The sequence below is a fragment of the Acinetobacter sp. WCHAc060033 genome, assembly GCF_004209125.1.
Lineage (GTDB): Bacteria > Pseudomonadota > Gammaproteobacteria > Pseudomonadales > Moraxellaceae > Acinetobacter > Acinetobacter wuhouensis.
In genome coordinates, this window is record NZ_SGSW01000009.1 from 1 (window position 1) to 57671 (window position 57671).

Sequence of the window (57671 nt, forward strand, 5' to 3'; positions counted from 1 at the left end):
AGTTGAGGGTGTTTTTTATAGTCTGTATTTTAGTGAATTGTATAAAACAGAAGAACATTAGAATTAAAGGAAAGCTAAAATAGGATTCGCTATTGTAAATAGCCGTGGTAATAGCTAATAAATTGAAAATAGGTAGAGAATTATTATGATGGAAATGCTTACTTTTCGCCAAGTTATACAAACAAATGAGACAGATATATTAACAATTCAATCAATATACGAAGGTTCTCCACATTATTTTCAAATGGTACAGGGTCAGACAGATACTGTACGACATGATCTACAGGCATTACCAAATGGATGTTCATCAGAGCAAAAGTTTTTTTATGCTATTTATTCTAATAAAATAGCTATAGGTTGTATGGATTTAATACGTGGTTATCCTAATCAACAGACTATTTTTATTGGATTACTATTATTTAAAGAATCTCATCAGTGCTTAGGTTTTGGGGTAAAGGCATTAGGTTTTATTATAGAATTGGCTCAACAATGGGAATGCCACCGAATAAGAATTGCTGTATTAGAGTCAAATCAGAGAGCATTATCATTTTGGTTGAGAGAAGGCTTTGTTGAACTTTATAGAAGAAATAAAAACGACAATCACCTACCTGTAATTGTCATGGAAAAAGTGTTAAATACTTAAAATTAAATGTTATTGAATATTATTCGCCATTAAACCTTGTCCTTGAGCTTCTGCTATCAATCTTTCCGCTGATTCACGGTTTTTACGAAGTCCTGGCATGCGGAATTCTGTATGACCATAGTCATGAATACGTGTCCAACGTCCTCCCCATGTTAAGCCAACAGATTCAGCAACAACACCATAAAGTTGATAGCCTTTCCATGCCCAAGGATCACGTTCAGAAATAACAACTTTTCCATCACGTTTAAATGCAACGTCAGCCGCTAAACCAAATTGATGATAACTTTGATAGGCTTTTGCTAATGTTGTTGCTGTATTTCCAGATAAACGTGTTTGTCGCTCAGGACTACGATAACCTTCGAGGAGAACCATTTCATAACCGTGTCGTTCTTTCATAATTTTAAAGACCATGAGCAGTCGCTGTTTATAGCTTGGGTGCATTTTGTCCCATTTACGGTCAATCATTGTTGTATCAAAGCTACTACGTTGGTCCCCAAACTCTTCGTTGTCAATAACAGTTGGATTGCCAGCTGGGATTTGCAGACTTGGTATGGGATTTTGTCCCTCTAATATTTGAGCTTGTATAATTGCAGCATCAATTAAACCTTCATCTACTTCTGGCGGTGGGCTCAAAATTTCACCGTTGAGTAAGGCGTAAATTTGTGGGTCAGTTTTTCTTAAATATTCAGCTTCCACTTTAGTTGGATCGATGGGTCGAGTAAATGCAAAAACTAGGATGCTTGATAATAAGAAAAAGCCAGCAATCAAGATCCACCACTGTTGTAGATGCCAATGTGTTTGCGTTTGATTTGCTGATGCAGCCTGATTCATTTGCTCAGCAAAACTTTTTGCTGAGTCAAACTTACTTTTTCCATGTGGTATTAAAGATTTAAAAAAGTCTATTGTTTTATGCCGTAGCTCATAAGACATTAAAAAGCTAAGGCAGAGTACAAGGAAAATAAAACAACAAACAACAAACAAAATCATGGTTTGTCTTCAACAACCTTTTTTTCAATCGACATTTTCACGGAACCTTCTGGTGAAATTTCTTCTGGTTCTGGCTTAATCTCTTTTGCAGCAACTTTGATATTAGCCTCAGGTTTTGGTTTTACCTGATTTGTAGTCGGCTTTATGGTTGTACTTTGTGGTTTATGAATTGTAGGGGGAAGTTGTTTAACTTCAGGTTTAATAATTTGTTCAAATGGAGAACCGCTCGGATTTTTTTGTTCTGTAGATTTATTTTCATGCTTAAACATTTTATTAAAATCTTTATCATCCATATGCTGTTTATAAGCGACAGAACTTTCATCATGATGTGATGCTGAATTCTCTTCATCACGAGATTCATTGGATTGTTGTATTTCTGATGAGGGATCCGTTATTGCTGTTGTATTTAAGTTTTTTGTCGAATTGATCTGCATAAAAGCTAAGAAAAAAATACTGGCGATGATAACACCAGTCAGTAATCCTAATAAAAAAATCGTCGATTGACCTAAAGTCTTCTTTGTAGGTTTACTTTGTAATATTCTAATCGATGTTTGTTTTTCTTGTGTCATGATATTACCCGATCATTAAGGCAAGTGAATCGTAATATTGGCTTGTTCCGCAGGTGCTGAAATCACATTATTAAATTTAGCGAGAGAGGCATTTTCATTTTTATTTAACATGAATCTTAATCCTGTAAATGCAAGTAAGGCAAAGATGAGTAAGAATATTAAGATCCAGGCAAAGGGCAATTCACGATGAATAATATTTTTGATCTGATCTGGCAATGCAGCAAATGGTGAGAAAGCAGTCTTTTTACCTTTAAGGTAATCAATTTCATCACCCACGCGTGCAACCAAATGATTTAAACTTTCAATAGATTCAATACGATATTTACCCTGAAAACCCAACAGTAAGCAATAATGAAAAACCTCCATGGATGCAAGTCGCTCTTTTCCACGCCCTCGAATGAGTTCTAAAAATTCAAAAAAACGATAACCTGCCAGCTGCGACCCAAATAAAGTTAATTGTAAAGGGCTAATCAACCAATGGTTTTGCAGATTAAAAAATGCAGGATCTTGTTGTGTCACGATAGTTTCATCAAGTAGTGCACAATAGGCATACTTCGCATCATGAATATCTTCAGGTGAAAACTGTAGTTTTTTCGCTTGATGTTCAAAACGATTGAGTAAATCTAAAATCTTCTCTTTAAAACGATCTGCATTTTCTGGGACATACTGATTTTTAATAAGGAATACGATATAAAAACCATCATGTAGCAAGTCGACCAAATTTGTTGCTTGCGTATTTTTAGATTGCTGCGGTAAAGAACCGATACCAATTTGTCCATCATCGAATAGTGAAGGAGCTGCATTATTTTGATTCATTTAATTATTCTCCTTACCCATTCATCACAGCGATTAATTCAATACTAATGTCTTGGAATCCCGCAGGGACATAGATACAGATTGTTTCTGAATCAAGCATGCGTTGATACATTTCATGATGTGGTTCAATTTCAAAATAACTGACACCTGAACGTACTGGGATTGCGGTTGGAATCTGAACCAAATGATGAATTGGAATTGCAGGTAGTGCAGCAACAACACGTTGTTCAACATCAACGGTATTACCGACTTTAAAGCGTAATGGAACAATCTGAATCAGTTCATGGGTTTGCATCATACTGCTAGATACAGCAATATACAGCCTAGTTTCTTTGGTAATTTTATCTGTTTCAAGACTTCCAACCCAATAAGATGGGCGAATTTCTTTTAGTGCAATACTGATATAACGGCTAGAGATAATCGTGTCTAAAAGTTCACGTAAAATTTTATCGAGCTGGGTAAAACTATCTTGTAAATTATGGTGTTGGTATTGAGGTAAGTGTTCCACTTCATATGCCGTTGAAAATGTTAACAAAGAGCCTGTTAAACGTAATAATTCAAAGAATAATTTTTCTGGGTGAATTTGCGGATTCTGCAATAGATGGTTTAATGTTGCATGTGCTGTATTTAATGCGTTAACCAACCAGAAAGAAACAATATCACCAGAACGAAATTCAATCAGCTTTTGTTCATTTTCACGATTATTGGTTTGAATCATTTTGATTTTTGCACGAACGACATTCAACGTACGTTTTAGATTCGACAGCAATGTTTCGTTAGATTGGATATGTAAAATCGGTGGAATATATTTCGTATCTAATTCAAAACTGCCAGAACTATGTCTTTTTATTTTACCAATTGCTAAATATAAAAAACCATCCAAGTCTTGATTCGGATCTGCTTGGACATCAAAAAGTTTGAATTCAGTACGACGTCTGAGGAACGTAATCTCAGCTGGTGTCGCATCGGTAAATAAATCATGCGTTTCATTGAGATAGGAATGATAACGTGCAGGTTGTTTATCTAGATCATCTGAAAGATTTTTCTTATTTGGCTGTAACAACGGTAAAGCCAAATAGATGACCATTTCACCACGTAAATTTAGCTCATCCAATAAGATTGGCTGTGGTAATAAATCTTTAGCAGGTGCTTGATAAATCTCACCATCTTGCCAAATCATGTCGATCTGTTCTAAAGCAAGGATATGTGTACCGAGCTGAGTTTCATCAAAGCGTAAATTTTTTATGCCGTAAGGATATGGAATTGTTGAGCGAATCGTATGATTTAAACGTTGTTCTTGATAGCTATCTTGTAATTGGAAATGCTGTGGTCTTAAAAATAAACCTTCACCCCAAAGTATTTTTTCTGCTTTAAACATAAATTATTACCACTCTGAAGATTCATTATTTTGGTTTACACCCAACAATTCTTGAATAGAATCAAGAGGGTTTTCATTTTTAATGACTTGAGTTAACCATTCATGCAAAGGCATTTGGCTCCACTTAATGGTTTTTTGTAGCATATAACTGACTGGGCTATGTGGTTCATTGGTTTGAAAATAATCTGCAATATCTTGTAAAACACGCATTGCTTGTTCACGATTTTGTAAATGGCTTTGCGGTTGAGGCTGAAAGCCTTGAGCTTGCTGAACAATAGGATGCGCAAGGTTTTCATTGGTTGCTACAGGATTAGCTTGTACGGGATTATCTTCAGTAGCCGCGACATGAGTCGTACTTCCAAATGATTCTGCTTTATAGATTTTTTTTAGATTCATTTGAATATTTTCAAGTTGTGAATCAATACTCGCGAAACTTGGTGCTTCTAATTCCATTAAAGCGTCAAGGACTTGTTTAATAATATTCCAATGTTGCAAAATTTCTTGAAATTGCTGATAACTTTGGTATTGAAAGGTACGAGAAGTATTAAAAAGTGCTTGATTGAATTGGTCCAATTCTATAGAAGCTTCTACACTATCTGAATCTTCAGCTTGTTTGCGTCGAGTATTTTGTAAGTGTAAAAAACTTTCATACTGTGCAAGAGAATAGTATGGCTGAATATTAATCAGTGGAACATTCTTAATTAAGTTTGGAAGTTGGGTTGTAAATCCTTGTAATAAACCAAGTCGTTGATCCAAATCGTCATCTTCAATTTCAGGATGAAGCTTGAGCCAATACTGTTCCAATACACGGTGACTGAGTTCAAGCCCTTTGATTAGACCTTCAAAACCATATAAATTCGCCCAAGCTTCCGTCAACCACGTAAGTAGGCGGATATCTTTGGTTTTTTCTGACAATAATTGAACGGTTTTGTCTGCTACAAATGACCAATCTGCTTGTTTCGGTTCGGCAACCCAATCACCTTGGTCAAGCAAAGGATCATCATGCGTGCGTGCTTTTTTAATGTCATGAAAATCATTGGAAAATGAAAAATCATCACCACATGGATGTTCTTCTGATATGGGTTCTAATAATGTGTCTAAATTAATATCCATTTTCTATACTCGTATATTTAAGCTTCCACACTCTTTGTCTTTTTACTGGTTTTTTTCTTAGCGACTTTGTCTTGTGGATCTAAAAGGTAAATGATTTCATCATCTTTCACATCGATATGGATGATTTTTGGTAATTTTTGTTCTGCTAAGGCAACCAAGATTTCAGTGGCTAAAGCGGGTAGTACTGTAGAGTTTAAAATATTGTCTACATTACGTGCACCACTATCAACTTCAGTGCAACGACTTAAAATCAATTCAATTAAATCATCACTATGCGTAACTTTTGTTTCATATTGTTTTTCTAAACGCGCAGTAATTTTGCCTAATTTATGTACGATAATGCGGACTAAAAGATCATCATGAAGTGGGAAATATGGTACAATTCGCATACGACCAAGGAAAGCAGGTTTGAATTGTTTGTATAAACTTGGTTTAAGCTGTTCAATCAGTTCGTCTGCATTTGGCCACTCTTCAACAGGCTGGTTAAGGCAAGCTTGCATAATGGCATTTGAGCCAGTATTCGAGGTGAGTAAAATCGTGGTATTTTTAAAATCAATCACACGACCTTCGCCATCTTCAAGTGTGCCTTTATCAAATACTTGATAGAAAAGCTCTTGTACGTCACTGTGAGATTTTTCGATTTCGTCCAATAGCACAACACTATACGGATTACGACGCACAGCTTCTGTCAGTACGCCTCCTTGACCATAACCGACATAGCCAGGAGGGGCACCTTTTAAGGATGAAACTGTATGTGCTTCTTGGTACTCAGACATATTAATCGTGATGAGGTGTGATTCACCACCATAGAGTTCATTTGCAAGTGCTAGAGCAGTTTCAGTTTTACCCACACCACTCGGACCGACAAGCATGAATACACCCTGTGGCTTATTCGGGTCTTCTAAACGAGCTTTTGAGGTCTTAATACCTTGAACCAGTTGATGAAGTGCATAGTCTTGTCCCATCACACGCTGTTCAAGTTTTTCTTCTAGACTTAAAATCTGTTTGATCTCATCATTGACCATTTTTCCGACAGGAATACCTGTCCAATCAGAAATAATTTCATTGATGATCTGTGCATTAACACGTTCAAAAACAAGAGGTTCTTGACCTTGGGATGCGTGTAGCTGCGAACGAATTTTTAGAATTTCATCCTTTGTAGCTTGTTGGGCAGCAGTTTCGCTTTGTTCTAAGCTTTGAATTTGTTGAATAAAATGAAGCTCGGTTTGCCACTGCTTTTCAGTATTTTCAATATCTTGATTGAGAACATCCAAGGATGCTTTGAGTTGAGTTAAGCGCTCGTCATGAATAGGATTATGCAAGTGCTCATTTTCAATAATGTTTAATTCAAGATTCAAATTATGCTGTTGTGCTTTAAGCTGATCTAGTTTCACCGGTTGAGCATTTTGAGTGAGTGCAACACGGGCAGCAGCTGTGTCAAGTACACTAATCGCTTTATCTGGTAGTTGGCGACCACTGATATAACGATGTGAGGAATGAACTGCTGTTACGATCGCTTCATCATCAATACGTAAATTAAAATGATTTGCCATGACTGGGATCATGGCACGTAGCATATCAATTGCCACTTCTTCAGTGGGTTCTTCAACTTTAACCACTTGGAAGCGACGACTTAAAGCTGCATCTTTCTCAAAATACTGTTTATATTCAGCCCAAGTTGTTGCCGCGATTGTTCTTAACTCACCACGTGCAAGCGCAGGCTTTAATAAATTCGCTGCATCATTTTGCCCAGCTTGCCCACCAGCACCAATCATGGTGTGTGCTTCATCGATAAATAAGATAATCGGATGTGCTGATTGTTGGACTTCTTGAATGACTTGTTTTAAGCGATTTTCGAACTCACCCTTAACACTTGCACCTGCTTGTAACAGTCCCATATCCAAGGAATGTACTTGCACATTTTTTAATGCATCAGGGACTTGGTTTTGGGAAATTTTTAAAGCTAAGCCTTCAACAACAGCAGTCTTACCAACACCAGGTTCACCTGTCAAAATCGGGTTGTTTTGACGTCGACGCATTAAAATATCGAGCATTAAGCGAATTTCATATTCACGGCCGATAACAGGATCAATGCCCCCTTTTTTGGCTTTTTCAGTTAAATTAATCGTGAATTGATCCAATGCTGGTGTTTTTTTAGTTACATTATCTGATTCAGTATTAACAGCTATTTCTTGTGCGTTATTCTCTTGATTATTCACTTGAATATTTTCAGAACTGTTCAAGCAAATTTCTAGAAACTTATGCTTCATTGTATCGATCGGGAACAGATCAAATAAACTAGATGCCCGAATCGCAATTTGATAAAGATCAGATGCTGTAAGAAGGGCAATCAACAAATGACCACTTCGGATGACTGGATCTTGTTCAGCTGAAGCTAATAACCATGCTTGTTCTAACAGCCGAACTATAGATTTTGAAAAGATAGGAGTACGCGTATTTCCTTTTGGGAGTTGCGAAATACATTCAAGTAAATCGGCAACTAAACCATCTTTAGAGATTTTGTATTTGTTTAGTAATATTTCAATATCATTTTGTGGTTGTTCTAATAATTTGACAAAAAAATGCTCAATTTCGATTTCAAAATTTTGATGATTTACACATAAATTTGCAGATTGTTCTAATGAAGTACGAGATGAAGTTGATAGTTTTTTAATTAAAACTTTTAAATCTGTCATTTTTTTCTCTCATGAATACACTGTTTTCTAGTGACTAAATTATAAATTTTCTAACTGGCAATACTTTAAATTTATATTAGTATATAAAAATCAAAGACTTAATAATTTTCAAAATTCGTCTAAAAAATATTTTACATAAAAAATAATTTTTGTGAAGGTGTCATATTGTGTATATTATTTATTTTTCATAAAAAGTATTAAAAATTAATAATTTATATTTTTGATACGAAAATTAACTTGACGGGTTAGGTTTTTTTTAGTTTTATTTTGAAGAAATTTTAAAATAAACATAGCAGTTTTAAATATACAAACCTATAAAACATCTATAGTAAATCATTGAAAAACTGAAATTATGAGAATATTGAGGTTAGTTTTGAATAAGAATTTTATTTCATGCTTTTTAGTTCTTGGAGCATCACTTGTGACTAGTTTCACTTACGCAGATGATGAAATCAAACTAAAAAAATCGTGTATTAAAGATTATCCAGTCGTGGCAGGTGAAACGAGCCCAGAGCTCTTGTCGATCTATGCTCAAGTTTGTGATAAGAAAAACAAAGATAATAAGGACATGCTTTTGGTATCAGCTGCTGAAAAATTTCAGCAACTTGGGAAAAATGATAAAGCATTACAACTCGTGAATTTTTTGGAAGGTCAAAATATACAAAGCACAACACTGACTGATGTTAAATTTCTTGCAGGCATTAGCCTTGCAAAGGATGCTTTGAATAAAATGATCAATACCGAAGTTAGATATTTGTCTGAAGAAAAAACCTATCCAGTTGCCAAGAGTTTCGTTGATGCTGTTAAAAGTGCAGCACCAGCAGCTATTTTGGTTGAAAAACAGGAAAGTCAAGCATCTTCAGTAACCAAGACAACAAAACCAGCAAAAGTACGTACAGTAAAAAATCGTACAACTCCTGTGAGAACGACTCCAGTACGTACGACGCCACCAGCAACTACACCTGTAGCACTAAAACCTGCTACAACAACGCGACCAAACTTCCCAATGTAATTTTCTTTATTAGTATTTAATGGATAACAAAAATGGCAAAACGTGAAAGTGTACAGAAAAAATTACAACGAATTAGGCCACCTCGTGTGCAACTTACTTATGATGTAGAAGTTGGTGATGGGAAAGAGGTTAAGGAGCTTCCTTTTGTTGTTGGTGTGTTGGGCGATTTTTCAGCAGCATCTGAATTAGAAAAAACTAAGCTAAAAGATAAAAAATTCGTCAATGTTGATTTAGAAAATATTGATGAAGTTATGGAATCATTGTCTCCACGAGCAGCTTATCAAGTCGAAAACACTTTGACTGAAGAAGGTGGTCGTATGTCAGTTGATTTGACATTTAAATCAATGGCAGATTTTAGACCTGAGAATGTTGTACAGCAGGTAGATCCTCTAAAAAAATTGGTTGAGGCACGTGAGCGTTTAACCGACTTGAGAAATAAAATTTCGAATAGTGAACGTTTAGAAGATTTGCTTGATGAAGTTTTGCAAAACACTGATCAGATTCGTAAATTAAGTGCAGAGGCGGGTCCTGATCATGAGTAATTTACAGGCAAATAATGCACAACAAGATACAGCTGTAGAAGAGATTGGTTTACTTGATTCAATTGTAGAACGTAGTCGAATTGCACGTAATGATGAAGAGCATGATCGTGCCAAAAGCTTGATTGGTGAATTAGCCAAAGAGGTGATGGCGGGAACAATTACTGTTTCTGAGAATATGTCTTTGTCGATTGATAAACGTATCGCTGAAATTGATGCATTAATCTCAAAGCAACTCAGCCAAATCATGCATCACGAACAATTTCAGAAAATTGAATCGACTTGGCGCGGTTTATATTATTTCTGTCAAGAATCACCTTCGAATCCTTTAATTAAAATTCGTATGCTGAATACAACGAAAAAAGAGTTGGTGAAAGATTTCCAAGGTGCGACAGATTTCGATCAAAGTACGTTATTCAAAAAAGTCTATGAAGAAGAATATGGCTCATTTGGTGGCGCACCATACGCAACATTAATTGGTGATTTCGAATTTGACCGTACGCCTTCAGATATGTATCTGTTGGAACAAATGTCACATGTAGCTGCTGCTGCCCATGCACCGTTTATTTCGGCTGCAAGTAGTAATATGTTGGGATTAGAGTCATTTACCGATATTGATCGTCCACGTGATGTTTCAAAAGTCTTTGAAACAGCAGAATACGTACAATGGCGTTCTTTCCGTGAAAGTGATGACTCTCGCTATGTTGCTTTGACGATGCCGAGAGTTTTAGGACGTTTGCCTTATGATCCTAAAGAAGGTTGGGCAACGGAAGGCTTTAATTTTGTAGAAGATGTTTCAGGTCAAAACCATGATGAATATCTATGGATGAATGCTGCATACGCTTTTGGTACTCGTTTGACTAATGCATTTGACCAACATGGTTGGTGTGCTGCAATTCGTGGTGTTGAAGGTGGTGGTATGGTTGAAGGCTTGCCAGTGCATACGTTTAAAACCAGTGATGGAGAGGTTGCATTCAAGTGTCCAACAGAAATTGCTATCACAGATCGTCGTGAAAAAGAATTAAGTGACCTTGGTTTTATACCATTGGTTCATTGTAAAAATACGGATTACGCAGCGTTCTTTGGTGCGCAATCGACTCAAAAGCCGAAGAAATATGATAGTGATACAGCCAATGCGAATTCTTCGTTGTCGAGTCAGATTCAATACATTATGGCTGTTTCTCGTATTGCACATTATTTGAAAGCAATGATGCGCGATAAAGTCGGTAGTTTTGCATCTGCGGGAAATATTGAGGCTTTCCTGAATGAGTGGTTGTCACAATATGTACTCCTAGATGATGGAGCTTCACTGGAAGCTAAAGCGCAATATCCGCTTCGTGAGGCTTCTGTAAAAGTTGTAGAAAATCCTGCTGAGCCAGGCCACTACAAGTCTGTGGTTTTTTTAAGACCACATTTCCAGCTGGATGAGTTGTCGGTTTCATTGCGACTTGTTACTGAGTTACCTCAGTCCTCGAATTAAATTAGAGTGTAGCTAAATAATAACTTTAAAAAATAAGGGTAATTCCAATGAAAGATATATACGTTCGTTTTCAAGGTAAATACAAAGTAGATGGCGAGTCGCGTGATTCTGAGCACAAAAATTGGCTAGAAGTTAATTCTTGGTCTCATAATATTCGTCAACCAAAATCTGCTACTTCATCAAGCGTTGGTGGTCATACTGCTGAACGTGTAGAGCATTCAGATATGGTTTTCGTTAAAGATTTGGATGCAACAAGTCCAAAACTTTGGGAAGCCTCTTCTGCTGGTTATACATTTGATGAAGTACAAGTTGATTTTTATCGTGCAAATGGTGAAAAGCGTATCAAATATCTTCAAATCAAATTGAAACATGTACTGATTTCAAGTGTAACTCCTTCTGTAAATGAAGAAGGTGTACCGACTGAATCATTTGGTTTGAAATATGCAGCAGTAGAATGGACTTATTTACAACAAGATATTAGCGGAAATGCTAAAGGTACTGTTGTTTCTAAATGGTCTCTATCTACAAATACTGCAGCATTCAATGCGTAATTAGATGTAAGACAGAAGGGGCATCAATGTCCCTTCTGTTACTCTATATAAGAATTTAATCTATGAATTTAGATCAACTTTACCCCTATGGATTTCGATCTACATTATTTGATCGTTTAATCGTTGAAGATGAGTATAGCAAAGGGCTTTCATTAAAAGAGCTGAGAGATTCCGTTGCTCAAGATTTAGAAGACTTACTGAATACACGTATAGCCAAACTTGATACAGATTTTGATGATTATCCTCAGGCAAAAAAGTCAATTGTTCAATTTGGAATTATTGATTTTGTAGGACTTTCTACTGCAAATCCAACAGACCGAGATACGATTTGCCAATCAATAGAACAATCCATTGCCGCACATGAGCCCCGATTAAAGCAAATTAAAGTAGAAATGCAATTAGATGACCAAAATGTAGGGTCTTTATGTTTAAGTATTCAAGCTTACTTAAATATCCACCCACTGTATGAACCCGTAATTTTTGATGCCTTACTTAAACCAACAACACAACAATATGAAATTTCAGCAAAATCTTAAAAATATAAAGTGGGTATGTCGTGATCGAAGAACTTTTACCGTATTATGAAAAGCAATTACAAGAATTTGGACAGCAGTCCCGTTTATTTGCAGATAAATATCCTAAAATTGCACAGCGATTATCATTAAACCAAGAACAAATTGATGATCCACATATTGAACGTTTGATTCAAGCCTTTTCCTTGATTGCTGCACGTATCGATAAAAAATTAGCCGATAGTTATGATATTTTTACTCGTTCTTTATTTGAGGTGATGTTCCCTCAATATTTACGCCATTTTCCAGCTTGTTCTGTTGTCAGCTTTGAAGATATTAATAAACAAAAACAGCTTACAGAAGCACATGTAATTGCTAAAGGAACGTCGTTAAAGTCTAGAAGTTTTAAAGGTGTGCAATGCGAGTTTACGACGAGTGCTGAAGTGCGCCTTTTACCGATCCAATTAGAAAGTTTAAGTTTTCAAACCAACCCGAGTGCGCATATTCACCTCAATCAAAATGCGACTTTAAATTTAAAATTTGATTTGTTAAATCCTGCTAAGAATTGGTTAAAGCTTGAGAAGCTCCCTATTTATTTAGATGCAATTTCAAATTTTCCGCTACAAGTTCTAGATCATATCTTTCATAAGGATACCAGTTTTAGTCTGCGGATAAATCAAAAAGTCATTTCAATTAAAAATCCATTTGAAGTCATGGGTTTTGATGAAAATGAAAGTATATTGCCTATCGATCAGCATACACATCATGCTTATCGTTTGTTGATTGAATATTTTTGCTTTCCTGAAAAATTCAGTTATTTAAATTTGAATTTAGATGTTCTTAAGCACTTGAAATCAGACCAGCAAAGTTTTGAAATTCAGATCCATTTAAAACTCAATTTAAATGATCAAGCAATTATTCGTAATTATTCAGAATTGAATGTGGCGAATTTTAAATTGTTTACGAGCCCAGTTGTTAATCTATTTGAAAAGCAAGCTGAACCACAAAAAATCAATCATAAAAATTTAGAATATCCTTTAATTACAGATGCACATCACCCTGAGTTTTATCAAGTTTATTCGATTGTCGAGATGAATTTGATTCGTGAGAAAAGTAATCAAGATCAGGTGATTTATCCAATCTTGCCATTTTTTGCAATGAGTCATTATCATGGCGATGATGTTCAGTTTTTTTATGCACTGAATCCAACGATTTTACAAAATCAGTTCGTAGAAACAGGTTATTCAATTATCTCTAAAGATCTCGAGCCACAAAGCATTAAGTCTGATTTTGTGAGTTGTAAGCTATTGTGCTCAAATCGTGATCTACCACATGAAGCATTGGGGCAGTCGAATAATGTCTTGAATTTGAATGACAGTACCATTGCTCGCCGTGCATTGGTTTTGAAAAGACCGACAGAACCATTTCAATTTGAAAAAAATAAAAATGAACAATGGCGCATTATTTCGCATCTTTCTTTAAATACTTTGGCGCTGATGAAAGGCGATGCAGTGAGTCATATTAAAGAATTATTAGAGCTTTATAACTTACCAAAATCTAAAGAAAATCATTTAATTATTGATGCGATTAAAACCATTGAATTTGAGATTACTCATAAGTTAGTCGAAGCAAAACCGTTCCCGATGTTTGTTCGAGGCGTCAAAGTTCTAATCGATATTGATGCTCAAGTTTTCCGTGGGCATAGTTTGTATATTTTCAGTCAGTTGGTCAGTCATATTTTTAATTTAAAAGTACAAATGAACAGTTTTGTGGATGTTTTTGTCCGAGATCATAATACTAAACAGGAGTTATACCAATGCGCACAGAACGTTGGTGGCAAGAAGCTTCTGTAGTTGATGAGCTTTTTAAAACACCTACAGCCTACGAATTTGTTCAAACCACGCGTTTGTTACGACATGCTCCTCAAGTTTCGACACTGAAAAATTGGTCTGATGACTTTCAATTTGAATGTTCACTGAACCTCAATTTTCCAAAGCATGAAGTTGAGTCTTTGCTACAAGATGATGACAAGATCCAGATCACCAATCTGATTGTAGGTTTAACAGGTATGCAGGGTGCGATGCCTTATACCTATACCAATAAAGTTAAACAGGCACCACGTAAGCAGCGTGTTGAGGTACAGAAATTTCTAGGTTTATTCAATCATAAGCTTACCGCTCAGTTTGTCGATGCTAGTCTGAGTTATAACTTGCCTGTGCGATATGAAGTAGAAAAAGAAAATCACTATTTAGATATTTTGCATGCGCTGAATGGTTATATTCGTAATCAGCATCAACAAGATGATTTAGATGATTATTTCGCTGAATTTGCAGGCTTGATGCAGGGGCAAAATAATACAGCACATGCGTTGAAAACGATGCTTGCCTGTGTTTTTAATGAGTCGGTAGAAGTCAAAGAATATATTCCTGAAAAATTTAAGTTAGGCGATGAGCAAAGAACCAAATTGGGTGGACAGCAGCCTTTTTTACTGGGGGTAAATACTTTTTGTGGTGAAACCATTCGTCAAATTGACGGCAAGATTGAAATTCAAATCGGTCCTTTGAGTTATGCCCAGTATTTAGACTTTTTACCAAAGAAAAAACACAGTAAAAAATTAAAGAAAATTTTGCAAAGTTGGTGTAGCCCAACTTTATTGGTTGATCTTCGATTGATTCTGGCTAAAGAAGAAGTTCAGCCTTTGCAGTTGAGTTCTAAGACTCAAGTGGGTTTGGCGCAAGGTGCTTTTGTGATGCCTAAACTACAAAGTGATAATGATGAAACGTGCTATTCGCTCATTGGGGTGTCATAGATGATTAAATTAATTCTTGGAACCTTCGTCAGCATGCTCGTGCTGGTTTCATTGGTTGTGGTGTTTTATTGGCGTGATACCAAATATGATCCAAGTGGGTCAGATTTTCTTATTTTCTTTGGTTTAATCCCGCTTGGCATCACGATGTTGGTTATGGCACCTGTCATCATCAAAAAATGGTATAGCAGTCGTCAAGAAAAGAAAGAGCAACAACAATTAGAAGAGCAAAAACGTTCAGAGCAACAACAAGAAGCCGAAGAGATCACTGAGGAAGAAATAGAATCGGTGAGTTTAAAAGTATATGCCGCTTCGAGTCTGAGTGCTTTGGGTGAAAATGAAATGCATTTGCACCAGTTAAAAGAGGGTATAAGTGCAGAGCTGGATCAAAAACTAGTCAATGGATATGGGCTACCTATTCTGTCTTATCGAATTCAAGAAATTGAAGATGATTTGGAAGATGTTGAATCCAGTATATCGAATCGCCAAAAGCGGATGACCACACTGATTCAGCAACAGTTAGAACAAAATACTGAAACCTTGTACCAAATCGCAGAACAACTCAAAAATTCAGCGATGTTTTATGATGCTAAATTGGCACTTGAATATCGTATGCATCCAGCTTGGATAAACCCAAATCAAGAATATGATGACGAAACTACAGAACAAGCTACAGTTGAAGCAGTTCCACGATTGAATCGTTTAAATGTCCATCTAATTTTGCCTGAAAATTTATTTCATGCGTGGAATGAAACAGAAGGATCAGAGCTGATCCATCATTACTTAACTGAACTGGGCATTATCGATCAACAGTTTGATACGGAATATCACTATTGGGGAGAGACAACAGCTTATCAAGATTGGATTAAATTATTGAAAAGAATTGAATCGCAGGATTCAGAAGTATCATTGTTGATTGCTGTAGATTCAGAAATTGACCAAGAAACGGTCGATGATCGTACTTGGATGAGTGAAAAATATATTCCGTCAGAATATATTAGTACCTGTTGTATTGGTAATTCAAAGGTTGAATTACAAAATATACAGGTCAGTAAATCGATTCGTATTGCTTTAAATTCAAATCAAGCAGTAAAAACATTAAAACATTTAAATTTAGACCTGAGTGAACAGTTTGATCAAGAGCAGCCATTTGTTTTGGTTTTGGATGATCAGACCGATTTTAAACAATTAAAGAAATTGGAACAAAACTTCGCGGATACAGCGATCGAAGCACATCATTATATTTATAGTAAAGAGAGTTTAGGGCATACCCAAGCATTATCTAAAATCTTCAGCTTTATGTTGAGTTTACAGTTGGATGAGGCTTTATTTGCTTATGTATATAGTGCAGATCATCAACAGACTCAAGTTGTAGTTGGGACTGAGTTTGCATAGACATTACAGATAATTTAGAAAGAAATAGAGAAAATGATATATACAATATTAGGTTATGTTTGGCAGTACGTAACAAATCCGAAAGCGATTATTGCGCTGTCGATATTTGTTGCAATCGTATCTTCGTACAGTGCCGTACCACGTAAATATTTTGTGATGATGATGGCTGCCTATGTACTTGGGTTGATCATTTATGGGATCTATTGGTTATTTCAACGCCGTAAACATGCTGAACAAGGTGAAGCGTTAGCTGAAGCGATTGAACAAGACAATACGGCTGAATACGGTAAGCAAAAAGATAAAGAAGAATTAACGCTGATTAATCAGCAAATGAAAGATTCCATCCAATTGATTCGCAAGTCAAAATTGGGTGATAAAAGTGGTAATGCTGCGCTTTATGAGTTGCCATGGTATATGGTGATTGGTAACCCTGCGGCAGGGAAGAGTTCTGCAATTTATCATTCGGGTTTAAAGTTCCCATTTGAAGAAACCCATCAAAAAGTAGTTTCATCAGGTTTAAGTGGTACACGAAATTGTGATTGGTTCTTTTCAACAGAAGGGGTGTTGTTGGATACAGCTGGTCGTTATTCAGTCTATTCGGAAGATCATTCAGAATGGTTGGGTTTCCTCAGTATTCTCAAAAAGAACCGTTCTAAAGCTCCGATCAACGGCTTAATTGTGATTGTGAGTGTGGCTGAATTGGTCAGCCAAAGTCCTGAAAAATCAATTAAATTGGCAAAAAGCTTAAGAGCACGTATTCAAGATTTAACTGAACGTTTAGAAATTTTTGCACCTGTTTATTTAGTTTTTTCAAAAATGGATTTGATCGCAGGCTTCACTGAGTTTTTTGAATGTTATGAAGCTGCTGAGTTCGACCAAGTTTGGGGTGCAACACTGCCTTATGACCCTGAGTCATCGAATAATGCTGTTGAGCATTTCGAGAAGCATTACAATATTTTATATGATGGTTTAAAAGGGGTGAGTACGACGCATTTAAGCCGTCGTCATGCACAGAATATCTCTCCGAGTGTGATGACATTCCCGCTGGAATTTAAGACTTTAAAGCCTGTTTTAAAAACTTTTATTGGGACATTATTTGAAGAAAATCCGTATCAATTTAAACCTGTATTCCGTGGTTTCTATTTCACCAGTGCCTTACAAGAAGGTGTGATTGAAAGCCCAATGACGGAACAGATTGTGGACGATTTTCAACTGTCTAAAATCCCAAATAGTGAACACGGTATTCCGCAAAATTCTATTTCTCAAAACCATGGTTATTTCTTAAAAGGTTTATTCTCAGAAGTGATTCTGAAAGATAAAAACTTGGTGAAACAACATATTAACCCTACGACGAAACGTAAGCGTTATTTAGGTTTTATTGCGGCGTTGTTAGGGGTGTCGATTATCCTTGGTTTATGGGTTTGGTCATATCGTAACAACCAACAGTTGATTGCAGATGTTCAAGCAGATTTAAACAAAGTTGTGCAAATGGAGCAAAGTTCAGGTCAAGAGCTGTCTACTCAAATAGATTCTTTATTGATCTTGCAACAACGTTTGGAGCAATTGGATGATTTCGATGCGCATCGCCCATTGAAGTTTTCATTTGGTCTGTATCAGGGTAATGAGTTAAGAGAAAAGTTAAAAGCTGAATATCTAAAAGGTGTTAAACAAATTGTACTTACACCAAGTCAGCAGAATATAGCTCAGTTTTTACAGCGTGTTAAAAACAATGAACAAGTGCTCAAACAAAATCATGTCAATGTAGAAATTAAGCAAACTTCATCGAGCCAAATTGCTTCTGAACCTTTAGATACCAATCCACAAGATGCATACAATGCACTGAAAGCTTATTTGATGATGAGTAATCCACAATATATGGATGCAAGTCATTTAAGTGATCAAGTCACTCGCTTCTGGCGTTCATGGTTAGATGCCAACCGTGGTCAAATGCCACGTGGTGAAATGATGCAGAAAGCGGAAAAGATTTTAAGTTATTCAATGACTTTGGCGAATGATGAAAAATTCCCAGTGTTAGAGTCAGATGCTCAATTGGTAGATCAATCTCGCCAAGTGTTGCTTTCTGTTGTTCGTGGTATGCCTGCGCGTGATCGTGTCTATAACGAAATTAAGATGCGTGCTGCGGTACGTTATCCAGCGGTTACTGTGGCGCAGATCGTGGGTGAAGCAAATCGTAATGTCATGTTAGGAGGATATGCCTTACCTGGTGTGTTCTCACAAAAAGCGTGGGATGAATATGTTGATAAAGCGATTGAAGAAGCTGCAAACAGACCTACAGATACTAAAGATTGGGTATTAAATAGTACACAGTCTGATGACTTAACATTTAGTGGCAGTCCAGATCAAATCCGTAAACAACTGACAAAACTATATAAGCAAGAATATATTGCTGAATGGAAAAAATTTATCAATGCAACGCACTATGCCAAAGGCCCTGATTTTGCTCAGCAAACCAAGATCATGGATGTATTAGGTGAGCCACAAAACTCTCCAATTCGTACTTATATAGACCGTGTAGCTAAAGAAACCAGTTGGGACAATCCAGTGGTTCAAGCTGAATTGGCAGCACCACAAACAGGTTTTATTGCTTGGTTTAAACGTAAAGTTTTAGGGCAAGGTAAAACTGAGGATGTTCAACGTGCATCAAATCAACAACAAGGAGAAATTTCTCAACAGTTCCAAGTGTTTTATCAACTGATCCGTAAACGTGATGACTTACAAGACAAATCTTTGCTTGATGACTATTTACAAAATATGGCTCAGGTGAGAAGTAAGTTAAATGATTTACGCAGTGCAGGCGATTTTGGACCAAGTGCTTTGGCATTGGCGAAAGCAACCATTAATGATCAAAGTTCTGTATTTAATGCAACGCAAAAAGTGGTTGATGAAAAATTAACTGTTGGTTTGGGAGAATTAGATCAGCAGATGGTACAAAAGTTATTGGTAAGCCCATTGACTCAATCCTTTGATAGTTTGTTGGTTCCTGCACAGGATGAAATTAATAAACTGTGGTCACTTCAAGCGTATCAACCATTTAATCAAACACTTGCACAAAAAGTACCATTCAACTCATCAGGTACAATTCAAGCCACCAGTAATGAAATTGGTCAGATTTTTGGGGATAACGGAAGTATTTCTAGATTTGTCAAAGAAACACTCGAACCATTTGTGATTCGCCGTGGTTATACCTTGTCTTCTAAAACATGGAAGAACATGGGGATCGGTTTAAATCCAGAGTTTGTTATTGCTTTTGAACAATATACGACACCTGTGAATGGTACTGCTACAGCAGGAGGAGGTGGTACTCCTGCACCTGCCAATCAGTCAAACTTCCAGTTCTATCCTTTACCAAACAATAAGTTATTGTCATATACCATTGATATTGATGGACAACGTTTAGTTTATGAAAATGGTGTCCAACAATGGGTGAACTTTATTTGGCCAAATCCAAACTCTATTCCTGGCGCTCGAATTACTGCGATTGATTTGGACGGACAGACACACACTATTTTCGAAGAACTGGGTGAATATGGTATTAACAAGCTGATTGATAGTGCACAACGTAAGCCATTGAATGGCAGTTTTGAAATGACATGGGCAAGCAGACAAAATGCGGACTTATTTGTCAAACTTCAATTCCGTTTGATTAGTGGTAATGCATCAAATCCGATTGGTTCAAATCGTGGCTATGTTGGATTGAAGTTGGTTGATCGTGTCACTAGTCCAAAAGCACAACTTGTTGTTGCCGCACAACAAGCACCAGCAGGTGCAGTACCGAATCCAAAAGCAGCTTCACCATTTGGTGGTACAGCAACAACCCCACCATCTGCACCTACACAACCGAGTACAGCAAAACCTCAAGCGACACCTGCATCACCATCCACAGCACCTGCTGCAAATACTACAGCAAATCATGGTGGGGTAACTCAATGATAAAAGGAAATTATTCAGAAAGAGGGATTCAAGTATGCAAATGATAAAGTCGACACCATTGTATTATGGAAAATGCCCTGCTCGCGGAGATTTCCTTAAAACCAAAGGGCAATATTCATTGATTCAGGTTTTGGATCAATGGATTACTGAGGCATTAGAAATTGCAATGCGTGAACCTAATTTTGATGAGGCTTATCAAACACTCGCACCATTAGATTTCTTTATTGCCAATCCTCGGGAAAGAATGTTTTTGGTTGCCAATATGGTGACCAGTGAAGACAGTTCAGGTCGTCAGTTCCCCATGGTGTTGAGTCACCTTTTAGAAGTTGACCAACCATTTCAAAACTTGTTATACGCTCCTTATAAATATAAGCCTGTGCTGATTGATTTATTTCAGAAAAACCGTGTATTTAGAACGATTAATGATCCTGAAATTTTACTCACAAAATTGGGTAATATTGATCATGAGATTCAAGTGCTTCCTGAAATAAAGACGCAGGATTTTTTCGAACATCATACGATGCATTCGTTTGCTCAAATGATGAAAGTGACGCCATACGAATTGGCTCAAAGTATGATGGGCTTAGGCTTATTACTTCAACCTGTACTCAAGCATGGTACTAGTAAGTTATCTAAAGTACTGATTCTACCGATTAATAATCCAAGTTATAGTTATGAGATAGCAGCGTTTTGGGTCAATCTAATTGGGCGATTCTTAGAAAAAAGTAATACTGAAATTTTAATGGGTATTTTGCATCAAGATTCTCCAGTTTTGTTGTTTGGTTTTCAAGGCGCAGATATCACCGCATTGAGCAATATTTTTAATCAAAATATGCAAAATGATCACTGGGTATCTCTACTTCAACCACAATGGGTTGATGCATATTTAGAGCAAAATGCTGGCTTGGCGGCACTTGAACAATCGTTGTGTGAGCGTCAGTTGAGTTTGACTCAGGGCATGAAAATCTTTAGGCAAACTTTTATAGATGAAAAATGATATGAAAATAAAACGATTAAAAAGCATCACGGTTATTTCAAGCTTATTTTTTTCTTTGCACGCATTTGCTGCCCCAATCATTGTTGAGGGTGCTGTGCCCAATGATATGACCAAACAAGCCATTCTTGCCAAATTAAGATCAGTGTATGGCAATGATCAAGTGGTCGATAAAATTCAAATCCGCCCTGTATCCGCACCAAATGGGTGGAGTGATTCAGTTACTCGAGTGATTACCCCTGATCTTAAAAAAATCAGTCAGGGTAAGTTGTCTGTTCGTGGTACACAGGTTGATTTGACAGGGAAAATGGGTGTTCAAGCGGATATTCAACCTACAACTACATTATTTCAATCCTTAGTCCAACCGCCATATCGTTTTAATCCTCAGATTTCAGTCAATGCAGCAGAGCAGTCAGTGATTGATAATGCACTGAAGAATCGTATTATTGAGTTTGAATCAGGTAAAGCAGTTTTGACGCCTGTCGGTACACAAATCTTAGACGAGATGGTGGTTGCTTTAAACAAGGTTCAAGGTAAAAATGTAAAAATTATCGGGCATACTGATAGCCAAGGTAATCCTGAAAAAAATCAGCCTTTGAGTTTGCAACGTGCGGAAGCAGTAAAGCAATATTTAGTTGCGAAAGGGATTGCACCCACGCGTTTAACAGCTGAAGGTTTAGGGTCAACCAAGCCTGTTGCAGACAATGCGACAGAAGAAGGTCGTAAGAAAAACCGCCGTATTGAATTTGATGTTTTATAACAGATTTTAACGGTCATTAATTGAATAAAAATAAGAGGAACGGCGCATGGCACTCCCATATATTACTTTGGGTTCCCCAACAACAGGTGGGGGTACTGTGATTTCAGCACAGTCGACTTTTACGATTGAAGGGAAGCCTGTGGCATGTGTGGGTGATAAGGCGACTTGTCCAAAGCATAAATGCGTTTCAACCATAGTGTCTGGTGATAATCATATGACCGTTATGGGCAAGCCTGCGGCGCAGCATAATTCGCCTTTATCATGTGGTTGTAAATGCATTGCAAATCAGTCTTTAAATGTTGGACAGAATTAGCTCTTGTCTAATTCAAAATCATGTATAAAAAAAGCCCCATCATCCTGACGGGGTTTTTTATGATTTGAGTTATGTTTGTAAGTTTTGTGCAGATAGATAATACAGAGAAAGTTACAATTAATTCATAAAGAAAGTAAATATGAACAAGCAATATATTCTACTTATTTCCTTACTTCTCGCACCTACAGTAAATGCGAATTTACCTAGAACTAAGCCTTTATTTGCACAAATGAAAAATAATCAATTATGTATTTTTATTCAAGATGATAAAGCATCACTGGGTTATGAAAATAGGGCGTATGTCTATACCACAAATTTAGACGAACTGAGTTCTCGTTCAGATGATTATGAGAAGATTTATTATAATATTGAAATACCTAAAGGTTTTAAAAATTGTATTTCGATTCCCTTAGATCATATAGAAAGAAATAAGCCCCATGACATTTTTATTGAATTAGATAAAACCTATTCATTCAGAATTTGTATCAGTGACAAAAACCAAATTTATCGGGTAGATCAGTCTCAAAAGTGCTCAAATGAATTGTATGAAGTTAAAGAACAAAAGGCTCAATCTTTGTTGGATAGAATTTTTGCTAAAATAAAAGAAATCCTCGCTAGATTATTTGGTTAAACAAACGATAAAGGAATTTGCAAAAATAGTAGAATAAAAAAAAGCCCCATCATCCTGACGGGGCTTTTTCGTATTGGTGAGTTAGGTAAACTCCTGTTCTACCTCACTTCCTGATGCTCAGACCGATTATTGTTGTTTTATGTCTGGGAAACTTCCTGTTCCCTATGACTAGAGAATAGAGAATTTTCTAAGGGTCACCAAGTCGCAAATTGAAGTATGTAATGTAAGCTAAAACGTACAAATTTACGTATTGAAAATTGAAGATTTAGATTTAGACATTGGCATATTGAATCAGTTTATTTACAACAGATTTAACGGCTTTATTGTCAAATTCATTGCCTTCAAAGGTTTCAGTTTTGCTGCGGCTAAAAATATCGCGTAATTCAATCACAGCATTGGAGTCGATCATGCCAATAAACGAGCAAACTTGTTTAATTTGGTCGATTGAACGAGAACCATTGGTTCCGCCATAGCTGACGAAAGCAGCAGGCTTGGCTTGCCATTCTTTGTATACAAAGTCGATCGCATTCTTCAAAACAGGGCTATAACCATGATTATATTCTGGCGTGATGAAAATAAACGCATCGCCTGAATCTACTTTTTCTGCCCATTGCTGTTGTTTAGGTTGGTCATAGATTCCAGTTGCAGGGGAATTTTTACCTGCAAAGAATGGTAGATCCCACTCCTTCAAATCGACGATTTCAATATTTAAAGTACTAAATTCTAGCTTTTTAATTTCTCTAAGTAGCCATTCTGCAACTTTGATCGCTACACGTCCTTCACGGATACTACCGACAATAATATGGATATTCATTTGTTGTTGCTCTCTTTTTTAATCGTTTAATACTGCATAAATCATAATGTAAAATGTTTATATCATGTGTATAGGATTTTAAATTTTTGATTCGACCTTGAGTTAAAGATGGATCTAAAATATAAATCCTATGTTTCCCCATAGATATTATCTTTGAGCTTATATGAAAAATGATATTGCCTTAATTATGGCTCTACCGAGTGAATCTAAAGATTTATTTGAACAAGCTGGTATTACAGTTCACTACAGTGGGATTGGTAAAATCAATGCGGCATTTACAGCATTTGATGTGATTCAAAAAACAGGCTGTAAAACCATTCTTAACCTCGGTAGTGCAGGGAGTTCATATTTCAATGCACATGAATTGGTTGAAGTTAAAACTTTTGTGCAGCGTGATATGGATGTGTCACCACTCGGCTTTGAAGTGGGTGTCACTCCGATGGATGAACATTATCCTGAAGCGATTGATTTAGACTCTTATTTCACACATCTTTCACAAGGGATTTGTGGAACAGGGGATAGTTTTGAAACGGGTCAACCTAAAGTATCGTGTAATTTGGTTGATATGGAAGGCTATGCTTTAGCCAAAGTATGTAAAAAACTCGATGTGCGCTTAATTTCGGTGAAATATATCAGTGATGGTGCAAATGACACTGCACATTTAGATTGGGAAGAAAATTTATTATTAGGTGCAAAAAAATTACTAAAACTGTATCAATCTATTTAATTTGATAAAGGTTTTGGCGACCATAGACTTCTATGGTCGTTTGCCAAAATAATTCAATGCCATGATTGGATTATTCACTACGAGGTAATACACCATATAAAATCATATGAATGGTATGTTCAATGGCACGTTGGCACATACTTTTATTGCGTAAAGTTTTTCCAGTGACCATTTCGATTTGAGTACTGAAATCAGCATAATTTTGAGTTAATCCCCAAATATTAATAATCAATAACTCTGGATCAATTTGATCTGAAATTTTACCTTGCTCTTGCCACATCGAAATGACTTTGGCTTTGCGTTTAAATAATTTCTTCAATGGGCCTTTTAAAATCGCCAAAATATGCGGTGCACCTTGGATAATTTCTAAGGCAAAAAGTTTTGATGCTTTCGGCTGAGTTCTTGAAATTTCGATTTTTGTCATGATGTAATGTGACAAAGCTTCAGTGGGCTCAAGCTCAGATTCTAATGATTGCAAAGGCGCTAACCATTTCTGCATCACTGTGGTGAGTACTTCGACATAGAGCGCTTCTTTATTTTCATAATAATAGAAAATATTCGATTTATGCATATCTGCTAACTGCGCAATTTCATCAAGACTCGCACCATTGAATCCATAGAGAGAAAATACATCAAGTGCAGCATTGAGTAGCTGCTGCCGCTTCTGGGCACTCTTTTTTTGTTCCATCGCATCTTTAAATCAAAAAACTGATCATTAAATTGTACGGTAAAATGTTTGATTTGTGCACAGAAAGCAGCATTATTTTGGAATATTTCTGATAAATAATTATGAAGTTATATTATTAAATCAAATTGTGAACTTTATTATCTAATCATGCACTAAACTAGCGCAATTTTTATTTAAAAATCATGTCATTTATTACATTTGATTTAAACTCTGTGACATTTCTATTACATTATGATTTTAAATCTGAAGTTAAAAATAATGTTTTATTGATAATAAATCAAAATATATAGACTTCATTTAAAAAATTAATAGATATTGTGAATATATAAATTAACTTGCTAAAAGAAGTCACATTTTATTTGCTCTATTTTAGGTTGCCAATACTGCTTCAAGAACTTGTTGTTCGAGTTCTGCAAATTTAACCCCTTTTTGTCGAGGGCGTGCTAAGTCAACTTTGAACTGTTGTGCAATATGCCCTTTATCTAAAAGGATAATGCGATCAGCCAGTTGTACTGCTTCACTGACATCATGTGTGACTAAAATCGTAGTGAAACCTTGTTCCAACCAAAGCTTCTCGATCAGATTCTGCATGTCTAAGCGTGTGAGGGCATCTAAAGCACCTAGAGGCTCATCCAATAACAATACACGTGGTGTATGTGATAAAGCACGTGCCAGCGCAGTACGTTGACGTTGTCCACCTGAAAGTTGAGATGGCCACAATCCCGCTTTTTCCTTTAGCCCTACTTTTTCTAGTAATTGTTCAGCTTTAGCATGTTGATCTTTTGCTAAACCTAATTGCACATTTTTTAAAATATTTTTCCATGGCAATAGACGAGGATCTTGGAACATGACTCGAATATCGTCAGCAATGATGCCTTCACGGAAGTTCAATAGAGATTTAAATTTAATCTCTCCATAGCTAGGCTGTTCGAGATCCGCAATTAAACGCAGTAGGGTACTTTTTCCGCAACCACTACGTCCGACAATGGCAATGAATTCACCCGCTGCAATATTTAAATCTAAATCTTCTAAAACCTTCACATCACCATAGTATTTGTGAAGTTGTTCAATGGTAATTTCTGCACCAATTTTTGCTTGTTCTTCTTCGACATTTTCGGTTGTAGGGAGAAGATCATTGGCATATTGGCTAATACTTAAATCGGTCATTTTAGGCTCCTATTTTTGATAACCTGCGTGCCAACGCAAAAGGTATTTTTCTAAAAATTGTGCAAATACATCGGCAAGTTTACCTAAAAGGGCATAAAGTAAGATGCCGACCAAAACGATGTCTGTTTGTAAAAATTCTCGGGCATTCATGGTCATATAACCGATACCTGATTGTGCCGAAATGGTTTCAGCCACAATGAGCAATACCCATACCAAACCGAGTGAAAAGCGTAATCCGACAAGGATTGATGGCATTGCTCCAGGTAAAATGATGTCTTTATATAATTGCCATTGATTTAAGCCGTAGCTCTTACCCATTTCAATCAATTGAGGATCAACAGAACGAATGCCGTGATAGGTATTGATATAAATTGGAAAAAATACTCCGACCGCAACTAAGAAAAGTTTTGCAGATTCATCGATTCCAAACCACAAAATCACCAGTGGAATTAAAGCCAAAGCTGGGATATTTCGAATCATTTGTAGCGTCGTGTCGAGTAGGTTTGATGCGACTTTTGATGAACCGTTCAGTAATCCTAAAAGTAGACCGAGTCCACCTCCCACTAAAAGTCCAAGTAAGGCACGTCCAGCACTGACTTTAACATGTTGCCAAAGTTCACCACTGATGAGCAAAGTCCAAAATGCTGAAACCACGGCTGTGGGCGCTGGTAATACACGACTTTCCAATAAGCCAGTTTTTGATGCAATTTGCCAAATCACAATCAGTAACAGTGGGACAATCCAAGGCAGCAAACGCTGCCCAAGTTGTTGAGTTCCACGTGAAACAGCATTACTTTTTATAGCGGGAGCGCTTTTAACTGTGGCATTCATGCAGACTCCTTCAAAGGATCCTTGTGTTCCTCTGGGGTGTAATTGTTTGCCACAATCTCACCAAATGGACCTGTTAAGTTTGGTTGAGTCAGCTTTTTACGGGTTTCTAAAGGCAATAACGGGAAGACCAGTTCGGCAAAACGAATAGACTCTTCTAAGTGAGGGTAGCCTGAGAAGATAAAAGTACCAATTCCCAAATCTGCATATTCTTGGATACGATCTGCAACGGTTTGTGGATCACCGACCAATGCTGTACCTGCACCACCACGGACTAAACCGACACCTGCCCAAAGGTTTGGGGAAACTTCGAGTTTGCTACGATCACCGTTATGCAATTCAGCCATGCGACGTTGACCAACTGAATCCATTTGTTTAAATTTTTTCTGTGCTGCTGCAATGGTTGCATCATCTACATATTGAATGAGCTCTTCGGCAGCTTGCCATGCTTGTTCATTGGTTTCTCGAACAATCACATGTAAACGGATACCATAATTTAACTGACGACCTTTGGCTTCCGCACGTGCTTTCACAACTGCAATTTTTTCTTTCACGGCAGCAGGTGGTTCACCCCAAGTGAGATAGGTATCGACTTGATCCGCAGCCAGTTCAATCGCATCTTCTGAAGAGCCACCGAACCAAAGTGGTGGGTATGGTTCTTGTACAGGTGGATAAAGTAATTTGGCATTGTCCACGCTTAAACGCTCACCGTGAAATGTAAATGATTCCCCAGTATGTGAGCGTTTTAAAATTTCACGCCAAATGGTGGTGTATTCAGCCGCAGTTTTATAACGCGTTGCATGGTCTTCATATAAGCCATCACCTTTAAGCTCTTCTTCATCACCGCCTGTTACAAGATTAAGCAGTACACGACCATTGGAAAGACGGTCAAATGTTGCTGCCATACGCGCTGCCAAAGCAGGCGTGGTCACACCTGGGCGTAAAGCGACGAGGAATTTTAGATTTTTAGTTGCATCAATCAAACTTGCTGCCGTAATCCATGGATCTTCACAAGAACGACCAGTGGGGATGAGTACACCTTCATAGCCCAAATTGTCGACAGCAACAGCGATTTGTTTCATATAAGCATGATCTACTTGGCGTGCGCCTTTGCTCGTGCCTAAATAGCGACTGTCACCATGAGTGGGAATAAACCAGAAGATTTTCATTTCATTCATCCTGTATAAAATTTTAAAACATCAAATATGTTCAAGGTTATTTTGCAGTCCAAACGGCTTGTTTAATGTCGATGCGGTTTGGAATAATTTTCAATTCAGTAAAACGGTTTGCCAGTTGTTGCTGATCGGAAATGACTTTTGCGGACAGTGGCGCGGCACCAGATGGCTTTGGACGCCGTTCAATAAAGACTTGGCTGACTTGAGGTTTTAAACCTGTACTTTGCCCAATGGCTTGTGCTGTTGCAGTGCGATTGGCTTGAACCCATTTATCGGCAACATTGATTTGTTGGATAATACTTTTGACGGCTTTTGGGTTTTTCTTCACGAAATCAGGTGAAGCCAAATAGAAGGTATAGTTCGGGCTTAAACCTTGTCCAGACGCTAAAACACGGGCGTGATCTTCAACTTGTGCGGAAGCAAAGAACGGATCCCAAATTGCCCATGCATCTACAGCACCTTTTTGAAATGCTGCACGAGCATCAGCAGGGGTGAGCCAAATGGGTTGAATATCTGTCCATTGCAAGCCTGCTTTGCGCACTGCTTGTACCAGTAAATAATGCGCACTAGAGCCCTTTTGTAAGGCAATACGTTTGCCTTTCAATTCACTGAGTTTGGTAATTTTGGAGTCTTTAGAAACTAAAATTGCCGATGCCAAAGGTTTTGCTGCTTCATAAGCAATGTAATACAAGGGTTTATTGGCAGCTTGTGCATAGACAGGTGGAGTATCTCCTGTGACACCAACATCGATTGAACCGACTGCTAAAGCTTCTAAAATTTGTGGGCCTGCAGGAAATTCATTCCAAGAAATAGTGGCGTTTGGAAATTCTTTCTCATAGAGCTTTTGTTGTTTGGCAATGGCGAAGTTAATTGAACTTTTTTGAAAGCCAATTCTGAGTTCTTTGACATTCGGATCAACCGCCCAAACAGAAGTTGCGCCCAACATTGCACTACAGATCAACATGGTGGTCATCGTGTGATGAGGGAGTTTGAACCATGATGTTGCTTTTATTTTCGTGTGATGTTGGGTCATTTTGATGTCCTCTGTATTGAGTGTTCTAGGCTTATGGGTTGGCTAGAATCGCTGCTTGAATATTGATTTTGTTGGGAATGAGTTTTTGTTGATGAAAGGCATCTGCCACGTATTGTTGTTGCTTGGCAACCTCACTTGAAATAGGCGTAACACCAAAGCCCATACGTGAAATAGAGGTATTCAATACATCTAAAGGCAAACCTGTTGGTTTTTCTAAAAGTTTTGCTGCATCAGTCTGATGTTGAGATACCCATTGTGTGGTGGTGTTCAATTCATTCACCACTGTCTTTAGAACATCAGGATGCTGTTCTGCAAACTTGCGATCTGCCAAATAGAATTGGTGGTTATTCACTAAATTTTGTCCAGTCGCTAAAACTTTTGCACCGAGTTGTTTTTCAGCAGAAGCAAAGAATGGATCCCAAATCACCCATGCATCCACAGCGCCTTTTTCAAAAGCGGCACGTGCATCGGCAGGGGGTAAGTACACCACTTGAATGTCATCAAGTTTGAGATGATTGGCTTCCAAAACTTTTAATAGTAAGTAGTGAACATTTGACCCTTTATTCAATACGACACGTTTGCCTTTTAAATCTTGAATTGATTTGATTGTTGAATCTTTCGGTACAATCAATGCTTCAGCCAAAGGTGCAGCGGGTTGGTTGGCGATATAGACCAGATTTGAATTGGCTGCCTGTGCAAAAATTGGTGGTGCTTCACCTGCTTCACCAAACGACACACTGCCGACATTCAAACCTTCTAGGAGTTGAGGACCCGCAGGGAATTCAACCCATTTCACCGTCACGCCCTTTTCTTTCAGCGCTTTATCTAAGTCACCACGTGCCTTAACGATTGGTAAGACGCCGTATTTTTGAAAGCCAATGTTTAAGGTGGTGCTCTCTTGTTGTTTTGAACATCCAGAAAGCATCATGATCGTTGCAAGGCTTGCACTAAGAATTGTGATTTTTTTCCAAGACGGTTGAAATAAATGCGCCATGACGAACGATGCCCTAAAAGAGTTAAAAATGAATGAGCATCAGCTTAAAAGGCTTTTTATTTTCAAAAAAATAAGATTTATATGATTGCTAATGAAAAAAAAAGATAAAAAATAAAGTGCTAAATTTATCTAAAAAATAGAAATAAGTAATTTATATTCTATAAAATTGTAATTTTATAATTGCATGAAAAAAAAGAATTTATTTCATATATCTATCATAGAGATATAGATTGCAACACGGAGAATATAGAAAGTTCTCCATGTTATAACCTATGGTGATAAGTTTAGTGATAATTGTGATAATTCAAGCTTAATCAAGCAAAACCAAAGTCGATTAAATGAGTTTTTTAAAGACCATTGAGTTCCGTTGGTAATTATATAAAGCCTGACGTGCTTCAGGAAGAGCATCGACATTGGCAGTTTCGAAGCCATGTTCTAAGAACCAATGTGCAGTACGTGTGGTCAAAACAAACAATTGTTGAATGCCCATTTGACGTGCTTTTTCTTCAAGGAAATGCAAAATTTGGCTACCGCGATTGGACTTACGATAGCTTGGATGTACTGCAACGCAAGCGATTTCTGCAGATTGAATTTCTGTACCTGTCACAGGAATTGGGTACAAAGCCGCACAGGCGAGAATGGTTCCATCACGTTCAATTACTGCAAATTGACCAATTTCATTTTCCAGAAGCTCGCGTGAACGGTAGACCAAAATCCCTTCTTCTTCGAGTGGTCGTAAGAGATTGATCAAGCCACCGACATCGCCGATACTTGCCATACGCACTTCTTCATAATGTGCATCGGTAATCATCGTCCCATGACCATCACGCGTGAATAATTCTTCAATCAATGCGCCGTCATAGGCATAGGACAATAGATGTACACGATGTACGCCTTTGAGCGAAGCTTCTTTGGCATTGTGCAAATGCAGTGCGATTTCAAAATTTGAATCTTGGTATTTTTCAATATGTGTATCAAGTTGATGTGGGGTAATTTCACGGAGTAATTGCCCAAATTCATCCATCAAACCTTGCTGATTGCCTAAGAAAATCAGTTTATCAGCTTTGATATGAATCGCTGTTTTGGTGGCAACTTCTTCTGCCAACAAATTAAAAACTTCACCTGTAGTCGAATAACCTGTTGGACCCAGTAGAACAATATTTTGATTGTCTAAATGACGTTGAATGGCTTCAGTATCAATGGTGCGTACTTCACCCGTCAGTTGAAAATCAACACCATCACGGATACCAAAAGGTTTCGCCGTGACAAAATTTCCTGAAACGACATCGATGCGTGCGCCAAACATTGGAGAATTGGCGAGACCCATTGATAATAAGGCTTCGATTTGCAAACGAATCGAACCTACAGCATTCATTACACAAGGTAGTGATTCACGTGTCGTGACACGACGATTGATATGGATTGGACTTTGAATCTTTTTTTCTTTTAAATTTTCAGTGATTTGCGGGCGAGCACCATGCACCAAAATTAAACGAATCCCCAGAGAATGTAGCAGCGCAATATCATGAATAATATGTTGAAAATTTTCATGTTCTACCGCTTCACCACCAAACATCAAAACAAAGGTTTTACCACGATGGGCATTGATATAAGGCGCAGAATGACGAAACCAATGCACATATTGTTGCGCTGTGCTTTGAGTTGTTTCTGGATAGTCATTTTGCATGCCGATCTCGGTATAGATGATTGCGATTACTGAGATTCTAAACAAAAAAACACAAGGGGAATAGTTTAAATAAAAAAAGCACTCGAACGTGGGAGGACGAGTGCAAAGAGGGTATTTTGAATTAACGGTTGAGTGACAGGCTTAAATTATAGACCGAGCACTTTGATGATTGCATAAGTGGCTGTATTGACAAGAATATAGTGACCATCTGCTTTGTACCATTGCTGGTTTTTACCCGGTTTGCTCAAGTTTTTGTGGTGTTTGTAGTCCACTTTATAACCTGCACCACGGTATTGAGTTGGGTATTTATGCCCAGCTTTCCACTGATTTTGCGCAGCTTTATTGGGTGCTTTGTGATTAGTTGCAACATGTTTTACAGCATTGCCATGATTGTTGGGATGTTGTTGTACGTGTTGCTGTTGTGCAGGCTGGTGACCTTGAGCATGTTCTGGCGCTGCAAAAGCACTTGAAGCTGCCATGATTGCACTGACTGAGATTGCAATCGCTGAAAGTAATTTTTTCATGTTGAGCGCCTATGGAATAATGTATCTATATCTGATGTTTTTAATTTAATTGGAAAATGTAGAGAAACAATGAAGCTAATATGAAAATATGTGATTTATTTTCCTTAATAATTTATTTTAATCTTATATAATTCTCATTAAATGAAAAAAAGCCCAATATATGTAATGCCAGTCAGTTAAGAGATTCTTGAATCCTCCCCTTGCGGAACATGTTCCTCACCTTTTTCAAAGGAGGGAGCTTTTCATTGCTGAAATCATTTTAGTTACAAGAAGTTCCCCTCTTTTTCAAAGAGGGGTTAGGGGAGATTTTAGGAGTTTATGCAATAATTTTGCTTAACTGATCAGCATTACCAATATATGGGCTTTTTATAATTAGATTCATTAACCAATCACACGGATCACACGGTTATTACGCTCATTCACCAATACATAGTCACCATTCACTTTATACCATTGCTGATATTTGCCTGGTTTTGGCAGTTGGCGATAGTTTTTATAGTTCACATGATAGCGTGATGAGCTGAATTGGCTTGGTAAATACTGCCCTGAACGCCAGTCACGGCTTGGGTTTACGCGATAGTTATGGTCATAGCGTTTATTGTCATAACGATCATAGCGGTCATTTTTGTTCCAACGATGGTCATTTTTATGATCCCAATGGCTTTGCTGATAACGATGATTGTTGTCATAACGTGAGTCAGCCATTGCTGAAGTTGCAACCAGTGCGCTCATCGCTAATGTAATTGCGGTTAATACTTTTTTCATCTGATTCACCTAAATTGTATTTTATCCTTCGATGAAATCAATTTACGCAACAATTGGAGATAAATGGTGAGGAGGATTTAGTTGAATTGTGAAATGTATGAAGACTTGATGGAGGACTGTAAATTTTGAATCTCTGAGATGTTTTGAGTAAAACTTTAAAATGATGTCTACTTTTGATACATAGACTAACCAAGTTAATGATTTTTTATAATTTACTCTATTGAATGAGTTCTGGAACAGGATGAAGTGGTGCTTTGTTTGAAGATTCATGCTCATAAGCTTCTATGAATTTCATGATTACATTTAAAAAACGGAAATTCTGAAATTTGAGCAAAAAAAAGCTCAAACTAAATAGGTGTTTGAGCTTATGAAACTTGAGTATAGCAATTTTAATTCAAAATAGCTACGCGGTCTTATATTACATACCACGAATGCTGAGAATACTGTTACTGTCTGAATCAACTAAGATGTAATCATTATTGATTTTGTACCATTGTTGGTTACGTGATGGTTTAGGCAGATTTCCATCTTTATAATCCACTTTGTAGCTATTGCCACGGTAGTGTTGTGGCATCACATAACCTGTTTGCCATTTATGTTGCTGTAAACGTTTTACACCACGTTGTTCACGCTCTCGACGTTGTTCTTGAATGCCATCGCCATCATCATTGTCACGGAACTGACGGCCACGATTACCACGTTCGCCTCTATCTCCGCGATCATAACCTCGATCGTTGTCAAAATGAGGTCCTGCACTGGTGATCTGCATGGTCATCAGTGTTGATAAAGAGATCGCGATGATCGCTAAAATCTTTTTCATAGGAGCCCTCGCTTGCTAAGTGTTGTTTTTTACACCACTAATGTACCGTTAAAATGCAGAGAAACTGTGAAGAAAGTTCAGTTTTTCATTTAAAAATACAGACATAATGAGAACATATTTTTGATCAGGATGAAAGACTGTATCCAAAGTCTTATGCAAACAGATATAACAAACATCTATGTTCGACTCATTCACAGGTCACTCAAAGTGCAAGGCATTAAAATACTCAGTCTATTCTTTGATGCGGAATGTAAAGCTATGGTACAAAATATCGTTTGAACGGTCTGTTAATGCCATTGTTCAGTGAAATGCTTTAAGCAATTGACTGCTGTTACGACCGTTTCAGCTTGTTGGGCATCATCTAAAGCATGAATGAGTTGATGCGAAAGTTATAATTGTTCAATCGAACGAATCATTTCTACTTTCAGTTTTTGATCTGCCATGCGTGATGCCTTTTAGTAATGTCTAGCTGGTAGAACATACTATAAAGTTGATTCGATGATTTGGAAAACTGAATAAAATCATTATTTTTATTGGCTAATACGATTTTATTTCCTGACTCTCTTGTATCTAATCTTAAAGTTGTACTTCAATACTCGATCAAGAGAGGGGAAATGGCGAATGATTAGTCTTGGGCATCAATACTGGCACCATTCAGCGCCAAACTGTCTTCACCCATCAAGTACAGATATGCAGGCATGATCTGTTCAGGCGTCGGTAATGTTTTTGGATCTTCCGCAGGGTAGGCTTTGGCGCGCATCGCTGTACGAGTACCGCCTGGGTTGATACAGTTGTAACGAATATTTGGATAGGTATTTTCTTTGGCAAAAATTGTGCTGACTGCTTCAATGGCAATTTTTGAAACAGAATAAGCACCCCATTCAGCACGCGCTTCACGCCCTACACCAGAACTGGCAAAGACCACAGAAGCATGTTCAGATTTTTGTAGTAGGGGAAGAAGTTCTTGAGTGAGGACGAAAGGTGCTCGTAAATTCACAGCCATGACATCATCCCAAACTTCTTCTGGATAATGTGCTAATTCAACACGTTCACCTAAGATGCCTGCATTGTGCAAAATCCCATCGAGACGTCCAAACTGTTGTTCGAGTGTATTGACCAGAAGTTCATAGTCATGCGACGTTGCTGTAGACAGTTGTAAAGGTAGAATTGCAGGCTGTGGTGCGCCTAAAGCTTCGATTTCATCATAAATTACTTCAAGTTTATTGAGTGTACGACCATGTAAAACCACGGTTGCGCCGTGTAAGGCATAACTTAAAGCTGCCGCACGTCCAATACCGTCTCCCGCACCTGTGATCAGGATAATTTTATCCTTCAATAAATCTGGACGAGGTTGATATTCTGAATATTTCATGGGAGACCTCCTATCGTTGTTATGATGTTGTATAAGCTTCTATATAAAAACAGTGAAACACCTTATGCAAGATGTTTCATCATTTGTATCATACGATTCACACAGAATGAATGATTTTTTTGTGCTTTAAATATTGACCAACTTTCTAACAAGCTGATGTAATTCTGCAACATTATGGACAATACAATCTGCTTGCCAAGCCTTGAGATCATCTTTGTATTGCAAAGGTAAATAGCCATACGCTGCCAAAATGGTATACATCTGCGCATTGCGACCCGCATCAATATCACGTGGATGATCACCCACATAGATACATTGTTCAGCTGCGATATCAATCTGCTTGGCAGCCAAATACATTGGCTCAGGATCAGGCTTGGTATGTTTCACATCTTCAGGGCAGACCAAAACTGCGCAACGTTCAGTGAGATTAAGTGCTTTGAGTAAAGACTCACTCAGCCAACGTGGTTTATTGGTCACAATACCCCAAGGAATATGGTGACTTTCTAAATCCTCTAAAAGTGGGTACATGCCGTCAAATAGATCTGTATCGACTGCAATATCATCACCATAAAGATCTAAAAAGCGTTGGCGATGGGCTAAGAAAATTGGATCATCGACTTCAAGTTCAGGATAAACCAACTTCACCATCGCACGTGCACCCTCAGATACTTGAGTGCGGATCAAATCTGCATCCACAATCGCACGACCTTCTTCACGGTACATGTCTTGAATAATGCGAATAAAATCAGCTGCGGTATCGATTAAAGTTCCATCGAGGTCAAACAGTACAGCTTTCATTGTGCAGACTCATTGATGGTATAGACCATATAGTTCACATCCACATTGGGCGCTAACCAATAATGTTTAGTGAGCGGGTTGTAATGCAAACCTGTCATATCTTTGAGTTTTAAACCTGAATTGCGAATGTCATGGGCAAGTTCAGACGGTTTAATAAATTTATGATAATCGTGTGTGCCTTTTTTCAATAAACGCAACACATATTCCGCGCCAATGATCGCGAATAAATACGCTTTTGGATTACGGTTAATGGTTGAGAAAAACACATGACCATTCGGCTTCACCAATTTTTGGCAAGCTTGGATAATCGAAGCAGGATCTGGTACGTGTTCGAGCATTTCCATACAAGTGACAATATCGTATTGACCGGCTTGTTCTTCTGCGAGTTGTTCTACAGGGATTTGTTTATATTCAATATTTTGAACATTTTCTTGCTCTGCATGTAAACGTGCAACATTGAGTGGCGCTGCACCCATGTCAATCCCAAGAACATTTGCACCACGACGTGCCATACTCTCTGCTAGGATTCCGCCACCACAGCCGACATCGAGAATTTTCTTATCCGTTAAACCACCTGAATGTTCATCAATCCAGTTTAAACGCAGTGGGTTAATTTGATGTAATGGTCGGAACTCAGAGTGTTGATCCCACCATAAAGCGGCAAGCGCTTCAAATTTAGCAATTTCTTGTGGATCAACATTAAGTTGCGACATAACAGCCACCTCTAAATTAAATTGTTTTAATCAAAAATTAAGTTCATCTATGCTAGTGTAACCATAATTATGAAAAAAGCGATGAATCGTGTAAAAATCTTCACAGAAGGAAAACGATTTTCCCATATTTGTTTTATAGTTAGTGCATAAGCTATACAAAATGACTTCGAGGACAGAACAGTCAATGAAAAAATTTATTATTGGTGGCATGACCGCTATGGTCATGGCATTTTCTGCAAATACGATGGCTGCTGATTTTGTTGCAGGCAAAGACTATACCGTGGTGCAAAATCCTGGAAAAGTTGCAGTTCCTGGCAAAATTGAAGTACGTGAATTCTTTTGGTACGGCTGCCCACACTGTTTTGTACTTGAACCTCATATGCAAGCATGGTTGAAGAAAATTCCAAAGGATGTGAATTTCTTGCGTACACCTGCTGCGATGAATCCGCTTTGGGAACAAGGTGCGCGTGCTTATTATGTGTCTGAAGCGCTAGGTGTGCGTAAACGTGCGCATTTACCATTATTCCATGCTAATGGTAATGGTCAGCAAATTCTACAAAAAGACCAATTTGCAAAATTCTATACACGTTATGGTGTACCAGAAGCGAAATTTAACAGCATGTATAGTTCTTTTGCGATCACTGCAAAAGTCGCTGAATCAAACCAATTGGCGGCGCAATACCAACTTTCAGGTGTTCCTGCGGTGGTTGTAAATGGTAAATATGTGGTGCAAGGTGAAGATGGTAAAGTGACTCAAGTGGTTGATTACTTGATCAATAAAGAGCGTAAAGGCGGAAAATAAGCCTTTAAGTTGTAGAAAACCCGCTAAATGCGGGTTTTTTGTTTTATGATGTATTGCTAAATAGATTGGCTTTTATCGTTTAATTTTTTTCTACATCCCAGTTATCAATCCCTTTAAAAATCAAAAGAATTTGAGTCACAGCTTGCTTTTTTAACACCATTTTTTGCAATTCAAGCTCGATGCCTGAATATTGACGTGACAAGCTTATCCAAGACATTGCCCAAGTAAAACAGAGATTAATCAAAATATTGGTAATAGCTTTTAGGTCATTTTGATTTTGAAAATTTTTAATGACTTCAAACTTTTTAAGATCATTGGCGAGGTCATCATTTAAAAAGTCTATTTCAAGCGCAATCGCTCGACGAACCACCTCTGAACCACCCCAACGTTCTGCAATCATAAAAATCCATTGTTGAGGGCTAGTATCTACAGCTTCAAAGAACAATTCCATACTGGTTTTGGTCTTGGCTTCAGGATGCGCCAAACCTTTACCGAGTTGATGTAAGACATTTTTTAAATACAGCGCAACTTGGTCAACCAGCTCTTTACCTAGCTCATCCATATCTTGGAAATGGCGATAAAAGGCAGTCGGTACTAAACCGACTTCACGGGCAACTTCACGCAAGCTAATACTCGAAAATGAACGACCTGATGTGCTTAAGCTTAAAGCAGCATCAAGTAAAGCCTGACGACTTTGTTGTTTACGTTCATCGCGTATCGACATATTGCTGTCCGAAAAAATTGTTGTGATGAGTCTATCAAAAATAGCGCAACAAAATCACATTAAATTAAGCGACGAATGTCAGTGTACAGATGTTGACTGAATTTATAAAAATAATTATAGTGCACAAGTGTTCACTAAAAGAACATTTGTTCACTCAATAAATAGCAAGCACAAAGAGGAACGTCACATGAGTCAAATTGCTGCCATGAGTAATATGCAATATCAGCCACAATGGGTACGTGAGGATTTTGTCGATTTTATCGCTGAAAAAATCAATCCTGTTTGGGCTTGGAAAAGAGTTAAAGCGGTTGTGATTAAAACACGCGCTTTAAGCGATGATTTTTATCAAATTCAACTACGTCCAAATCGCAACTTTAAACATCAACAGTTTAAAGCAGGGCAAAGTGTTCTGGTTACTGTAGAAATTGCAGGGGTACGCCAACAGCGTAGTTATTCTGTGGTGAAGTTTTTGGACAATGGTGACATCATCATTGCCGTGAAACAGCAGGGTAAAGTATCCAATGCCTTAACCCAGTTAAGCTTTGGTCATGTTGTCGAATTGTCTCAAGCTCAAGGCGAGTTTGTGCTAGAGCAAAGTACAGCACCATTGTTATTGATCGCTTCAGGCAGTGGAATTACCGCAATTTATTCCTTATTGCTGGAAACATTGACCCATTCAAATCGTCCAGTAAATTTGATTTATTTCAGTCGTGATCATGCTTTTCACGCAGATTTAGAACAATTGCATCAACAAAATGCTCAGTTCCATTATCACTACATCAATACAGTGGAACAGAAACAGCATTTGACTTTGGAATTGATACAAAACTTAGTGCCTGATTTTGCACAAGCTCAAAGCTATGCCTGTGGTTCATCTACGATGATGAAAAGTGCTCAGAAAATTTTCCAAGATTTGGATATTGCAGATCGCTTGAAACAGGAATATTTCCAAATCACAGTGGATGAAAATTTAGCAAAACAACCTGTAGTGTTTTTACGTTCACAGCAAGAATTTGAAGCCAAATCGAACTTACTTGAAAGTGCGGAACAGGCGGGTTTAAAGCCGACACATGGTTGCCGTATGGGCATGTGCAATACCTGTACCTGTACCAAAGTCAGTGGTTCGACCAAAAACATGCTGACAGGTGAGATCAATCACGATAGCAATACTCAAATTAAATTGTGTATCAGTCAGGCAGTCAGCCCAGTCACCATTAATTTATAAACTAAAGTCTTTTTAATTACATTCAAACAACTTCTTGATCTATTGAGTCAAGAGAGGGAAGTTGTACCCAAAATTCAGCAAAGGCTTCTAAAAATGAAGTGCTGAGGAGTAAAACAATGAATATGTCAGTGAATTTTCCAAACAGTAAATCAAAACATTTAAATGCAGAACAAACCGCAGAATTTGGTCGCCGTGTGGATGAAATCCGTCGTGAAGTGATGGAAAGCATCGGCGAACAAGATGCTAAGTATATTTATAAAATCCGTAATTTTGTGCGTTATAGCGAAATCGCCTCACGTGGTATGTTGATGTTTGGTGGCTGGATTCCACCTGTTTGGGTGGTTGGTACAGGTTTATTGGGTATTTCCAAAATCGTGGAAAATATGGAGCTTGGTCATAATGTCATGCACGGACAATTCGATTGGCTCAATGATCCAAGTTTGAATGGTGCGAATTATGACTGGGACACGATGTCGACTGGTGATGATTGGAAATATACCCATAACTATGTGCATCATACTTATACCAATATTGTCGGTATGGATCATGATGTGGGCTATGGTTTATTGCGTGTCAGTGAATCGCAAAAGTGGGAACCTCGCTTCTTGTTCAATATTCCATTGGCGATTCAGTTGATGGTGTTTTTTGAATGGTATGTGGGGGTGCAAAATCTGCATTTGGAAGATGCTTTAGTCTATAAAACCAAAACGTGGAAACAAGTTTGGGCAGATGCGACGAAGTTTCGTAAGAAAGCACGCCGTCAGATTTTAAAGGATTATGTATTTTTTCCTGTGATTGCAGGACCAAATGCTTTACCCGTTTTGGCAGGAAATGCTGTTGCCAATGTGATTCGTAGCTTATGGGCTTCTGCGGTGATTTTTAATGGTCATTTCACTGAAGACGCTGAAACTTTTGAAGTGGATAATGTTGAAAATGAAACCCGTGCTGAGTGGTTTCTACGTCAAATTCGTGGTTCGAGTAATTTTACAGGCACAGAGTGGCTACATATTTTAAGTGGTAATTTGAGTCATCAAATTGAGCATCATTTATTTCCTGATATGCCTGCCAATCGTTATGCGGAAGTTGCACCTAAAATCAAAGCTTTATGTGCAGAATATGGTATCAACTATAATGAAGCCAATTTCTTTCAGCAGTTTGGTAGTGTCTGGGTGCGTTTAGCGAAGTGTTCTTTGCCGAATAATATGACCGCTAAAATTATGCAGTCGGTACAGAAGGTGAAGGGGATTTTTGCTTAGTTAGATATAGAAGTTGATTAATCAGTTAAAGCTTATGTTTAAATAGGCTTTAACATGATAAAACTTTTAAATAAATGATTTTATTTTTTGTTTATAAAATCATCCAATAAATGATAACAATATTCTAATTTCTTAATTTGATTCAAAATGATCTGTTTTTGCTCATTAATTTTGCTTTCAACAATTGGACATAAGTTAAAGGATTGTTCTTTAGCATTAAAACAAGGCAGAAAATCATGAATTTTTTTTAAAGGAATTCCAGCTTCATTCAGTGTTTTTATCTTCATTATTTTATCCAGATCAAGTGTCGTATATTCACGATAATTATTATTTTTTCTTAGAGGAGCAATTAATCCAACTGCTTCATAATGTCTTAGCATTCTAGGGCTAATCCCTGTTTTCTGAGAAACTTTTGCTAAATTCATAAATTCACTTGACCTTAACATTAGTGTCATAGTTTATTTTATAACCTCAATGAATACAAATGGTATAAATCATGAATTTTGAGCAGAAGAAAAGTTTAATAGAAAAATATTTCAGCTATGTAGATGAAAAAAATATAGAAATTTTCAATTTATATACTGAGGATGTAGAAATCTTTTTCCCTAAATTTGGACAGCACAGAGGAATTAAAAAAATGAAAGAATTTAGTGAGAGAATGTCTAAAGTTTTTAATAAATTAGAACATGATATGAACAGTCTATTGTTTATTGATGCTGGAGACAAAGTCATCGTTGAAGGAAATGAATCTGGGGAAATGTATGATGGCCAATGTTTTCCAGACTATAAAATTTCACAAGGAAAATTTTGTAATATTTTTGAATTTAAAGATAATTTAATTTCTTCTGTGAAGATTTATGTAGACCCTGATTTTGTAAGTGCCGATCAATTTTTAGTTACAGCCTTATATAATCAAGAATAAGCTAGTTTTGTACGCCAAAACGTACAAAGATTTGCGGATTTAGCCAATATACGGATTATCTAAAATTTCATATCATGGACACATAGAGAGCAGGAAGCTCCAGACAAAAATAAGAAAAGGAAGAACAAGGAATGTGAGGTACGACAGGAGTTATACCGCAAGCATCAAATACGTAAAAAAGCCCAACAGGATGTTGGGCTTTTTTATTGCTCTCAATCAGAGATGTATGCTGAATTTTTAAGAAAAATTACCACTTATAATTTATTTTTCCGTAATAGAACGCACCATTAAAACCAAACGGAGAGAACTGACTGTACTGCAAACTACCACCAGTAGGTTTATTAATGTCATACACATCTTTATCAGGATAAACATCAGTAATATTGTCACCGCCAACAGTAAACTTCCAATTTTTCAATTGATAAGACAGCGCTAAATCCAAGAGCCATTTGGCAGAGAATTTTTGATCACTCGCAGCACTAGAATTACTAAAGGTCTCAAAACTGCCATAACGGGTTACATTGGTATTGATTCCCCAATTACCAATTTTATAATCATTGGCGATACTTAGTTTATGCTCAGGAGTACTGCCTGCCAATAAACCATATTGTTCACGACGGTCTAAGCGAGTTAAATTGACACCTAAAGCATTTAAAATTTCAGGGTTTTTATCAACGCTCGTCACTTCATTTCGATTAAAATTATAAGCTAATGAAGTGGTTAGCTCACCATAAGGCAAGTTTTGCCATTGATAATTTGCGACTAAATCAACACCACGGGTACGTGTGTCACTAGCATTATTGAAGAAGCGAATGGTATTAAAATTGGTATTGGTAATCCCATTTGAGGTGAGATAATTACGAACGGTTGGGCTACTGGCATTAATATTAGATGACAGGCTGATTCGGTCATCAATTTCAATTTGATAAGCATCTAAAGTCAAGTAAAGGTTTTTAGTTGGAGTAAAGACAAAACCAATACTGTAGTTTTTTGATTTTTCCGCTTTTAAATTTTCAGCACCTAGCAATTGAGCAACTTGTGAGGAACTTGGATATGTCCCCGCTTCAACAAACTGACCGTTTACCAATTGAGATGAGGTTTGGGTGAAATACTGCTGAGCTAAGCTTGGTGCACGGAAGCCAGTCGAAACTGAACCACGAACAGCAACTTCTGGAAGAAGCTTATAACGCAATGAAAGAGAAGCATTATTGGTGTCTCCAAAATCATCATATTTTTCATAACGGTAAGCAGCCGACGCAGATAGTTTATTGGTGAGGTCTGCTTCTACGTCTACATAACCTGCGTAACTATCACGTGACCATTTCCCTGCATCGGCTTGACGAAAACCAGATAAACCAGATGAGCCACTTTTATAATATGAACCAGAGTCACCTGCTTTAATTTGATATTCTTGATTTAAATATTGCGCACCAAAAGCAACATTCAATGGACTAGCCAATGCTGAAACTTCAAATTCTTTTGAAAGATCAATATTAAAGACAGATTGAGTATTTTTTAATTGGCCATTGTGAAATGAGTTCGGTGTAGACCCTGTATCTTTGTATAAATCAACATTGATAGTTTTGGTATCCACATCGTATTGATTTAAACCGTAGTTTGCTGACACATCATAATGCCAATCTGCAATGTCCCCCTTTATTCCTGCAACTGCTGCAAAGTCATCGAGCTGCCCTTCGATTAAAGGCAAGTAGCCATTTGGAAATAGTGTTGGGACATTATTTGAAGCGTTACTTAAACGGTAAAAACCAGCAGCTTCTGCATTGCGATGGCTATAAGTCGAAAAACCATAGAGTGCAACTTTGTCACTAAAATCATAACCAGCATTTGCTGAAACTTTAACTTCATCCGATTTAGGGTCGCCAAAACGGAATGTTCTTTGCCCGTATGTGGTTGAATTTGGGTCTCGATGATCTAAGCCAGCTCGATTGGTGGCTTCATTGTCTTGCCATTCACCAGAGAAAATTAAATAACCGTAATCATTTAGTTTAGTTCCACCAGAAACATAGGATTGTTTCTGCTCCCCATCACCTTTATCGTAAATGCCGTAACGGATACCTGCTTCACCTGTTTGAGGATCAGACTTTAAAATGATATTGACTACACCTGCAATCGCATCTGAACCATAGCGTGCTGAAGCACCTTCACGTAGTACTTCGATACGGCTGATCGCAGAAACAGGAATTGCATTTAAATCCGTGGGTGCAGAACCACGACCAATCGTTCCTCCAAGGTTAATAAAAGCACCTGTATGACGACGCTTACCATTGACCAAAACAAGTACTTGATCAGGTGAAAGTCCTTTAAGCTGGACAGGGCGTACCAGTTCAGTGCCATCGACAACAGTTGGACGTGGGAAATTAATCGAAGGAATAATTTTAGACAAAGCAGTGCCTAATTCACTTGAACCTGTACGTTCTGTTAATTCTTGAGCACTGATTACATCGATAGGTTGTAATGAATCAGTTTTAGATCGTTTGAGCGAACGTGTTCCTGTGACAATCACTGCATCTAGTTTTTTGACATCAGCAGTTGATGTAGCTTGCTCTTCTGCATGTGCTAGAGGATAGAGCAAGGAAAGGATGATTCCTGTCGTGATGCTCAATGAATATCGTGTAGATAATGTATGCATGAGTTTGTTTTATCGCTCTTTTTGTAACCATTTGTTGTGATCATAAAGAGCATGTTAATGTTTATAAAACAAATTATAAAAATATGATTAGCTTAAAAATTGCTAAAGCGTTTTAAATTTAATTATTTTCGGAAAATAAAATCACTTAAGTTTGATTGAAATCATTGGATCTATTAGGCATAAAAAACCGAGCAATAAAGCTCGGTTTTTAGAAGCATCAAACTCTAAAAATTAGATGTCTGAAAGATCTACACCAATACGTGCAGCAACTTCTTCATAAGCTTCAACAACACCGCCTAAACCTTGACGGAAACGGTCTTTGTCGAGTTTCTTCTTAGTATCTTTATCCCATAAACGGCAACCGTCTGGAGAGAACTCATCACCCAATACGATACGGTCATGGAACACACCAAACTCAAGTTTAAAGTCAACAAGAAGCATGTTGCCTTGAGCAAACAAGTCTTTAAGTACGACATTTACTTTTTGAGTAAGTTCTTTCATTTGAGCCAATTGTTCAGCATTTGCCCAACCCAATGCAATCGCTTGAGATTCGTTCACCATAGGATCGCCTAAAGCGTCATCTTTGAAGAACAATTCAAAAGTAGGTGGAGTAAGCTCTAGACCTTCTTCAACACCTAAACGACGGCACAATGAACCTGCTGCATAGTTACGCATTACGCACTCTACAGGGATCATTTGTAATTTTTTCACTAAAACTTCAGTTGGAGAAAGAAGTTTTTCAAAGTGAGTTTCGATACCAGCCGCAGCCAATTTTTCCATGATAAAGGCATTAAAACGGTTGTTCACCTTACCTTTACGATCTAGTTGCTCTATTTTTTCGCCATTGAATGCAGAAGCATCGTCACGGAAAACTAGAATTAGATGATCAGCGCTATCTGTTTCATAAACGGATTTCGCTTTACCAGTATAGAGCAAGGTTTGTTTTAACATGGGGGAACCTTTTGCAAAAAAAAATTGCCTAGAACGACTAGGCTGGCCAGTTTTGGTAAATCTGGGTTAATAACTGTGCAGATTTTTCTTTATCTGCAAAGCTATTATCGGCGTTAAACACGGCGATCGTGTTACTTGAACCAACGGAGCTAAGTTTCAATACATAGGTGCTATTGTCGATTTTCACAGTCGCCTCATTGGCGTTTTTGCTTTTACCGATTAGCTTGTGATTGAGACTACTGAGGGTTGCAAGTGTGTACTGCCAAATTGTAGCAGAATTTCCATCGATTTTGATCAATGGATTGCCATTTCCATCGGTTAAAAGTTGCGGACGACCGACGCTTTCAGAGGATGTTGCTGTCTCATTGGCAGTTGCACTTGATTTTTCAACTTCAGGACGCGGAACTTCATACCGATTTCCACGTTTATTTTCGAACACTGGTGCATGTTTCAATGCAAGTGGATCAACAATCGGAGCAGGATACATTGGCGTTGCAGGTCTAACTGTTGACCCTTCAGGGTATTTAAGCGGCTCTACAGAGGTTGTATTTTTATAGTCTAAAGAACCATTGCTGATTCCAAGTGAACTACAACCCGCCAAACTTAAAGCTGAAAGGGCACAAGCTAAACCTAAACGTAATTGCATAATTATAAGCTCTTAATTAAATGAGACCCGCTGCTTTGAGTTCTTCACGCAGTGGAGCACGGTATTGTTCTGCGAGTGGAGTTAATGGTAAACGAACGCCTGTACCAATTAATTCCATTTCATGAAGTGCCCATTTCACTGGAATTGGGTTCGATTCACAAAATAAAATATTGTTTAATTTTGCAACTTGGTCATTTTTCTCTTTTGCAGTAGCAACATCACCCTGTAATGCAGCAGCGCATAATTCGCTCATGATTTTAGGTGCAATATTGGCAGTCACAGAAATATTGCCTTGCGCGCCAAGTTGAATCAGTTCAGCAGCAGTGGCATCGTCACCTGAATAGACGACCATGTTTTTGCCTTTTAAACCTTCAAGCAATTCTTGACCACGAGGAATATCGCCCGTTGCATCTTTAATACCGACAATCTGAGGAATATCCGCTAAACGAATCGCAGTGTCGTTGTGCATATCTACACCTGTACGACCTGGGACATTGTAAAGAATGATTGGAAGATCAACTGCTTCAGCGATCGCCTTATAGTGTTGGAATAAACCTTCTTGCGTAGGTTTGTTATAATAAGGGGTCACGAGAAGAGCGGCATCTGCGCCGAGTTGTTTTGCTTCTTTGGTGAGTTCAATCGCTTCGTGTGTTGAGTTCGCACCAGTACCGGCAATAATTGGAATACGTTTATTGGCAACACGAATAATTTCTTTAATTACTTCAGCGTGTTCTGCCATGCTAAGAGTAGATGCTTCACCGGTTGTACCGACAGCAACAATACTGTTAGTGCCTTGTTCTATGTGCCACTCAACGAGCTTCTCAAGACTCTTCCAATCTACGCTGCCATCTTCAAACATGGGGGTGACGATTGCGACAATTGAGCCTTGAATGGTCTGTGCTTGCTGAGTCATTTTGAAAAAACATCCTATTTGACCATCCACCATGCGTTTGAGTAAACAAGGATTGGGGGATGGTTGCAGTATTTTGATTTGAGCAAAAAACAATCGTATTGAGGATTGCATAATGCTTATGCAAATTATGACTGATTCAGCGTGACAGAACAATATACTTTCGCCAAAGCTAGGAAATTCTTTAACAAAAGCAACAAATCATCCACAGAATCAGCGTCATATTTTTCTGTTATTGGCTTTTTTTGAGTGTTCTATGCCGATGTTTTATTGGACAGTAAGGATTTAGTGTTTTTTAGAATGATAAAAGACGCAAATGTTCTTAAAAAATAGGATCTACAAATTTCTTTTCATAAATAAATTTTCATTTTCTAATCGTTTTTTTATATATAGAAGTCGGAAATCAGTTCTTATTGTATGAGAATAGTCATCTCTATTTTCAATATTCCTGATCAAAAACGTAGAAACTTATACCGAATAATTGGTTCTAACACTTATTTATTCATTCAATAAAGTGAGAATTTTCCAATATAGCTTTTAAGCATCGTCAATTTTCTACCACCTTTTGATAGTTATCTATCTATTCTGACTGTTGGAAGATTCGCCTTTGTTCATATCGCGTAAAAGGATGTTCCATGATGGATAGATCAGTTTCTTTAGATAAAAAGCATGCCACAGTGACTGTGCTGATTTGCTTTTTGATCGCCGTGATCGAGGGTATTGATATTCAAGCCGCTGGGGTAGCGGCAGCAGGGATTAAAGAATATTTTGCTTTGGATGCGACGCAACTGGGTCTATTTTTCAGTGCAGGGATTTTAGGCTTATTGCCTGGCGCATTGGTGGGTGGGCGTTATGCAGATCGTATTGGTCGTAAAAAAGTGTTGATTGCATCCGTTTCAATTTTCGCAATTTTTACTTTAGGTACAGTATGGGTCAATAGTTTTTATTCTTTATTATTGGTACGGTTTTTGGCAGGTGCAGGTTTAGGTGCAGCCATGCCAAATTTGATTGCATTGGCATCCGAATCAACCTCACCTGAAAATCGTGGTCGTGCGGTAGGTTTGATGTATTGTGGTATGCCGATTGGGGCGATTATTGTCTCTTTGTTGGCAGCGCAGTTGGCTTCGACAGATTTGTCGAGCAGCTGGAAAACGATTTTCTATGTGGGTGGCCTGCTTCCTTTGATCGTTGTGCCATTGATGATCAAGTTTTTACCTGAGTCACGTGAGTTTTTAAAAGCGCAACAAGCTGTGCAAAGTACAGATCAAAAACCATTATCTTATCAGGATTTGTTCAGCCGTGAATATGCACCACGTACGCTGTTGTTGTGGGTGAGTTATTTCTTCACCTTAATGGTGGTGTATATCATGTTGAGTTGGTTGCCATCTCTATTCACTGAGTTAGGTTTCAGTCGTAAAGATGGCAGTATGGCGATGGTGTATTTCCAAATTGGTGCTGCGATTGGTACCGTGGTTTTAGGGATGTTGATTGACCGTTGCAATAAAGCCTATGTCATTATTCTGATGTATGTGGGTATTTTGATTGGTTTATTCAGTTTAAATTCAGCAACCACTTTAAATTTGATGTTTGTTGCGGCTGCGATCATGGGAACTTTCACAATCGGTGGTCAGGGTGTGTTGTATGCCTTTGGTAGTTTTGTTTATCCGACTCATTTGCGTGGTCAGGGTGTCGGTGCGGCTTCGGCTGTTGGGCGTATTGGTGCAATGATGGGACCTGCTATCGCAGGGCAACTTTTGGCAATGGGCAGTGGCGCAACAGGGGTGATTAGTGCCGCGATTCCATGTATTGTGATTTCAGCGATTATCATGGTGTTATTAACGCGCCGTTTAGAGTCTGCATAGTATTGATTCATTTGATTTTATCTTTGGTTTTTGAAAACCTGATTTTAAAAGTGGATTTCAAGGCTTAGTTATTGATTTCTATCACAAGCTCGCATTTGCGGGCTTTTTTATTGTATGTTGAGTCATTGGTATTTTTATTTTCAAAATTAAAATAGCCTATATGAAGTAGGCTTATGAATCAGGGTAGGGAAATGTCACAGTCAGAACGCAGTGCTTTAATCGTGGTCGATGTCCAAAATGGTTTTACCTCAGGTGGAAATTTAGCAGTTGCCCATGCAGAGCAAATTATTCCGACCATTAATCAATTGGCACAACATTTTGACAATATTATCCTGACGCAAGATTGGCATCCTGAAAATCATATTTCCTTTGTTGAAAATCATCCTGATTACCAAGCTTATGACATGATTCAGTTGGATTATGGCATGCAAGTGTTGTGGCCATCGCATTGTGTACAAGGGACACAGGATGCGGAATTTCATCCCGATCTTGATATTCCAACTGCGCAAATGATTATTCGTAAAGGCTTCCATTCACACATCGACAGCTATTCGGCATTTATGGAAGCGGATCATAAGACCACGACGGGTTTAGCAGGTTATTTAAAAGAACGTGGCATTGATACTGTCTATATCGTCGGTATTGCGACGGATTTTTGTGTGGCATGGACAGCAATGGATGCTGCCAAGTTAGGATTTAAAACTTTTGTGATTTCAGATGCAACCAAAGCGATTGATTTACAAGGTTCTTTACAACATGCATGGCAGGAAATGCTCGCGGTTGGGGTCAAACGTGTGGTGGCAAATCAAATTTTAAATGCAGAAAAACAGCAGTAACATCAGAAAAATACAATCCGCTTGTCTAAGTTCGATTAAAATTAGCCTGATCAGGGGTAAAAATGTATTCAGGTAGGGACGATGTCGGCAATCTTAGCGTTTAGCAAATTCGTACAAAAGACGTTTGCACTTTGGGTCGTGGTCTTTGCCTTTATTGCATTGTGTTTCCCAAATGCTTTTGTATGGATGAAAGCTTATATTCCGTGGGTTTTGGGGATTATCATGCTCGGTATGGGCATGACCATGACGGTGGATGATTTTAAAGGTGTTTTGCAAAGCCCCAAAGCGGTGTTGATTGGTGTGGTGGCGCAGTTTGTGATCATGCCAGGGCTTGCCTATTTACTCTGTCAATTGTTCCGACTTCCATCTGAAATTGCTGTCGGTGTCATTCTTGTTGGCTGTTGTCCTGGTGGAACAGCATCCAATGTGATTGCGTATATGGCAAAGGCAAATACCGCTTTATCTGTCGCATGTACGACGGTTTCAACTTTTTTAGCCCCGATTCTGACCCCCGCAATTTTCTATGTTTTGGCCAGTCAATGGATTCCGATTGATGCAGGCTCGATGTTTATTGATATTTTAAAAGTGGTGATTTTCCCAATCATTCTTGGGGTGATTCTACGCAGTGCATTTAAACAAAAAACAGAACAATATATTCAAATCATGCCGTTGATTTCAGTAATTGCGATTGTGGTGATCGTTGCAGCGATTATTGCAGCAAGTAAGGCATCGATTTTACAGTCAGGTTTACTGATTCTCGGTGTGGTCATGCTACATAATGGTTTGGGTTTCTTGTTGGGGTATTGGGCAAGTCGTTTGTTTAAACTGTCTTATCCTGACTCGAAAGCAGTGTCGATTGAAGTGGGTATGCAAAATTCAGGTTTAGGCGTAACGCTCGCCGCGATTCATTTTGCAGCTTCACCTGTAACAGCAGTTCCGAGTGCAATTTTTAGTCTTTGGCACAATATTTCAGGGCCTGCATTGGCAACCTATTGGGCGGCAAAGGCGGATAAAATGGCTGAAAATAAAGAATAATATTTTCAAATTTTCTTGAGAGTGCTTAAGCACTCTTTTTATTTGTATTTACTTATTCTCAAGTTGTTTTAAAAACGCATCCTCAGTTATGACTTGAAAACCGTGTTGTTCAAGCAATGCTGTGGTGACACCTACGCCGTGAATTTTTTGTCCTGTAAATGTTCCATCATAAATCATGTTTGAACCGCAAGATGGGCTATTGGCTTTGAGAATGACATGTGTGATTTGATGTTTTTGCGCAAGTTTTAAAGTTTTTTCTGCACCTAAAATAAAGGCTTGCGTGACATTATTGCCTTGCGCATCCATTACTTTCGCCCGATGATTTAAAACATCACAACCATCGCCACCCACAATTTCAGCAGGAGGGCGAGGCGTGCTCAATCCACCTGAAACTTCAGGACAGATCGTAACAGCTTGACCTGTTTCAATCAGTTGTTTGAGTTGCTGTTGTAAGCAGTTTTTGCCATCGTAACGGACATTTTCACCAATGAGGCAGGCGCTGATGAGGTATTTTTTCATATGAATGGATCACACAGAAGTTTGTCGTTTACGATTGAATATTTGAAATAACAACCAATCATTCATATATTCAATATAGCAGGGATTAAGGGGTGAGGATGTGGCTGTTTATGTAGATCGAGCAAAGGTTCAATTTAGAGGTCGAGAATGGTGTCATCTCATGGCAGATACGCTGGAAGAGTTGCATGCTTTTGCTCAGAGCTTGGAGATCGATGCACGTTTGTTTCATCGTACAGCATCTTATCCACATTATGATATTACTTTGGAAATGCGGATTTTGGTCATCGAGCATGGTGCAATCGATGCTGATCGCAGAACGATTATCGCCTGTGGGAAACGTTTGAAATTACAGCTTGGCTATTAACACAATAGATTATTCCGCCGTTTAAAACATCATTCGATGTTTGTTTCAGATATTAAGTTTATGAATTATTTTGTTTTATGAATAAGATGATGATTTAGTTTTTTCATTCAAAATAAAAACAGCATGATGTAATAAAACCATCTCTCTATGATCTGTTATAATTACGCACAATATTTATTTAAATCCAAATAGGACAAACTATGCGTATCGACCAACGTGCCTTAGATCAATTACGTGATGTGAAAATTACCCGTAACTACACACGTTATGCGGAAGGTTCTGTTTTGGTTGAATTTGGTCATACAAAAGTGCTGTGTACTGCGAGTATTGATAATTCAGTTCCACGTTTTCTAAAAGGAAAAGGTCAAGGCTGGGTGACTGCTGAATATGGTATGTTGCCACGTTCAACACATACACGTAGTGACCGTGAAGCAGCACGCGGTAAACAGTCAGGTCGTACCCAAGAAATTCAACGTTTGATTGGTCGTAGTCTACGTTCAATGGTTGATTTGAAAAAATTAGGCGAAAACACCATTACTATCGACTGTGATGTGATCCAAGCGGATGGTGGTACACGTACTGCTTCAATTACAGGTGCTGCAGTGGCATTGATCGATGCGATGAATGTGCTTCTAGAAAAGAAAAAAATTAAACAAGATCCATTAAAAGGTCTCGTTGCTGCGATTTCTGTGGGTATTTTTGAAGATGAAGTTCTACTTGATCTTTGCTATGAAGAAGATTCTAACTGTCAAACTGACTTGAATGTAGTGATGACGCAAGCAGGTGAGTTTATTGAAATTCAAGGCACTGCGGAAGAAAAACCATTCACACGTGCGCAATCAAATGCGATGTTAGAAATGGCTGAAAAAGGGATTCAAGAGTTGGTGAAAAAGCAACAAGAAGCGCTGGGTTGGTAATTCTTAGTTGATGATTTTTTAATTGATAACTTTCCAGATTCTTTGAGATTTAAAACGCATCTTCGGATGCGTTTTTTTATGCCTTTTTATTCATGAAGCTTCATTAAATTGCCATGAAAGTTTAACTTAACTGTCATTGGTGTCGTATTGACTATTCGTACTTCTAGTTTATGGATAGGACAATGCGAAATTTTCTCCTGATCTGCGTCACGAGTATAAGTGTGTTACTCAGCGCATGTAATGACAATAATGATAGTGGTGATAACACTACAACACAGCCACCAGCTTCAAACTGCAAAATCCATTGCGCACCATAATAAAAATATAAGGATATATTCATGAACCGTCGTGATTTTTTAGTCAATTCAAGTAAAACGATTTTCGGCACAGCAGCATTAGCCAGCTTTCCAGCCAGCATTCAAAAAGCCTTAGCAATCGATGCCAAAGTTGAAACTGGAACGATTAAAGACGTTAAACATGTGATTATTTTGACGCAAGAAAATCGTTCATTTGATAATTACTTTGGTACTTTAAAAGGAGTTCGTGGTTTTGGTGATCGTTTCACAATTCCACTCTCAGACAATCGTAAAGTTTGGGAACAGTATGATAAAGATAAGAATAAAATTTATCCCTATCATTTAGACAGTACTCGTGGCAATGCACAGCGTGTGAGCGGTACACCGCATTCATGGACAGATGGGCAATACGCTTGGAATCATGGGCGTATGGGCAATTGGGTACAATATAAAAATCCACAATCGATGGGTTATTACAAACAACAAGAGGTTGAATTTCAATTTTCTCTGGCAAATGCTTTTACCCTTTGTGATGCTTATCATTGTGCGATGCATACAGGCACTAACTCAAACCGTATGTTTATTTGGACAGGTTCAAATGGTCCTAAAGCAGCAGGTGTGGCGAGTGTAGTGAATGATTTGGATGCGATTGGACCATCAACGACGGGCTATGATTGGACAACCTATCCAGAGCGTTTACAGCAAGCGGGTGTGACTTGGAAAGTTTATCAAAACATGCCAGATAACTTTACCGACAATCCTTTGGCGGGTTTTAAACAATATCGCCGTGCTAATGAACAGTCAGGTAAGCCTGTCAATAACAATACAATTTGTCCAGCTTATGATCCAGCAATTGATGCAACCCAGCCCTTATATAAAGGCATTGCCAATACTATGCCAGATGGTGGTTTTTTAGGCTCATTCAAGGAAGATATTGCCACAGGTCAATTGCCTCAAGTCAGTTGGATGATTGCACCTGCAACTTATAGTGAACATCCTGGACCATCTAGCCCAGTACAAGGGGCTTGGTATATTCAAGAAGTATTGAATGCATTAACAGCGGATCCTGAAGTTTGGAGTCAGACGGTTTTATTGGTGAATTTTGATGAAAATGATGGTTTCTTTGATCATGTTCCATCACCGAGTGCACCATCTAAAGAATTAGATAAAGACACAAAAGTTGTGAAAGTTCATGGTAAATCCACATTAACAGATGAGCAGATGTCTTATGAATATGCGACACATCCTAAAGCATCAGCAGGGCAACCTAATTTTACCGATCCAACTGTAAGTAATGGGGTCGGTGTCTATGGGCCTGGGATTCGTGTTCCGATGTATGTGATTTCGCCATGGAGTCGTGGTGGTTGGGTCAACTCACAAGTGTTTGATCATTCATCTGTAATTCGTTTCTTAGAACAACGTTTTGGTGTGCAAGAGCCGAATATTAGTCCATATCGCCGTGCAGTGTGTGGTGATTTGACCACAGCATTCGATTTTAAAAATCCGAATACTGCCGTTATACCTGAGCTCGTTGGCAAAAAAACCAAGAGTGAAGCCGATGCAATTCGTACAGCTCAAGGATTACTGCCACAAGTTTCACGACCATTAAGTCAGGTTTATCCTGTGCAACAAACAGGAACGCGTTTCTCACGTGCTCTGCCTTATATTCTACATACCAGTGCCAAAGTAGATGTGGTGAATAAAAACGTCAAATTGATGTTTTCAAATACAGGAACGCATGCAGCTGTATTTCATGTTTACGACAAGTTGGATCTAAATGCGATACCACGACGTTATATGGTTGAAGCAGGCAAGCAGTTGGATGATGTGTGGAATACTTCGACAGGACAATATGATTTATGGGTTTTGGGACCTAACGGATTTCATCGCGGGTTTACGGGTGATTTAACCAAAACCACACAAACAGATTCATTGGCAGAAGTCCGTGTCTGTGTAGAAGAATGCAGTTCAAAAATCTATCTAAAAGTCCGGAATGATGCGGGGAAAACGACCAAATTAACCGTAAAAGCCAATGCTTATTTACCAAATAAGACATGGAGCATCGAAACAGCATCGACTGAAAAAGAGCTGAATTGGGATATGGCAGATTTTGGTGGCTGGTATGATTTTACTGTGACTATAGATGGCGATAGTAGTTATAAACGCCGCTTTGCAGGTCGTATTGAAACAGGTAAAGATTCATTCTCTGACCCATATATGGGTTTTATGGAGTCTTAAATTTCAAAGCCTCATTATAAAAATAAGGTGCAATTGCACCTTATTTTTTCTTCTAGTTTTATTGAGTTGTTTAACTGTATATAGTAATAATTTTACATGTTTAAGATTCAGTTTATCTAAAGTACCCAGTAGATACAGAAAATCGCGGAAATAGCTGTGTTTGATATACACATTCCCCAACATTTTGCAGGGTGAAGTATTTAGGATAGTTAAAAATTTTAAAACAATGGTGTGATCATGAAGATTCTGATTTTTCTATTCGCAATGATTACGTTTTATTTAATGATGAGTGATCCTCGCAGAGATTATTTTGGACAAGGTGATTCAACTGCGCAAGATAGTGATCAATTACAGCCAGAGCGAAAAAAAGAAGATTCTAAAGAATCTTCTTAGTATTTTTTAAACTGACTTAACTTTTTGTCTCAGGTTTTAAAATTTGATAAGTAAAGTTCTTACCATTCAACACATCCATATTCATGTCCTTGTATTCTTTCAATACTTGCTGTGAATCAAAATCACACGATTTTTGAGTTTGTGTGCCTGTGTTATGCACTGCTTTATAACAAGAACTGACTTTGTTCACAAAAGTATAATAAGGCGACAGCGGAACGTGTGCTGCTTCCAGTACTTTAGGCGCTAAGAAGTGTGCAGCCACAAATTGCCCTTCAAACTGCTTTTTGTCAATCGGGAAGTTTGCCCAAACTGAGAGTGGTGTTTCAAAGAAACGTGTATCTTTTTTCTCAGTTTTCTCTTGTTCAGATTTAAAGTAACCATATTCATCATAGACTTTTTGTAAGTTCGGTAAATGGTCACCAAAGAAGATCACAATTGTTGGGCGATCTAAAGTCTTCACATTTTCAATCAGAACTTTAAATTTATTATCTGCGCGTTGCATACCTGTTAAGTAGGTATTGAGCGCACGTTTTGAATTGTCACTAATACCCTTTTTAGTGATTTTAAAATGGTCTTTACCATAACGATCATCACCATACATTGGATGGTTTTCGACACTGATTGCATAGATAAATTGAGGTTTATCGGTATTTTTAAGTTGATTTTCAATACTGTTATAAATCAGATCATCCGTCGCCCAACCAGCAGCGTTAATATATTTAGCACGATCCGCCATGTTGATCATATTTTCAATCGAAGTAAAACGATTGAAGCCCATATTTTGATACACGGCACTACGGTTATAGAAATATTTACCGTTGTTGTGCATCGCTGTCGTTTCATAGCCCAATGTATTGAGATACATCGGCAATGAATAGGTCGGGCGTTTTAGTTTTGAGACATAAGCCAATTCATTATGATTTAAAAAAGTATTTAAACTGGTTAATACTTCAAACTCGACATTGGCTGTGCCACCACCAAAACTTGGAGAAAGTAGGGTAGATACTTGATTTTTATTGATCGTTGGGGTGATATTGCGTGGAATACTTTTATCCAGTTGTGTTGCATCCCAGTGTGATTCGCTCATCACAAAAACAATATTCGGCAGTTGTTTTTCTGCTGAATTTTCATCAGAAACGGGTGCTGGAGTTTCATTAAACTCCTGAGGTGTTTGATAAAAAGTTTCCACTTCTTTTTCAGGAATCACCTGAGTTTGGAAAATTTTATTATTCAACCCATCGACAGTTTTAGAGAAAAAAAATGCCGAAAAGCCTAAGTGTTTAATGGTTAAATGATCACCGACCCAATCACCACGTGTATTAGGTAAATACAATGAATATTCACACAGTGTCCCCTTTTTAGGCGCGGGACAGTTTTCTCTAAAATTATCTTTAAAATTCGCCGTGATAAAGAATCCGAGTATCGCAAAAGATAAAATACTATTGGTCAGAAGTAAGGGTTTTGTACCTAATTTTTCTTTACGATAGAGGAAAACAAATAAGGCAACGAATACAGCGATTGCGCCAAATACCGCGATTTTTAAAAAAATAGGTGAAGCAATAAAGGTTTCTTTGAAAAGTAAAAAATCATTCGGCACGAGGCTTGCCGAAAGGTATTGTTCTTTCTTGATATTGATAAAAGTCAGTAAGAAAATAACAAATTGGCTCAACAAAATCGTCGCAAAAGTTTTTCTTAAAATTAAATAAAATAAGCTAATCAAGGCATAGTTCAATAAAATTGAAAAACCGTATTTAAATAGGCGTGGTTTTAGATAGATGTCACGTAATTGAAAGAAACGCGTGATATCTTCTTGGTATAAGAAAAAAGCAAATACAGATAAAAACGCGACAAGTAAGAATAAAACTTGTTGTTTC

54 protein-coding genes (1 of these 54 running past the window's edge) are annotated in these 57671 nt (G+C 37.8%); 26 read left to right on the forward strand and 28 right to left on the reverse strand.

What is annotated here, in order from left to right:
• Nucleotides 1–145 precede the first annotated feature (145 nt).
• Entirely contained in the window at nucleotides 146–643 is a 498-nt protein-coding gene (locus tag EXE10_RS05340; protein WP_228255426.1) for a GNAT family N-acetyltransferase, read from the forward strand.
• A gap of 9 nt (nucleotides 644–652) precedes the next feature.
• On the opposite strand, the gene EXE10_RS05345 is transcribed toward EXE10_RS05340, so the two are convergent.
• From EXE10_RS05345 to tssH, 6 genes are read right to left on the reverse strand one after another with little or no spacing between them, the layout of a single operon-like run.
• Nucleotides 653–1630: a M15 family metallopeptidase gene (locus tag EXE10_RS05345; protein ID WP_130112619.1), complete on the reverse strand. Its 978-nt coding sequence runs from the start codon at nucleotides 1628–1630 to the stop codon at nucleotides 653–655.
• Nucleotides 1627–2199: a hypothetical protein gene (locus EXE10_RS05350; protein WP_087553882.1), complete on the reverse strand. Its 573-nt coding sequence runs from the start codon at nucleotides 2197–2199 to the stop codon at nucleotides 1627–1629. Before EXE10_RS05350 ends, EXE10_RS05345 begins: the two co-directional genes overlap by 4 nt.
• A gap of 15 nt (nucleotides 2200–2214) precedes the next feature.
• Nucleotides 2215–3015, reverse strand: coding sequence for a DotU family type IV/VI secretion system protein (locus tag EXE10_RS05355; protein ID WP_130112620.1), 801 nt, complete (start codon nucleotides 3013–3015; stop codon nucleotides 2215–2217).
• Between the two features lie 13 nt (nucleotides 3016–3028).
• A complete protein-coding gene (gene tssK / locus EXE10_RS05360) occupies nucleotides 3029–4393 on the reverse strand; it encodes a type VI secretion system baseplate subunit TssK (protein WP_068975199.1) in 1365 nt (454 codons plus the stop codon).
• 6 nt (nucleotides 4394–4399) lie between these two features.
• A complete protein-coding gene (gene tssA, locus EXE10_RS05365) occupies nucleotides 4400–5506 on the reverse strand; it encodes a type VI secretion system protein TssA (protein ID WP_130112621.1) in 1107 nt (368 codons plus the stop codon).
• A gap of 17 nt (nucleotides 5507–5523) precedes the next feature.
• Nucleotides 5524–8202 (reverse strand): type VI secretion system ATPase TssH, encoded by a 2679-nt coding sequence (tssH, locus tag EXE10_RS05370; protein WP_130112622.1) that lies wholly within the window; start codon nucleotides 8200–8202, stop codon nucleotides 5524–5526.
• Between the two features lie 421 nt (nucleotides 8203–8623).
• On the opposite strand from tssH, the gene EXE10_RS05375 reads away from it, so the two are divergent.
• The 13 genes from EXE10_RS05375 to EXE10_RS05435 all read left to right on the forward strand — a co-directional run bounded on the left by EXE10_RS05375 (nucleotide 8624) and on the right by EXE10_RS05435 (nucleotide 23146).
• Nucleotides 8624–9214 (forward strand): hypothetical protein, encoded by a 591-nt coding sequence (locus EXE10_RS05375; RefSeq protein WP_228256782.1) that lies wholly within the window; start codon nucleotides 8624–8626, stop codon nucleotides 9212–9214.
• Nucleotides 9215–9246: 32 nt separating this feature from the next.
• Entirely contained in the window at nucleotides 9247–9756 is a 510-nt protein-coding gene (tssB, locus tag EXE10_RS05380; protein ID WP_068975195.1) for a type VI secretion system contractile sheath small subunit, read from the forward strand.
• On the forward strand, nucleotides 9749–11233 hold the full coding sequence (gene tssC, locus EXE10_RS05385) for a type VI secretion system contractile sheath large subunit (protein WP_130112624.1): 1485 nt from the start codon (nucleotides 9749–9751) through the stop codon (nucleotides 11231–11233). The genes tssB and tssC overlap by 8 nt, the downstream gene beginning before the upstream one ends.
• Before the next feature lie 47 nt (nucleotides 11234–11280).
• On the forward strand, nucleotides 11281–11784 hold the full coding sequence (locus tag EXE10_RS05390; RefSeq protein ID WP_068975193.1) for an Hcp family type VI secretion system effector: 504 nt from the start codon (nucleotides 11281–11283) through the stop codon (nucleotides 11782–11784).
• 62 nt (nucleotides 11785–11846) lie between these two features.
• Complete coding sequence (tssE, locus tag EXE10_RS05395) at nucleotides 11847–12320, forward strand: type VI secretion system baseplate subunit TssE (protein WP_068975192.1); 474 nt, start codon at nucleotides 11847–11849, stop codon at nucleotides 12318–12320.
• A 20-nt stretch (nucleotides 12321–12340) separates the two neighbouring features.
• The gene (tssF, locus tag EXE10_RS05400) at nucleotides 12341–14149 is read left to right on the forward strand and encodes a type VI secretion system baseplate subunit TssF (protein ID WP_130112625.1); all 1809 of its coding nucleotides are present in this window, start codon (nucleotides 12341–12343) and stop codon (nucleotides 14147–14149) included.
• Nucleotides 14113–15105 (forward strand): type VI secretion system baseplate subunit TssG, encoded by a 993-nt coding sequence (gene tssG, locus EXE10_RS05405; protein WP_130112626.1) that lies wholly within the window; start codon nucleotides 14113–14115, stop codon nucleotides 15103–15105. The genes tssF and tssG overlap by 37 nt, the downstream gene beginning before the upstream one ends.
• Nucleotides 15106–16497, forward strand: a complete 1392-nt coding sequence (locus EXE10_RS05410) for a hypothetical protein (protein WP_130112627.1) — start codon at nucleotides 15106–15108, stop codon at nucleotides 16495–16497.
• Nucleotides 16498–16533: 36 nt separating this feature from the next.
• Nucleotides 16534–20448 carry a type VI secretion system membrane subunit TssM gene (gene tssM, locus EXE10_RS05415; protein ID WP_228256786.1) on the forward strand — a complete coding sequence of 1305 codons (3915 nt, stop codon included), beginning with the start codon at nucleotides 16534–16536 and terminating at the stop codon, nucleotides 20446–20448.
• 34 nt (nucleotides 20449–20482) lie between these two features.
• Entirely contained in the window at nucleotides 20483–21445 is a 963-nt protein-coding gene (gene tagF / locus EXE10_RS05420) for a type VI secretion system-associated protein TagF (RefSeq protein ID WP_087553872.1), read from the forward strand.
• Complete coding sequence (locus tag EXE10_RS05425) at nucleotides 21435–22202, forward strand: OmpA family protein (protein ID WP_130112629.1); 768 nt, start codon at nucleotides 21435–21437, stop codon at nucleotides 22200–22202. Before tagF ends, EXE10_RS05425 begins: the two co-directional genes overlap by 11 nt.
• Before the next feature lie 46 nt (nucleotides 22203–22248).
• Complete coding sequence (locus tag EXE10_RS05430; RefSeq protein WP_068975185.1) at nucleotides 22249–22515, forward strand: PAAR domain-containing protein; 267 nt, start codon at nucleotides 22249–22251, stop codon at nucleotides 22513–22515.
• Nucleotides 22516–22654: 139 nt separating this feature from the next.
• Nucleotides 22655–23146, forward strand: a complete 492-nt coding sequence (locus EXE10_RS05435) for an NF045616 family extracytoplasmic (lipo)protein (protein ID WP_068975184.1) — start codon at nucleotides 22655–22657, stop codon at nucleotides 23144–23146.
• A 271-nt stretch (nucleotides 23147–23417) separates the two neighbouring features.
• On the opposite strand, the gene EXE10_RS05440 is transcribed toward EXE10_RS05435, so the two are convergent.
• Nucleotides 23418–23960 carry an NADPH-dependent FMN reductase gene (locus tag EXE10_RS05440; protein ID WP_087553870.1) on the reverse strand — a complete coding sequence of 181 codons (543 nt, stop codon included), beginning with the start codon at nucleotides 23958–23960 and terminating at the stop codon, nucleotides 23418–23420.
• A gap of 163 nt (nucleotides 23961–24123) precedes the next feature.
• Between EXE10_RS05440 and EXE10_RS05445 the strand changes: the two genes are divergently transcribed.
• Entirely contained in the window at nucleotides 24124–24687 is a 564-nt protein-coding gene (locus EXE10_RS05445) for a 5'-nucleosidase (RefSeq protein ID WP_068975685.1), read from the forward strand.
• A gap of 70 nt (nucleotides 24688–24757) precedes the next feature.
• Here the strand turns inward: EXE10_RS05445 and EXE10_RS05450 are convergent, their stop codons facing one another.
• The 13 genes from EXE10_RS05450 to ubiG all read right to left on the reverse strand — a co-directional run bounded on the left by EXE10_RS05450 (nucleotide 24758) and on the right by ubiG (nucleotide 37251).
• A complete protein-coding gene (locus tag EXE10_RS05450) occupies nucleotides 24758–25375 on the reverse strand; it encodes a TetR/AcrR family transcriptional regulator (protein WP_068975686.1) in 618 nt (205 codons plus the stop codon).
• Between the two features lie 369 nt (nucleotides 25376–25744).
• Entirely contained in the window at nucleotides 25745–26542 is a 798-nt protein-coding gene (locus EXE10_RS05455; RefSeq protein WP_130112630.1) for an ATP-binding cassette domain-containing protein, read from the reverse strand.
• Between the two features lie 9 nt (nucleotides 26543–26551).
• On the reverse strand, nucleotides 26552–27373 hold the full coding sequence (gene ssuC / locus EXE10_RS05460; protein WP_130112631.1) for an aliphatic sulfonate ABC transporter permease SsuC: 822 nt from the start codon (nucleotides 27371–27373) through the stop codon (nucleotides 26552–26554).
• On the reverse strand, nucleotides 27370–28539 hold the full coding sequence (gene ssuD, locus EXE10_RS05465) for an FMNH2-dependent alkanesulfonate monooxygenase (RefSeq protein WP_068975689.1): 1170 nt from the start codon (nucleotides 28537–28539) through the stop codon (nucleotides 27370–27372). Before ssuD ends, ssuC begins: the two co-directional genes overlap by 4 nt.
• 46 nt (nucleotides 28540–28585) lie before the next feature.
• Entirely contained in the window at nucleotides 28586–29518 is a 933-nt protein-coding gene (locus tag EXE10_RS05470) for a sulfonate ABC transporter substrate-binding protein (RefSeq protein ID WP_227542691.1), read from the reverse strand.
• 91 nt (nucleotides 29519–29609) lie between these two features.
• On the reverse strand, nucleotides 29610–30572 hold the full coding sequence (locus EXE10_RS05475; protein WP_130112632.1) for a sulfonate ABC transporter substrate-binding protein: 963 nt from the start codon (nucleotides 30570–30572) through the stop codon (nucleotides 29610–29612).
• 334 nt (nucleotides 30573–30906) lie between these two features.
• Nucleotides 30907–32259 (reverse strand): amino-acid N-acetyltransferase, encoded by a 1353-nt coding sequence (gene argA / locus EXE10_RS05480; protein ID WP_130112633.1) that lies wholly within the window; start codon nucleotides 32257–32259, stop codon nucleotides 30907–30909.
• A gap of 146 nt (nucleotides 32260–32405) precedes the next feature.
• Nucleotides 32406–32783, reverse strand: a complete 378-nt coding sequence (locus tag EXE10_RS05485; RefSeq protein WP_087553863.1) for an RcnB family protein — start codon at nucleotides 32781–32783, stop codon at nucleotides 32406–32408.
• Between the two features lie 381 nt (nucleotides 32784–33164).
• A complete protein-coding gene (locus tag EXE10_RS05490) occupies nucleotides 33165–33548 on the reverse strand; it encodes an RcnB family protein (protein WP_068975533.1) in 384 nt (127 codons plus the stop codon).
• A 418-nt stretch (nucleotides 33549–33966) separates the two neighbouring features.
• Nucleotides 33967–34368 carry an RcnB family protein gene (locus EXE10_RS05495; protein ID WP_068975534.1) on the reverse strand — a complete coding sequence of 134 codons (402 nt, stop codon included), beginning with the start codon at nucleotides 34366–34368 and terminating at the stop codon, nucleotides 33967–33969.
• A gap of 625 nt (nucleotides 34369–34993) precedes the next feature.
• On the reverse strand, nucleotides 34994–35740 hold the full coding sequence (locus tag EXE10_RS05500; RefSeq protein WP_068975535.1) for a YciK family oxidoreductase: 747 nt from the start codon (nucleotides 35738–35740) through the stop codon (nucleotides 34994–34996).
• Between the two features lie 126 nt (nucleotides 35741–35866).
• Nucleotides 35867–36538, reverse strand: coding sequence for an HAD family hydrolase (locus tag EXE10_RS05505; protein WP_130112634.1), 672 nt, complete (start codon nucleotides 36536–36538; stop codon nucleotides 35867–35869).
• Nucleotides 36535–37251 carry a bifunctional 2-polyprenyl-6-hydroxyphenol methylase/3-demethylubiquinol 3-O-methyltransferase UbiG gene (gene ubiG / locus EXE10_RS05510; protein WP_130112635.1) on the reverse strand — a complete coding sequence of 239 codons (717 nt, stop codon included), beginning with the start codon at nucleotides 37249–37251 and terminating at the stop codon, nucleotides 36535–36537. Before ubiG ends, EXE10_RS05505 begins: the two co-directional genes overlap by 4 nt.
• Before the next feature lie 184 nt (nucleotides 37252–37435).
• Here ubiG and EXE10_RS05515 point away from each other — a divergent pair, with 184 nt between their 5' ends.
• Entirely contained in the window at nucleotides 37436–38053 is a 618-nt protein-coding gene (locus tag EXE10_RS05515) for a thiol:disulfide interchange protein DsbA/DsbL (RefSeq protein WP_068975538.1), read from the forward strand.
• A gap of 79 nt (nucleotides 38054–38132) precedes the next feature.
• On the opposite strand, the gene EXE10_RS05520 is transcribed toward EXE10_RS05515, so the two are convergent.
• Nucleotides 38133–38777 (reverse strand): TetR family transcriptional regulator, encoded by a 645-nt coding sequence (locus EXE10_RS05520; protein ID WP_130112636.1) that lies wholly within the window; start codon nucleotides 38775–38777, stop codon nucleotides 38133–38135.
• A gap of 187 nt (nucleotides 38778–38964) precedes the next feature.
• Between EXE10_RS05520 and EXE10_RS05525 the strand changes: the two genes are divergently transcribed.
• Together EXE10_RS05525 and EXE10_RS05530 are read left to right on the forward strand one after the other, a co-directional pair.
• Entirely contained in the window at nucleotides 38965–40002 is a 1038-nt protein-coding gene (locus EXE10_RS05525; protein ID WP_416346096.1) for a ferredoxin reductase, read from the forward strand.
• Between the two features lie 116 nt (nucleotides 40003–40118).
• On the forward strand, nucleotides 40119–41258 hold the full coding sequence (locus tag EXE10_RS05530) for a fatty acid desaturase family protein (RefSeq protein WP_130112637.1): 1140 nt from the start codon (nucleotides 40119–40121) through the stop codon (nucleotides 41256–41258).
• An 80-nt stretch (nucleotides 41259–41338) separates the two neighbouring features.
• On the opposite strand, the gene EXE10_RS05535 is transcribed toward EXE10_RS05530, so the two are convergent.
• The gene (locus EXE10_RS05535) at nucleotides 41339–41683 is read right to left on the reverse strand and encodes a MerR family transcriptional regulator (RefSeq protein ID WP_165382985.1); all 345 of its coding nucleotides are present in this window, start codon (nucleotides 41681–41683) and stop codon (nucleotides 41339–41341) included.
• 71 nt (nucleotides 41684–41754) lie between these two features.
• Here EXE10_RS05535 and EXE10_RS05540 point away from each other — a divergent pair, with 71 nt between their 5' ends.
• On the forward strand, nucleotides 41755–42180 hold the full coding sequence (locus tag EXE10_RS05540) for a nuclear transport factor 2 family protein (protein ID WP_130112639.1): 426 nt from the start codon (nucleotides 41755–41757) through the stop codon (nucleotides 42178–42180).
• Between the two features lie 247 nt (nucleotides 42181–42427).
• On the opposite strand, the gene EXE10_RS05545 is transcribed toward EXE10_RS05540, so the two are convergent.
• From EXE10_RS05545 to dapA, 4 genes are all read right to left on the reverse strand, one after another.
• A complete protein-coding gene (locus EXE10_RS05545) occupies nucleotides 42428–44830 on the reverse strand; it encodes a TonB-dependent receptor plug domain-containing protein (protein ID WP_130112640.1) in 2403 nt (800 codons plus the stop codon).
• A gap of 231 nt (nucleotides 44831–45061) precedes the next feature.
• On the reverse strand, nucleotides 45062–45781 hold the full coding sequence (gene purC / locus EXE10_RS05550; RefSeq protein WP_068975543.1) for a phosphoribosylaminoimidazolesuccinocarboxamide synthase: 720 nt from the start codon (nucleotides 45779–45781) through the stop codon (nucleotides 45062–45064).
• Between the two features lie 37 nt (nucleotides 45782–45818).
• Nucleotides 45819–46427, reverse strand: coding sequence for a lipoprotein-34 precursor (NlpB) (locus tag EXE10_RS05555; protein WP_130112641.1), 609 nt, complete (start codon nucleotides 46425–46427; stop codon nucleotides 45819–45821).
• A 16-nt stretch (nucleotides 46428–46443) separates the two neighbouring features.
• Nucleotides 46444–47340: a 4-hydroxy-tetrahydrodipicolinate synthase gene (dapA, locus tag EXE10_RS05560; protein ID WP_130112642.1), complete on the reverse strand. Its 897-nt coding sequence runs from the start codon at nucleotides 47338–47340 to the stop codon at nucleotides 46444–46446.
• Nucleotides 47341–47975: 635 nt separating this feature from the next.
• Between dapA and mhpT the strand changes: the two genes are divergently transcribed.
• From mhpT to EXE10_RS05575, 3 genes are all read left to right on the forward strand, one after another.
• A complete protein-coding gene (gene mhpT, locus EXE10_RS05565) occupies nucleotides 47976–49199 on the forward strand; it encodes a 3-(3-hydroxy-phenyl)propionate transporter MhpT (protein WP_087552134.1) in 1224 nt (407 codons plus the stop codon).
• Nucleotides 49200–49390: 191 nt separating this feature from the next.
• Nucleotides 49391–50035, forward strand: a complete 645-nt coding sequence (pncA, locus tag EXE10_RS05570) for a bifunctional nicotinamidase/pyrazinamidase (protein WP_087552133.1) — start codon at nucleotides 49391–49393, stop codon at nucleotides 50033–50035.
• A gap of 81 nt (nucleotides 50036–50116) precedes the next feature.
• On the forward strand, nucleotides 50117–51070 hold the full coding sequence (locus tag EXE10_RS05575; protein WP_087552132.1) for a bile acid:sodium symporter family protein: 954 nt from the start codon (nucleotides 50117–50119) through the stop codon (nucleotides 51068–51070).
• Nucleotides 51071–51118: 48 nt separating this feature from the next.
• On the opposite strand, the gene EXE10_RS05580 is transcribed toward EXE10_RS05575, so the two are convergent.
• A complete protein-coding gene (locus EXE10_RS05580; RefSeq protein WP_130112643.1) occupies nucleotides 51119–51589 on the reverse strand; it encodes a DUF523 domain-containing protein in 471 nt (156 codons plus the stop codon).
• Between the two features lie 100 nt (nucleotides 51590–51689).
• On the opposite strand from EXE10_RS05580, the gene EXE10_RS05585 reads away from it, so the two are divergent.
• The 4 genes from EXE10_RS05585 to EXE10_RS21425 all read left to right on the forward strand — a co-directional run bounded on the left by EXE10_RS05585 (nucleotide 51690) and on the right by EXE10_RS21425 (nucleotide 55797).
• A complete protein-coding gene (locus EXE10_RS05585) occupies nucleotides 51690–51953 on the forward strand; it encodes a DUF4031 domain-containing protein (protein WP_068975549.1) in 264 nt (87 codons plus the stop codon).
• Between the two features lie 200 nt (nucleotides 51954–52153).
• On the forward strand, nucleotides 52154–52870 hold the full coding sequence (gene rph / locus EXE10_RS05590; protein ID WP_068975550.1) for a ribonuclease PH: 717 nt from the start codon (nucleotides 52154–52156) through the stop codon (nucleotides 52868–52870).
• Between the two features lie 338 nt (nucleotides 52871–53208).
• A complete protein-coding gene (locus tag EXE10_RS05595; RefSeq protein WP_130112644.1) occupies nucleotides 53209–55404 on the forward strand; it encodes a phosphocholine-specific phospholipase C in 2196 nt (731 codons plus the stop codon).
• A 237-nt stretch (nucleotides 55405–55641) separates the two neighbouring features.
• Nucleotides 55642–55797: a hypothetical protein gene (locus EXE10_RS21425; RefSeq protein WP_165382986.1), complete on the forward strand. Its 156-nt coding sequence runs from the start codon at nucleotides 55642–55644 to the stop codon at nucleotides 55795–55797.
• 16 nt (nucleotides 55798–55813) lie between these two features.
• Here EXE10_RS21425 and EXE10_RS05600 read toward each other — a convergent pair whose 3' ends face one another.
• Nucleotides 55814–57671, reverse strand: partial view of an LTA synthase family protein gene (locus EXE10_RS05600; RefSeq protein ID WP_130112645.1) — the 3' portion only. Its footprint extends 11 nt past the window's final position; the window shows 1858 of its 1869 coding nt (coding positions 12–1869); its start codon lies off the right edge, out of view; its stop codon occupies nucleotides 55814–55816.

What these genes read in the sequence shown, in the direction of transcription:
- EXE10_RS05340 (WP_228255426.1), top strand. Translation starts at nt 146, where the DNA reads ATGATGGAAATGCTTACTTTTCGCCAAGTTATACAAACAAATGAGACA.
- EXE10_RS05345 (WP_130112619.1), bottom strand. Translation starts at nt 1,630, where the DNA reads ATGATTTTGTTTGTTGTTTGTTGTTTTATTTTCCTTGTACTCTGCCTT.
- EXE10_RS05350 (WP_087553882.1), bottom strand. Translation starts at nt 2,199, where the DNA reads ATGACACAAGAAAAACAAACATCGATTAGAATATTACAAAGTAAACCT.
- EXE10_RS05355 (WP_130112620.1), bottom strand. Translation starts at nt 3,015, where the DNA reads ATGAATCAAAATAATGCAGCTCCTTCACTATTCGATGATGGACAAATT.
- tssK (WP_068975199.1), bottom strand. Translation starts at nt 4,393, where the DNA reads ATGTTTAAAGCAGAAAAAATACTTTGGGGTGAAGGTTTATTTTTAAGA.
- tssA (WP_130112621.1), bottom strand. Translation starts at nt 5,506, where the DNA reads ATGGATATTAATTTAGACACATTATTAGAACCCATATCAGAAGAACAT.
- tssH (WP_130112622.1), bottom strand. Translation starts at nt 8,202, where the DNA reads ATGACAGATTTAAAAGTTTTAATTAAAAAACTATCAACTTCATCTCGT.
- tssB (WP_068975195.1), top strand. Translation starts at nt 9,247, where the DNA reads ATGGCAAAACGTGAAAGTGTACAGAAAAAATTACAACGAATTAGGCCA.
- tssC (WP_130112624.1), top strand. Translation starts at nt 9,749, where the DNA reads ATGAGTAATTTACAGGCAAATAATGCACAACAAGATACAGCTGTAGAA.
- EXE10_RS05390 (WP_068975193.1), top strand. Translation starts at nt 11,281, where the DNA reads ATGAAAGATATATACGTTCGTTTTCAAGGTAAATACAAAGTAGATGGC.
- tssE (WP_068975192.1), top strand. Translation starts at nt 11,847, where the DNA reads ATGAATTTAGATCAACTTTACCCCTATGGATTTCGATCTACATTATTT.
- tssG (WP_130112626.1), top strand. Translation starts at nt 14,113, where the DNA reads ATGCGCACAGAACGTTGGTGGCAAGAAGCTTCTGTAGTTGATGAGCTT.
- EXE10_RS05410 (WP_130112627.1), top strand. Translation starts at nt 15,106, where the DNA reads ATGATTAAATTAATTCTTGGAACCTTCGTCAGCATGCTCGTGCTGGTT.
- tagF (WP_087553872.1), top strand. Translation starts at nt 20,483, where the DNA reads ATGCAAATGATAAAGTCGACACCATTGTATTATGGAAAATGCCCTGCT.
- EXE10_RS05425 (WP_130112629.1), top strand. Translation starts at nt 21,435, where the DNA reads ATGAAAAATGATATGAAAATAAAACGATTAAAAAGCATCACGGTTATT.
- EXE10_RS05430 (WP_068975185.1), top strand. Translation starts at nt 22,249, where the DNA reads ATGGCACTCCCATATATTACTTTGGGTTCCCCAACAACAGGTGGGGGT.
- EXE10_RS05435 (WP_068975184.1), top strand. Translation starts at nt 22,655, where the DNA reads ATGAACAAGCAATATATTCTACTTATTTCCTTACTTCTCGCACCTACA.
- EXE10_RS05440 (WP_087553870.1), bottom strand. Translation starts at nt 23,960, where the DNA reads ATGAATATCCATATTATTGTCGGTAGTATCCGTGAAGGACGTGTAGCG.
- EXE10_RS05445 (WP_068975685.1), top strand. Translation starts at nt 24,124, where the DNA reads ATGAAAAATGATATTGCCTTAATTATGGCTCTACCGAGTGAATCTAAA.
- EXE10_RS05450 (WP_068975686.1), bottom strand. Translation starts at nt 25,375, where the DNA reads ATGGAACAAAAAAAGAGTGCCCAGAAGCGGCAGCAGCTACTCAATGCT.
- EXE10_RS05455 (WP_130112630.1), bottom strand. Translation starts at nt 26,542, where the DNA reads ATGACCGATTTAAGTATTAGCCAATATGCCAATGATCTTCTCCCTACA.
- ssuC (WP_130112631.1), bottom strand. Translation starts at nt 27,373, where the DNA reads ATGAATGCCACAGTTAAAAGCGCTCCCGCTATAAAAAGTAATGCTGTT.
- ssuD (WP_068975689.1), bottom strand. Translation starts at nt 28,539, where the DNA reads ATGAAAATCTTCTGGTTTATTCCCACTCATGGTGACAGTCGCTATTTA.
- EXE10_RS05470 (WP_227542691.1), bottom strand. Translation starts at nt 29,518, where the DNA reads ATGACCACCATGTTGATCTGTAGTGCAATGTTGGGCGCAACTTCTGTT.
- EXE10_RS05475 (WP_130112632.1), bottom strand. Translation starts at nt 30,572, where the DNA reads ATGGCGCATTTATTTCAACCGTCTTGGAAAAAAATCACAATTCTTAGT.
- argA (WP_130112633.1), bottom strand. Translation starts at nt 32,259, where the DNA reads ATGCAAAATGACTATCCAGAAACAACTCAAAGCACAGCGCAACAATAT.
- EXE10_RS05485 (WP_087553863.1), bottom strand. Translation starts at nt 32,783, where the DNA reads ATGAAAAAATTACTTTCAGCGATTGCAATCTCAGTCAGTGCAATCATG.
- EXE10_RS05490 (WP_068975533.1), bottom strand. Translation starts at nt 33,548, where the DNA reads ATGAAAAAAGTATTAACCGCAATTACATTAGCGATGAGCGCACTGGTT.
- EXE10_RS05495 (WP_068975534.1), bottom strand. Translation starts at nt 34,368, where the DNA reads ATGAAAAAGATTTTAGCGATCATCGCGATCTCTTTATCAACACTGATG.
- EXE10_RS05500 (WP_068975535.1), bottom strand. Translation starts at nt 35,740, where the DNA reads ATGAAATATTCAGAATATCAACCTCGTCCAGATTTATTGAAGGATAAA.
- EXE10_RS05505 (WP_130112634.1), bottom strand. Translation starts at nt 36,538, where the DNA reads ATGAAAGCTGTACTGTTTGACCTCGATGGAACTTTAATCGATACCGCA.
- ubiG (WP_130112635.1), bottom strand. Translation starts at nt 37,251, where the DNA reads ATGTCGCAACTTAATGTTGATCCACAAGAAATTGCTAAATTTGAAGCG.
- EXE10_RS05515 (WP_068975538.1), top strand. Translation starts at nt 37,436, where the DNA reads ATGAAAAAATTTATTATTGGTGGCATGACCGCTATGGTCATGGCATTT.
- EXE10_RS05520 (WP_130112636.1), bottom strand. Translation starts at nt 38,777, where the DNA reads ATGTCGATACGCGATGAACGTAAACAACAAAGTCGTCAGGCTTTACTT.
- EXE10_RS05525 (WP_416346096.1), top strand. Translation starts at nt 38,965, where the DNA reads ATGAGTCAAATTGCTGCCATGAGTAATATGCAATATCAGCCACAATGG.
- EXE10_RS05530 (WP_130112637.1), top strand. Translation starts at nt 40,119, where the DNA reads ATGAATATGTCAGTGAATTTTCCAAACAGTAAATCAAAACATTTAAAT.
- EXE10_RS05535 (WP_165382985.1), bottom strand. Translation starts at nt 41,683, where the DNA reads ATGAATTTAGCAAAAGTTTCTCAGAAAACAGGGATTAGCCCTAGAATG.
- EXE10_RS05540 (WP_130112639.1), top strand. Translation starts at nt 41,755, where the DNA reads ATGAATTTTGAGCAGAAGAAAAGTTTAATAGAAAAATATTTCAGCTAT.
- EXE10_RS05545 (WP_130112640.1), bottom strand. Translation starts at nt 44,830, where the DNA reads ATGCATACATTATCTACACGATATTCATTGAGCATCACGACAGGAATC.
- purC (WP_068975543.1), bottom strand. Translation starts at nt 45,781, where the DNA reads ATGTTAAAACAAACCTTGCTCTATACTGGTAAAGCGAAATCCGTTTAT.
- EXE10_RS05555 (WP_130112641.1), bottom strand. Translation starts at nt 46,427, where the DNA reads ATGCAATTACGTTTAGGTTTAGCTTGTGCCCTTTCAGCTTTAAGTTTG.
- dapA (WP_130112642.1), bottom strand. Translation starts at nt 47,340, where the DNA reads ATGACTCAGCAAGCACAGACCATTCAAGGCTCAATTGTCGCAATCGTC.
- mhpT (WP_087552134.1), top strand. Translation starts at nt 47,976, where the DNA reads ATGGATAGATCAGTTTCTTTAGATAAAAAGCATGCCACAGTGACTGTG.
- pncA (WP_087552133.1), top strand. Translation starts at nt 49,391, where the DNA reads ATGTCACAGTCAGAACGCAGTGCTTTAATCGTGGTCGATGTCCAAAAT.
- EXE10_RS05575 (WP_087552132.1), top strand. Translation starts at nt 50,117, where the DNA reads ATGTCGGCAATCTTAGCGTTTAGCAAATTCGTACAAAAGACGTTTGCA.
- EXE10_RS05580 (WP_130112643.1), bottom strand. Translation starts at nt 51,589, where the DNA reads ATGAAAAAATACCTCATCAGCGCCTGCCTCATTGGTGAAAATGTCCGT.
- rph (WP_068975550.1), top strand. Translation starts at nt 52,154, where the DNA reads ATGCGTATCGACCAACGTGCCTTAGATCAATTACGTGATGTGAAAATT.
- EXE10_RS05595 (WP_130112644.1), top strand. Translation starts at nt 53,209, where the DNA reads ATGAACCGTCGTGATTTTTTAGTCAATTCAAGTAAAACGATTTTCGGC.
- EXE10_RS21425 (WP_165382986.1), top strand. Translation starts at nt 55,642, where the DNA reads ATGAAGATTCTGATTTTTCTATTCGCAATGATTACGTTTTATTTAATG.